The organism is Micromonospora sp. BQ32 (assembly GCF_059358895.1).
The window spans coordinates 112589-168653 of sequence record NZ_JCADBI010000013.1 but is presented as its reverse complement, the minus strand read 5'-3'; the positions used below and the strand labels follow the sequence as shown (position 1 = coordinate 168653).

The 56065-nt window shown below is 69.7% G+C and carries 61 protein-coding genes and 1 riboswitch (2 of these 62 cut by a window edge); of the genes, 8 read left to right on the top strand and 53 right to left on the bottom strand.

From position 1 onward, the window contains the following. Positions 1–209, top strand: the final stretch of a protein-coding gene (locus tag AC5L30_RS23600; protein WP_494869832.1) for an ABC transporter substrate-binding protein. It extends 970 nt beyond the left edge of the window; the window shows 209 of its 1179 coding nt (coding positions 971–1179); the start codon falls outside the window, past its left edge; its stop codon occupies positions 207–209. A 250-nt stretch (positions 210–459) separates the two neighbouring features. On the opposite strand, the gene AC5L30_RS23595 is transcribed toward AC5L30_RS23600, so the two are convergent. Both AC5L30_RS23595 and AC5L30_RS23590 read right to left on the bottom strand, forming a co-directional pair. Then, positions 460–1317, bottom strand: coding sequence for an ABC transporter permease (locus AC5L30_RS23595; protein ID WP_494869831.1), 858 nt, complete (start codon positions 1315–1317; stop codon positions 460–462). A gap of 103 nt (positions 1318–1420) precedes the next feature. After that, positions 1421–2452: an ABC transporter substrate-binding protein gene (locus AC5L30_RS23590; protein WP_494869830.1), complete on the bottom strand. Its 1032-nt coding sequence runs from the start codon at positions 2450–2452 to the stop codon at positions 1421–1423. Positions 2453–2721: 269 nt separating this feature from the next. On the opposite strand from AC5L30_RS23590, the gene AC5L30_RS23585 reads away from it, so the two are divergent. From AC5L30_RS23585 to AC5L30_RS23570, 4 genes are all read left to right on the top strand, one after another. Beyond that, positions 2722–3507, top strand: coding sequence for an ABC transporter ATP-binding protein (locus AC5L30_RS23585; protein WP_494869829.1), 786 nt, complete (start codon positions 2722–2724; stop codon positions 3505–3507). 2 nt (positions 3508–3509) lie between these two features. Continuing rightward, on the top strand, positions 3510–4460 hold the full coding sequence (locus AC5L30_RS23580) for an LLM class F420-dependent oxidoreductase (RefSeq protein WP_494869828.1): 951 nt from the start codon (positions 3510–3512) through the stop codon (positions 4458–4460). Beyond that, on the top strand, positions 4457–4765 hold the full coding sequence (locus AC5L30_RS23575) for a cupin domain-containing protein (protein ID WP_494869827.1): 309 nt from the start codon (positions 4457–4459) through the stop codon (positions 4763–4765). The genes AC5L30_RS23580 and AC5L30_RS23575 overlap by 4 nt, the downstream gene beginning before the upstream one ends. 76 nt (positions 4766–4841) lie before the next feature. Further along, the gene (locus AC5L30_RS23570; protein ID WP_494869826.1) at positions 4842–8003 is read left to right on the top strand and encodes a hypothetical protein; all 3162 of its coding nucleotides are present in this window, start codon (positions 4842–4844) and stop codon (positions 8001–8003) included. Between the two features lie 167 nt (positions 8004–8170). On the opposite strand, the gene thiC is transcribed toward AC5L30_RS23570, so the two are convergent. The 7 genes from thiC to thiE form a co-directional block, all read right to left on the bottom strand. Next, positions 8171–9763 (bottom strand): phosphomethylpyrimidine synthase ThiC, encoded by a 1593-nt coding sequence (thiC, locus tag AC5L30_RS23565; RefSeq protein ID WP_494869825.1) that lies wholly within the window; start codon positions 9761–9763, stop codon positions 8171–8173. Between the two features lie 17 nt (positions 9764–9780). Next, a complete protein-coding gene (gene thiD / locus AC5L30_RS23560) occupies positions 9781–10566 on the bottom strand; it encodes a bifunctional hydroxymethylpyrimidine kinase/phosphomethylpyrimidine kinase (RefSeq protein ID WP_494869824.1) in 786 nt (261 codons plus the stop codon). Then, a complete protein-coding gene (locus tag AC5L30_RS23555) occupies positions 10563–11198 on the bottom strand; it encodes a thiamine phosphate synthase (RefSeq protein WP_494869823.1) in 636 nt (211 codons plus the stop codon). The genes thiD and AC5L30_RS23555 overlap by 4 nt, the downstream gene beginning before the upstream one ends. After that, positions 11195–11974 (bottom strand): thiazole synthase, encoded by a 780-nt coding sequence (locus tag AC5L30_RS23550; RefSeq protein ID WP_494869822.1) that lies wholly within the window; start codon positions 11972–11974, stop codon positions 11195–11197. Before AC5L30_RS23550 ends, AC5L30_RS23555 begins: the two co-directional genes overlap by 4 nt. Further along, complete coding sequence (gene thiS / locus AC5L30_RS23545) at positions 11971–12171, bottom strand: sulfur carrier protein ThiS (protein WP_494869821.1); 201 nt, start codon at positions 12169–12171, stop codon at positions 11971–11973. The genes AC5L30_RS23550 and thiS overlap by 4 nt, the downstream gene beginning before the upstream one ends. Then, positions 12162–13319, bottom strand: coding sequence for a glycine oxidase ThiO (thiO, locus tag AC5L30_RS23540; RefSeq protein ID WP_494869820.1), 1158 nt, complete (start codon positions 13317–13319; stop codon positions 12162–12164). The genes thiS and thiO overlap by 10 nt, the downstream gene beginning before the upstream one ends. Further along, positions 13313–13939 carry a thiamine phosphate synthase gene (gene thiE, locus AC5L30_RS23535; RefSeq protein ID WP_494869819.1) on the bottom strand — a complete coding sequence of 209 codons (627 nt, stop codon included), beginning with the start codon at positions 13937–13939 and terminating at the stop codon, positions 13313–13315. The genes thiO and thiE overlap by 7 nt, the downstream gene beginning before the upstream one ends. Further along, positions 13934–14043: riboswitch (TPP riboswitch) on the bottom strand. Its footprint overlaps the gene before it by 6 nt. Positions 14044–14356: 313 nt before the next feature. Between thiE and AC5L30_RS23530 the strand changes: the two genes are divergently transcribed. Then, positions 14357–20188 carry a ThuA domain-containing protein gene (locus AC5L30_RS23530; protein WP_494869818.1) on the top strand — a complete coding sequence of 1944 codons (5832 nt, stop codon included), beginning with the start codon at positions 14357–14359 and terminating at the stop codon, positions 20186–20188. A gap of 71 nt (positions 20189–20259) precedes the next feature. Then, positions 20260–20805 carry a hypothetical protein gene (locus AC5L30_RS23525; protein ID WP_494869817.1) on the top strand — a complete coding sequence of 182 codons (546 nt, stop codon included), beginning with the start codon at positions 20260–20262 and terminating at the stop codon, positions 20803–20805. Positions 20806–20984: 179 nt separating this feature from the next. On the opposite strand, the gene AC5L30_RS23520 is transcribed toward AC5L30_RS23525, so the two are convergent. Genes AC5L30_RS23520 through AC5L30_RS23510 form a run of 3 tightly spaced genes read right to left on the bottom strand, consistent with a single transcriptional unit; the run spans position 20985 to position 24309 of the window. Continuing rightward, positions 20985–21947, bottom strand: a complete 963-nt coding sequence (locus AC5L30_RS23520) for an aldo/keto reductase (protein WP_181548755.1) — start codon at positions 21945–21947, stop codon at positions 20985–20987. A 36-nt stretch (positions 21948–21983) separates the two neighbouring features. Then, positions 21984–23663 (bottom strand): ABC-F family ATP-binding cassette domain-containing protein, encoded by a 1680-nt coding sequence (locus AC5L30_RS23515; RefSeq protein ID WP_494869816.1) that lies wholly within the window; start codon positions 23661–23663, stop codon positions 21984–21986. A 40-nt stretch (positions 23664–23703) separates the two neighbouring features. After that, positions 23704–24309, bottom strand: coding sequence for a class I SAM-dependent methyltransferase (locus AC5L30_RS23510; RefSeq protein ID WP_494869815.1), 606 nt, complete (start codon positions 24307–24309; stop codon positions 23704–23706). Between the two features lie 102 nt (positions 24310–24411). Between AC5L30_RS23510 and AC5L30_RS23505 the strand changes: the two genes are divergently transcribed. After that, positions 24412–25548 (top strand): hypothetical protein, encoded by a 1137-nt coding sequence (locus AC5L30_RS23505; RefSeq protein ID WP_494869814.1) that lies wholly within the window; start codon positions 24412–24414, stop codon positions 25546–25548. 12 nt (positions 25549–25560) lie between these two features. Here the strand turns inward: AC5L30_RS23505 and truA are convergent, their stop codons facing one another. The 41 genes from truA to rpoB all read right to left on the bottom strand — a co-directional run. Beyond that, positions 25561–26391: a tRNA pseudouridine(38-40) synthase TruA gene (gene truA / locus AC5L30_RS23500; protein ID WP_494869813.1), complete on the bottom strand. Its 831-nt coding sequence runs from the start codon at positions 26389–26391 to the stop codon at positions 25561–25563. Positions 26392–26459: 68 nt separating this feature from the next. Beyond that, positions 26460–27017 carry a 50S ribosomal protein L17 gene (gene rplQ / locus AC5L30_RS23495; RefSeq protein ID WP_494869812.1) on the bottom strand — a complete coding sequence of 186 codons (558 nt, stop codon included), beginning with the start codon at positions 27015–27017 and terminating at the stop codon, positions 26460–26462. 34 nt (positions 27018–27051) lie between these two features. Continuing rightward, positions 27052–28074, bottom strand: a complete 1023-nt coding sequence (locus AC5L30_RS23490; protein ID WP_007465227.1) for a DNA-directed RNA polymerase subunit alpha — start codon at positions 28072–28074, stop codon at positions 27052–27054. 98 nt (positions 28075–28172) lie between these two features. Continuing rightward, positions 28173–28799: a 30S ribosomal protein S4 gene (gene rpsD / locus AC5L30_RS23485; RefSeq protein WP_030489600.1), complete on the bottom strand. Its 627-nt coding sequence runs from the start codon at positions 28797–28799 to the stop codon at positions 28173–28175. Between the two features lie 13 nt (positions 28800–28812). Then, positions 28813–29220 (bottom strand): 30S ribosomal protein S11, encoded by a 408-nt coding sequence (gene rpsK, locus AC5L30_RS23480; protein ID WP_030329919.1) that lies wholly within the window; start codon positions 29218–29220, stop codon positions 28813–28815. A gap of 87 nt (positions 29221–29307) precedes the next feature. Then, positions 29308–29688, bottom strand: a complete 381-nt coding sequence (gene rpsM / locus AC5L30_RS23475; protein WP_030329917.1) for a 30S ribosomal protein S13 — start codon at positions 29686–29688, stop codon at positions 29308–29310. Between the two features lie 266 nt (positions 29689–29954). Further along, positions 29955–30068: a 50S ribosomal protein L36 gene (gene rpmJ / locus AC5L30_RS23470; RefSeq protein ID WP_043965539.1), complete on the bottom strand. Its 114-nt coding sequence runs from the start codon at positions 30066–30068 to the stop codon at positions 29955–29957. 91 nt (positions 30069–30159) lie between these two features. Continuing rightward, positions 30160–30381 carry a translation initiation factor IF-1 gene (gene infA / locus AC5L30_RS23465; RefSeq protein WP_007073013.1) on the bottom strand — a complete coding sequence of 74 codons (222 nt, stop codon included), beginning with the start codon at positions 30379–30381 and terminating at the stop codon, positions 30160–30162. A 356-nt stretch (positions 30382–30737) separates the two neighbouring features. Further along, positions 30738–31277, bottom strand: coding sequence for a DUF1707 SHOCT-like domain-containing protein (locus AC5L30_RS23460; protein WP_494869811.1), 540 nt, complete (start codon positions 31275–31277; stop codon positions 30738–30740). A 143-nt stretch (positions 31278–31420) separates the two neighbouring features. Further along, positions 31421–32272 carry a type I methionyl aminopeptidase gene (gene map, locus AC5L30_RS23455; RefSeq protein WP_091402377.1) on the bottom strand — a complete coding sequence of 284 codons (852 nt, stop codon included), beginning with the start codon at positions 32270–32272 and terminating at the stop codon, positions 31421–31423. Between the two features lie 87 nt (positions 32273–32359). Next, positions 32360–33013 (bottom strand): adenylate kinase, encoded by a 654-nt coding sequence (locus tag AC5L30_RS23450; protein ID WP_088950228.1) that lies wholly within the window; start codon positions 33011–33013, stop codon positions 32360–32362. Further along, positions 33014–34342, bottom strand: coding sequence for a preprotein translocase subunit SecY (gene secY, locus AC5L30_RS23445; protein ID WP_112676865.1), 1329 nt, complete (start codon positions 34340–34342; stop codon positions 33014–33016). Positions 34343–34574: 232 nt separating this feature from the next. Then, the gene (rplO, locus tag AC5L30_RS23440) at positions 34575–35018 is read right to left on the bottom strand and encodes a 50S ribosomal protein L15 (RefSeq protein ID WP_030329906.1); all 444 of its coding nucleotides are present in this window, start codon (positions 35016–35018) and stop codon (positions 34575–34577) included. Then, positions 35018–35200, bottom strand: a complete 183-nt coding sequence (gene rpmD, locus AC5L30_RS23435; protein WP_007465262.1) for a 50S ribosomal protein L30 — start codon at positions 35198–35200, stop codon at positions 35018–35020. Before rpmD ends, rplO begins: the two co-directional genes overlap by 1 nt. Next, positions 35200–35814 (bottom strand): 30S ribosomal protein S5, encoded by a 615-nt coding sequence (gene rpsE, locus AC5L30_RS23430; protein WP_074314587.1) that lies wholly within the window; start codon positions 35812–35814, stop codon positions 35200–35202. Before rpsE ends, rpmD begins: the two co-directional genes overlap by 1 nt. A 33-nt stretch (positions 35815–35847) precedes the next feature. Then, complete coding sequence (gene rplR / locus AC5L30_RS23425; RefSeq protein WP_091402381.1) at positions 35848–36237, bottom strand: 50S ribosomal protein L18; 390 nt, start codon at positions 36235–36237, stop codon at positions 35848–35850. Next, positions 36234–36776 carry a 50S ribosomal protein L6 gene (rplF, locus tag AC5L30_RS23420; protein WP_124860508.1) on the bottom strand — a complete coding sequence of 181 codons (543 nt, stop codon included), beginning with the start codon at positions 36774–36776 and terminating at the stop codon, positions 36234–36236. Before rplF ends, rplR begins: the two co-directional genes overlap by 4 nt. A 16-nt stretch (positions 36777–36792) precedes the next feature. Next, positions 36793–37200 (bottom strand): 30S ribosomal protein S8, encoded by a 408-nt coding sequence (gene rpsH / locus AC5L30_RS23415; RefSeq protein ID WP_007465270.1) that lies wholly within the window; start codon positions 37198–37200, stop codon positions 36793–36795. A 116-nt stretch (positions 37201–37316) separates the two neighbouring features. After that, positions 37317–37502, bottom strand: coding sequence for a type Z 30S ribosomal protein S14 (locus AC5L30_RS23410; RefSeq protein WP_007465272.1), 186 nt, complete (start codon positions 37500–37502; stop codon positions 37317–37319). 1 nt (position 37503) lies between these two features. Then, positions 37504–38070 carry a 50S ribosomal protein L5 gene (gene rplE / locus AC5L30_RS23405; RefSeq protein WP_354944330.1) on the bottom strand — a complete coding sequence of 189 codons (567 nt, stop codon included), beginning with the start codon at positions 38068–38070 and terminating at the stop codon, positions 37504–37506. Then, entirely contained in the window at positions 38070–38390 is a 321-nt protein-coding gene (gene rplX, locus AC5L30_RS23400) for a 50S ribosomal protein L24 (protein WP_179781030.1), read from the bottom strand. The genes rplE and rplX overlap by 1 nt, the downstream gene beginning before the upstream one ends. Next, positions 38387–38755 (bottom strand): 50S ribosomal protein L14, encoded by a 369-nt coding sequence (gene rplN, locus AC5L30_RS23395; RefSeq protein WP_015619002.1) that lies wholly within the window; start codon positions 38753–38755, stop codon positions 38387–38389. The genes rplX and rplN overlap by 4 nt, the downstream gene beginning before the upstream one ends. A 93-nt stretch (positions 38756–38848) precedes the next feature. Continuing rightward, positions 38849–39127, bottom strand: coding sequence for a 30S ribosomal protein S17 (rpsQ, locus tag AC5L30_RS23390; protein ID WP_494869810.1), 279 nt, complete (start codon positions 39125–39127; stop codon positions 38849–38851). Further along, a complete protein-coding gene (gene rpmC, locus AC5L30_RS23385; RefSeq protein ID WP_007465283.1) occupies positions 39124–39360 on the bottom strand; it encodes a 50S ribosomal protein L29 in 237 nt (78 codons plus the stop codon). Before rpmC ends, rpsQ begins: the two co-directional genes overlap by 4 nt. Continuing rightward, positions 39360–39785, bottom strand: a complete 426-nt coding sequence (gene rplP, locus AC5L30_RS23380; protein ID WP_053653940.1) for a 50S ribosomal protein L16 — start codon at positions 39783–39785, stop codon at positions 39360–39362. Before rplP ends, rpmC begins: the two co-directional genes overlap by 1 nt. A 3-nt stretch (positions 39786–39788) precedes the next feature. Further along, entirely contained in the window at positions 39789–40658 is an 870-nt protein-coding gene (rpsC, locus tag AC5L30_RS23375; protein WP_091402401.1) for a 30S ribosomal protein S3, read from the bottom strand. Then, entirely contained in the window at positions 40658–41116 is a 459-nt protein-coding gene (rplV, locus tag AC5L30_RS23370) for a 50S ribosomal protein L22 (RefSeq protein WP_007465297.1), read from the bottom strand. Before rplV ends, rpsC begins: the two co-directional genes overlap by 1 nt. 41 nt (positions 41117–41157) lie before the next feature. Next, positions 41158–41439 carry a 30S ribosomal protein S19 gene (rpsS, locus tag AC5L30_RS23365; protein WP_007465299.1) on the bottom strand — a complete coding sequence of 94 codons (282 nt, stop codon included), beginning with the start codon at positions 41437–41439 and terminating at the stop codon, positions 41158–41160. A 12-nt stretch (positions 41440–41451) separates the two neighbouring features. Further along, the gene (rplB, locus tag AC5L30_RS23360; protein WP_053653944.1) at positions 41452–42291 is read right to left on the bottom strand and encodes a 50S ribosomal protein L2; all 840 of its coding nucleotides are present in this window, start codon (positions 42289–42291) and stop codon (positions 41452–41454) included. Between the two features lie 12 nt (positions 42292–42303). Further along, positions 42304–42606: a 50S ribosomal protein L23 gene (gene rplW / locus AC5L30_RS23355; RefSeq protein ID WP_007465304.1), complete on the bottom strand. Its 303-nt coding sequence runs from the start codon at positions 42604–42606 to the stop codon at positions 42304–42306. Continuing rightward, complete coding sequence (rplD, locus tag AC5L30_RS23350; protein WP_030489587.1) at positions 42603–43253, bottom strand: 50S ribosomal protein L4; 651 nt, start codon at positions 43251–43253, stop codon at positions 42603–42605. Before rplD ends, rplW begins: the two co-directional genes overlap by 4 nt. Further along, the gene (gene rplC, locus AC5L30_RS23345) at positions 43250–43915 is read right to left on the bottom strand and encodes a 50S ribosomal protein L3 (protein WP_203148339.1); all 666 of its coding nucleotides are present in this window, start codon (positions 43913–43915) and stop codon (positions 43250–43252) included. The genes rplD and rplC overlap by 4 nt, the downstream gene beginning before the upstream one ends. A gap of 11 nt (positions 43916–43926) precedes the next feature. Further along, positions 43927–44235 (bottom strand): 30S ribosomal protein S10, encoded by a 309-nt coding sequence (gene rpsJ / locus AC5L30_RS23340; RefSeq protein ID WP_007073037.1) that lies wholly within the window; start codon positions 44233–44235, stop codon positions 43927–43929. A gap of 350 nt (positions 44236–44585) precedes the next feature. Continuing rightward, entirely contained in the window at positions 44586–45779 is a 1194-nt protein-coding gene (gene tuf, locus AC5L30_RS23335) for an elongation factor Tu (RefSeq protein WP_030489585.1), read from the bottom strand. Positions 45780–45990: 211 nt separating this feature from the next. Continuing rightward, positions 45991–48087 (bottom strand): elongation factor G, encoded by a 2097-nt coding sequence (gene fusA, locus AC5L30_RS23330; RefSeq protein ID WP_494869809.1) that lies wholly within the window; start codon positions 48085–48087, stop codon positions 45991–45993. Positions 48088–48161: 74 nt separating this feature from the next. After that, complete coding sequence (gene rpsG / locus AC5L30_RS23325) at positions 48162–48632, bottom strand: 30S ribosomal protein S7 (RefSeq protein ID WP_007465317.1); 471 nt, start codon at positions 48630–48632, stop codon at positions 48162–48164. A 1-nt stretch (position 48633) separates the two neighbouring features. After that, the gene (gene rpsL, locus AC5L30_RS23320) at positions 48634–49008 is read right to left on the bottom strand and encodes a 30S ribosomal protein S12 (protein ID WP_007465318.1); all 375 of its coding nucleotides are present in this window, start codon (positions 49006–49008) and stop codon (positions 48634–48636) included. 508 nt (positions 49009–49516) lie between these two features. Then, positions 49517–49897, bottom strand: a complete 381-nt coding sequence (locus AC5L30_RS23315; RefSeq protein ID WP_494869869.1) for a hypothetical protein — start codon at positions 49895–49897, stop codon at positions 49517–49519. A gap of 619 nt (positions 49898–50516) precedes the next feature. Then, entirely contained in the window at positions 50517–50885 is a 369-nt protein-coding gene (locus AC5L30_RS23310; protein ID WP_363611583.1) for a hypothetical protein, read from the bottom strand. 94 nt (positions 50886–50979) lie between these two features. Then, positions 50980–54867, bottom strand: a complete 3888-nt coding sequence (locus tag AC5L30_RS23305) for a DNA-directed RNA polymerase subunit beta' (protein WP_494869808.1) — start codon at positions 54865–54867, stop codon at positions 50980–50982. Between the two features lie 80 nt (positions 54868–54947). Continuing rightward, a protein-coding gene (gene rpoB / locus AC5L30_RS23300) for a DNA-directed RNA polymerase subunit beta (RefSeq protein ID WP_091402413.1) crosses the window boundary here: on the bottom strand, positions 54948–56065 show its end. It continues 2314 nt past the right edge of the window; 1118 of the gene's 3432 nt are visible here — the last part of the coding sequence; its start codon lies off the right edge, out of view; the stop codon is at positions 54948–54950.

Below are 56065 nucleotides of genomic sequence, written 5' to 3'. Positions count from 1 at the left end.
CCGTCCAGCTGATCGCCGACGCCGAACTGCGCGCCGGTGGCGAGATCGGGAAGGTGGACCGCAACGGCATCCGGGACGTGCTGGAGACGTCCCAGATGGACGGCCTGTCCGGCCCGATCCGCATGACACCGGACAACCACAGCGGCCTGATGCCGCAGGCGCTCACCACGCTGGTCGCCCGCAATGGCCGCTGGCGGTTGGCGGGGTAAACGCTCGGGCCTGCTGTGTTCTTTCGTCCGGCGCTCTTCGTCGTGTGCCGGGTGGGGGGGTGTGGCCTACCGTGCCCGGCTCCGGGCGGTCAGGCTTGATCCCTGCGCCGGGCACGGTAGGCCACACCCTTTGCGCCAGCAGCGCCGATGGAAAGGGCCGGCCTCCTGAGAGGGAGGCCGGCCCTGCGCGTTTCTTGGTGTTGATCTTTATCTGTGTCTTCGGTGCTGCTCTGTGATCTCTTCTGTTGGGTTAGCGGCTGCTGGTGGTTTCTCGCACCCAGGGCAGGGCGAACCGCTCGATCAGCAGCAGCGCCGAGTAGAGCAGGATGCTCACCAGCGCCACCAGCATGATCGCCGCCCAGGCGGTGGCGGTGTCGCCGATCCCGGCGTACTGCGTGATGACGTAGCCGAGGCCGCTCTCGCCGGCCTGGAACTCACCGATCACCGCGCCGATGGCGGCCAGTGGCATGGCCACCTTGAGCCCGACGAAGATCTGCGGCAGCGCGGCCGGGAAGCGCACCTTGCGGAACGCCTGCCAACGGGAGGCGTTCCAGGAACGCACCAGTTCGGCCAGGTCGGCCGGCGTGGTGGTCAGCCCGGTCGCGGTGGAGAGCACGATCGGGAAGAAGCAGAGCAGAAACACCATGGTCAGGATCGGCTTCTGGCCCCAGCCGAGCGCCACCACCAGCAGCGGTCCCAGCGTGATCTTCGGCACCGCGTTCACCGCGACCAGCAGCGGCGTGAACATCCGCTCCACCGTGCGGGAGCTGGCCAGGGAGAGTCCGATCAGGACGCCGGCGACCACCGAGAGGGCGAACCCGGTCAGGATCTCCAGCATGGTGTCCCAGGTGTGCTCCAGCAGCTGGGCCGGCTTGTCGACGAACGCGGTGAGCACGTCACCGGGTGGGGGCAGGGCTGCGGGGTGGACCAGCTCCAGCCGGGCGGTCAGCCACCACGCCGCCAGCGCGACCACGAGGCCGACTGCGGGCAGCACCGCCTCGGCCCCGGCCCGAAGACCGGCACCTCGACCCGTGCGCCCCGGCTCGGGGCCCGCGCTCGGGGGCGGGGGCTCCGCCACCGCCGGGTCCGCTGACCGGACGTCGGTCATCTCTGTCCTCCTCGAAATCCCACGGCCCGCCGGGGGCCGACGAGCGACGGGGGTACGCCCCACCGGGATCGGCGGGACGTACCCCCTGATGACGACCGGACGATCAGGCCTTCGGCGCGAGGCTGAAGTCGATGATCTGCTCGGGGGTGATGTTCTGCTTCAGCGCGCCGGCGCCCTGCAGGATGGCGATGCTCTTGGCGACCCGACCGCTGTCCAGGGTGCCGATCGCGGTGCCGGTGTTGCCGGAGCGGACGTACGCGGCCATCAGCTCCAGCTCGGCGGCGGCGGAGACCGGGTTGGTGGCGTCGACGTTCTTCTTCAGGATGTCGGCGGCCTCCTTGGAGTTCGCCAGGCTGTACTCGAGGCCCTTGAGCAGCGCCGCGGTGAACTTCTTCACCATCTCGGGCTTCTCCTTGGCGATCTTCGAGGAGGTGATCAGCACGTTGCCGTAGAGGTCCTGCATCACGTTGCTGTACGGCAGCATGACGGCCTTCTTCTTGGCCACCGCCTCGATGGTCGGCTGACCGACGACGAACTGACCGATGCCGTCCACCGTGCCCGCGGCCAGCGTGCCGATCAGGTTCTGCGCCTCACCGTTGACCCAGGTCACCTTGCTCGCGTCCACCCCGGCGAGCCGGGCGTACGTCGGGAAGAGGTTGCGGACCACGGAGCCGGGGGTGTCGGCGAGCTTCTTGCCCTCCAGGTCCTTCGGCGAGCTGATGTTCTTGCCCTCGACGGTGGCGATGCCCGCCATGGTGCGCTGCTGGATCGCGGCCACCGCGGTGAAGTCCTTCGCCTGGCCGTTGCCGAGCTGGAGCAGACCGCCGGTGAGGTCGATCGGGCCGAAGTCGGCCTGGCCACCGACGACGGTCTGGATCACGCCACCGGTGCCCTGACCGGCCTTGATCTCGACGTCGAAGCCGGCTTCCTTGAAGAAGCCCTTGTCCTTGGCCACCCAGGCGTAGGAGTCACGGCCGAAGTTGCCGAACGAGGTCAGGTAGGTCACCTTCTCCAGCTTCGCGCTGCCGCCGCCCTTGGCGTCGTCGGCCGAATCCGACCCGCTGCTGCAGGCGGAGACAAGGGCGAGGGCGGTGGCCAGCGCGGCCGTAGCGACCGTACGGGTCAGCCTTCTCATCGATGCACCATGTCCTTTCCGACCGGGGCCGGCAGGCCACCGGAGGGGGTTGTTATGACGGGCCGGCGGGAGGGGTCGAAGCCGGGCGTCGTCGTCGTGGGGGACTCTTCGCGGGCACAGCGTACGAGAAACCCACAGTTGCGACGCCAGGCGTATCGGGTTGCGGAACGGAGACAACCTGACGACCACCCCAGCCGGTGTCATACCTCGACAGAGCAGTTAGCCTTTGTCGGATTCCTGATCGTCCACTCAGCGGAGGTACGCCGGAGATGATCCGACTGTCCGGGGTGTCCCGCACCTTCGAGGGCCGATCCGGCCGGGTGGAAGCGCTGCGCGGCATCAACCTCGACGTCGCCGAGGGTGAGTTCGTCGCCGTGCTCGGCCGCTCGGGTTGCGGCAAGTCCACCCTGCTGCGGCTGATCGCCGGGCTGCTCCCGCTGAGCGCCGGTGAGATCACCGTCGCCGGTACGCCGATCACCCGCCCCCGCCAGGACATCGCCATGCTGTTCCAGAAGCCGGCGCTGCTGCCCTGGCGCACCGTGCTGGACAACGTCCTGCTGCCGGTGGAGATCTTCGGCTGGAGCCGCGCCAAGCACCGGGAGCGGGCCCGGCAACTGCTCGACGTGGCCGGGCTGGCCGGCTTCGAGAAGCGGCTGCCGCACGAACTCTCCGGCGGCATGCAGCAGCGGGTGTCGCTGTGCCGGTCGTTGATCGGTGAGCCCCGGGTGATGCTGATGGACGAGCCGTTCTCCGCGCTGGACGCGCTCACCCGCGAGGAACTCTCCGGCGAACTCCAGCGGGTGCACATGGAGAACAAGCCGACCATCGTCTTCGTCACCCACTCGATCGACGAGGCGGTGCTGCTCGCCGACCGGGTGGTCGTGCTGAGCCCACGCCCCGGCCGGATCCGCAAGGTCGTCGACGTGACCATCCCCCGGCCCCGCACCCTGGGCCGCAACGCCCACCTGGCCGACGTCGCCCAGGTCAGTGCCGACCTGCACGAACTGCTGATGGAACGCGAGCAGCCGGCCACCGCCGGCGCGGAAGGACACTGACCATGCGGGTGTCGGTCTTCACCGAGCCGAACCGTGGCGCCAGCTACGACACCCAGCTCCGGTTCGCCCGCCTGGTCGAGGCCTGCGGCTACGAGGGCTTCCTCCGCGCTGACCACTACCAGTCGATGGGGGCCGACCCGGGCCTGCCCGGCCCGACGGACGCCTGGCTGACCCTCGCCGCGCTGGCCCGGGAAACCGAGCGGATCCGGCTCGGCACCCTGGTGACGTCGGCCACGTTCCGGCTGCCCGGTCCCCTCGCGGTGATGGTCGCGCAGGTCGACCAGATGAGCGGCGGCCGGGTCGACCTGGGCATCGGCGCCGGCTGGTACGAGCGCGAGCACACCTCGTACGGCATCCCGTTCCCGGCGGTCGGCGAGCGCTTCGACCGGCTGGCCGAGCAGCTTGAGGTGATCACCGGGTTGTGGGGAACCCCGGCCGGCCAAACCTACAGCTTCACCGGCGACCACTACCGGCTGGTGGACGCTCCCGCCCTGCCCAAGCCGGTGCAGATGCCCGGGCCGCCGATCATCGTGGGCGGGCGCGGCCCGAAGCGCACACCCGAGCTGGCCGCCCGGTACGCCGACGAGTTCAACATGCCGTTCAAGTCCGTGGCGGCCACCGCCGAGGCGTACGACCGGGTGCGCGAGACGTGTGAGCGCACCGGACGGACGGAGTCCGGACGCGACCCGTTGGTGCTCTCCGCCGGGATCGTGGTGGCCATCGGCCGGACCGACGCGGAGGCGCAGCGTCGGGCCGCACCCCTGCACGAGAAGAGCGCGCTGCCCCCGGAGGACCCGGTGGTCGGCTCCCCCGCGCAGCTCGCGCAGCGGATCGGCGAGTTCGCCGCGATCGGCACCACGCGGGTCCACCTGCGCCTGATCGACTTCGATGATCTCGACCACCTTGAGCTGATCGCCGCCGAGGTGCTGCCCCAACTGGACGGAGCACGATGACCGACGTGATCGACGGAGCCGAACTCGGACCGGTGGGTCAGGAGATCGTGTACGAGAACGACCGGGTCCGGGTCTGGCACATCCGCCTCGAACCGGGCGAGCGGCAGCCGCTGCACCGGCACGACCACGCCTACCTGGTGGTGGCGATCGAGGGCGCCAAGAACGTCGTACAGACCGTCGACGGCACCCGGATCGACGCCGACGAGCCCACCGGCGGGGTGGTCTACCGGGACCCGGGCGCGGTGCACATGCTCACCAATGTCGGGGACACGACTTACCTGGCCCGGCTGGTCGAACTCAAGTAGACCCGCCGGTGGCCACCGGCGTGCCGCGCGGCGCGCCGTTGGCGATCGGGTGTACCAGGTGCGTAACGTGCCGGACATGGCCTTTCGGACCTGGGGCAGACTGCTGCTCACGGCGCTCGGGGTGAGCGTGCTGGCCGGAGCCGGCCAGCTCGGCGTCGCGTACGGTTTCGGCATCGTCCGCCTGACCGGCGCATTCACCGGTACGACCGTCAACCAGTGGCCGGCCCAGCTCGTCTGGGTGGGCTGGTTCGCCGCGAACGCCGCCGTCGCCGGCGCCGTGCTGACCGGACGCCTCGCTCGCCGGGACGCCCCGACGGCCAGCACCGGCCGGCAGTTGGCGGTCGGTGCCGCGGCAGCGCTCGGTGCCACCGTCATCGCCCCGCTCTGCATGCAGCCCGCCCGCGCCGCGGAGCTGATCTCCGTCGACCCGGTCTGGGCGGTGGCCATCTGCGCCGTGGTTGGTGCGCTGATCGGAGCGGGCGCGGCGATCGCCGTCCTGTTCCGGCCCGAGCTCGGCTGGAACGTGGCGGCGGTGGCCGGCGCGGTCTGGCTGCTGGCGCTGATCTCCGTCCTGCCGTCGCTCGGTACGACCGGCCCGCTGCCGACCGTCCGGCTCGGCGTACTGGAGCCGAGCTGGCTCGACGACGCCGCCGCCCAGCGACTGGCGCTGCTCCTGCTGCCCACCGTGGCGCTGCTGGCCGGCGCGGCGACCGCCGGGCTGGCGCGCTGGCGGGGCCAGGCCCCATTGGTCAGCGGGGCCACCGGGGTGGCCGGTCCGGTGCTGGTGGCGTTCGCCTACCTGACCGCCGGTCCGGGCGACGCGGTGGACCGCTACCAGGCCGCCCCCTACTACGGCTCGTTGATCGCGATCCTCGCCGGCGCACTCGGCGCGGCCGCCGCCGCACTGCTGCGCTGGCCGACGGGCACCCGTACCACCGATGACCCGCAGGCGATCGAACCCACCTCCATCCTGCGCCCGCTGCCCGCCGGCCCGGCACTGCCCGGCGCCGCGCCGGCGAACGACCGGGACACCGCCGAACGCAGCGGCACCGAGTCGGCCAACGCCGAGCTGGCCACCACGCAGCCTCGCGGGGTCGTCCCCGGTCCGTGGGCAGCGGGCGACCCCGATGCGGTACGCACCGTCCCGGCCCACTGGGACTGGCCGGAGACCACCGCGAGCGGCCAGCATGGTCCGAGTCCCGCCACTGCGGCTCCCGCTGCTCCGACTCCGCCCGCATCCTGGCTGACCGCGCCGACCGGTGAGTTCAATGCCGCAGGGCCGACGTCCCCGACCCGCGGGGATGATGTTCCCGCCACGACCGAGCCCTCGGCCAGCACCGACACCAGCAAGGTCACCGACACCTCCCCGGCCAGCAGCACGGCCGGCCGCGCCGACGCCGCGACCCCGACGGGTGGCCAAGCGGTGGACGAGCCGACCGGCGGCGCGGTGACGGGCACCAGCGGCCGTCCGACCGGTGGGCGCACCACCCGCAAGGCCGCCGCCGTCCCGAGCAACACGGGCGCATCCGGCGTAGGCACTACCGGCTCGGCCGGGCCCAGCGCGCCGACCAGCTCAGCCGCGCCCAGCGCCCCGACCAGCTCAGCCGCGCCCAGCGCCCCGACCAGCTCGGACACGCCCATTCCCGCCAGCGGCAGTGCGGCCCGGACCAGCGCGGCGGCGACCGGCACGGGCAGCGGCACGGAGGCGACCAGCTCAGCCCCGGCTGGCACGGACGCTCCCAGTTCCGTCACCGCCGCCACGGGCACGGCAGGCACGGACACAGCAGGCACGGACACAGCAGGCACGGGCACGCCCGAGGCGCCGCTGACGATCAAGCCGCGACGGGCCCGCAAGTCGAAGGCCAACCCGGACGCCACCGCCTCCGACGCGGCTGACGGCACTTCCCCTGTCGGCCCGGCAACCACCGACGCGACGACCACCGACGAGACGGTCACCGGCGAGACGACCACCGGCCGCGCCCCGAAGGGCACCCGGCCGGGCAGGTTCGCCGACAGCGCCGGGTCCGACGCGGGCACCGACACTCCGGTGCCCGGCCAGGGGAGCTCGGGCGGGCGGGCCAGCTCGACCTCCGAGGCCGCCTCGGCTGGTGCCTCCGGCACGGCAGCGGCCCGCACCACCGCTACCGGCGCGAAGCGAGCACCGGCCACCCCTGCCACCGGTTCGAAGCGAGCGTCGGCCACCTCGGCGACCGCCGGGACCGGCGCGACGCAAACACCGGCCACCTCGGCAGCCGGCGCGACGCAGGCGCCGGCCGACCCGGAGCCCTCGACCACGACAACCGACGCCGCGCAGACACCGAGCACCACAACGGGCGCGACGCCAGCACCGGCCACCGCGACCGACCACGCTGGTACGGAGGCCACCGCACCGCCGCGCGTCCGGAAGGCCGGCACGGGCAGCAAGGCAGCACCGACCGACCCGGCCTTCCCGACCAGCGATTCCGCCAGCGCCGGGGCTCGTGGCACCGACAGCGCACGGCCCGCCGCCGAGGACGTTCCCATCGCCGGTTTGTTCGGAACCACCGCCGCCAGTGACGCGGACGCGGACCGGTGGACGCCCGCGCCGACAGCCTGGCCGGTCACCTCGACGTGGACGGTGCCACCGCAGGGCTCCGAGCCGAGGGCCACGGGGGCAACGGGAGCGGATGGGTCGAGCGGGCCGGACGAGCCGACCGGGCCGACGCCCAAGCCCCGGCATCGGGCACCGTTGCCGGACCTCAGCCGGGCCGGCACCTGGAACGCGTTCGACACCTCTCGGCGCGCCCGGTCGGCGGAATCGCCGGACAGCTCGACGGCGCGGACAGCGCCGACCGAAGCCAGCGAGCAGACCGCTCGGGCCGAACAGTCAGGGCCGGCGGAGTCTCCGGGCACGGTGGCCGCCCCCTCCGGCACCGCCACCAGCGCAACGACCGACAGCGCCACCGCCACCGGCACCGGCGATTTGGCGCCTGCCGATGCGTCGGCAGCGCCGACGCCGCCGAAGGTGGCAGAGCAGCCCTCCCGGCGAGGGCGGCTCGGTGGGCTGTTCCGCCGCAACCGGTCCCGCGCCGACGAGGAGAGCCCGAAGTCGTCGGACGAGGCGGAGCCGCTGCCGACCCAGGACGAGGAATTCGTCGACTGGGTCGCCGGTCTGAGCAAGCCAGTATCGGACAACGAGCCCGAGCAGGAGAACGGCCGCCGGTCGTTGCGCTCCACCGGTCGGCACCACCGCGAATGACCCACCGCGACTGACTCCACCACGAAGCGCACAGTCACACCGACCGGTCGCCGCTGATCGACTCGGGTTCCCTGATACCGGGCTATCCCACTCACCCGGACACCCCGACATCAAGGAACCCGAGTCGATCACCACGCGACACCCGCGCAGCCGGCCCTGCCGGCAGGTCAGGCGAGCGGTAGGTAGACCCGGCCGCCGCCGGAGACGAACTCCTCCGACTTGTCCTTCATGCCGCGCGCCGCGTACTCCTTGAGCTCCTGGGTGATCTTCATGGAGCAGAACTTCGGGCCGCACATCGAGCAGAAGTGCGCCGTCTTCGCCGGCTCCGCGGGCAGGGTCGCGTCGTGGTACGAGCGCGCCGTCTCCGGGTCCAGCGAGAGGTTGAACTGATCCTCCCAGCGGAACTCGAACCGCGCCTTCGACAGCGCGTCGTCCCATGCCTGCGCGCCGGGGTGCCCCTTGGCCAGGTCCGCCGCGTGAGCCGCGATCTTGTACGCGATCACGCCCGCCTTCACGTCGTCCCGGTCCGGCAGGCCAAGGTGCTCCTTCGGCGTGACGTAGCAGAGCATCGCGGTGCCGAACATGCCGATCATCGCGGCACCGATCGCCGAGGTGATGTGGTCGTACGCGGGCGCGATGTCGGTGGTCAGCGGACCGAGAGTGTAGAAGGGCGCCTCGTGGCACCACTCCTGCTGAAGGTCCACGTTCTCCTTGATCTTGTGCATCGGCACGTGACCGGGGCCCTCGATCATCACCTGGACGTCGTACGCCCAGGCGACTTTCGTCAGCTCGCCGAGGGTGCGCAGCTCGGCGAACTGCGCCTCGTCGTTGGCGTCGGCGATCGAGCCGGGGCGCAGCCCGTCACCGAGGGAGAACGTCACGTCGTAGCGCGCGAGCAGCGCGCACAGCTCCTCGAAGTTGGTATAGAGGAAGTTCTCCTCGTGATGCGCCAGGCACCACGCCGCCATGATCGAACCGCCCCGGGACACGATCCCGGTCACCCGGTCCACGGCCAGCGGCACGTACGGCAGCAGCACCCCGGCGTGCACCGTCATGTAGTCCACACCCTGCTCGGCCTGCTCGATCACGGTCTCCCGGAACACCTCCCAGCTCAACTTCACCGGGTCACCGCCGACCTTCTCCAGTGCCTGGTAGATCGGCACCGTCCCGATCGGCACCGGCGAGTTCCGCACGATCGCCTCCCGGGTCTCGTGGATCCGCTTGCCGGTGGACAGGTCCATCACGGTGTCCGCGCCCCAGCGGGTGGCCCAGGTCAGCTTCTCCACCTCCTCGGCGACCGACGAGCTGACCGCCGAGGTGCCGATGTTGGCGTTGACCTTGACCAGGAACGCCTTACCGATGATCGCCGGCTCGCACTCCGGGTGGTTGACGTTGAGCGGGAGCACCGCCCGACCGGCGGCGATCTCGGCCCGCACAAGTTCCGGATCGACGTTCTCCCGGATCGCCACGAACTCCATCTCCGGCGTCACCACACCGGCCCGCGCGTACGCGAGCTGGGTGGGCCGGCGACCGTCCACCCCGGCCAGCGGCGTGCCCGCACCCCGCACCGGCGCCACGTCACCCCGCTCGGCGATCCACGGCCCGCGCAGCGGCGGCAACCCCACCTCCGGGTCCGAACCGGGACCGGACGTGTCGTAGAGCCGCACCGGGGGCAGGTCCCCGGTCAGTCCCACCTCCGCGAACGGCACCCGGACGTCCGGCCGCGAACCCTCGACGTACACCTTGCCTCGTGCGTGCATGACAGCCTCCCTGGTGATCAAGCGGACCAGCCGAAGTGGTTCAGCGGCCCGCGCCCCGCGCCCAGCTCCCAGCCCCGCGCGCCGGTCAGCGCACGGAGCACGTACTCCTTGGCGGCCCCCACGGCGGCCGGCACCGGATCGCCCAGACCGAGCCGCACCGCGATCGCCGCCGAGAACGAGCACCCGGTGCCGTGGGTGTGCCGGGTGCTCACCCGAGGTGCGCGCAACAGGGTGGTGACGCCGCCGCCGTGCAGCACGTCGACCGCCTCGCCCCCGTCGAGGTCACCGCCGGTGACCACCACGTACTCCGGGCCGCCGGCCACCAGGGCCTCGGCGGCCACGACCATCGCGGCCACGTCGTCCACCGGGCGTCCGGTGATCGCCGCGGCCTCCGCGCAGTTCGGGGTCGCCACCCTGGCGTACGGCAGTAGCCGCTCCACCGCGCCCACCACGCCGAGCCGGTGACCGCTCGTGGCGACCAGCACCGGGTCGACGACGAGCTGAGGCAGCCGGCCGTCCCGGGCCGCCTCGGCCACCACGTCCGCGATCGCCGGAGTGCCGAGCATTCCCGTCTTCACCGCGCAGACGGTGAAATCGGTGAGCACGCTGTCCAACTGCTCGGTGACCGTGCGCGGGGGCAGCGGCAGCACCGCGTCGACGCCCCGGGTGTTCTGCGCGGTGACCGCCGTGAGGACGCTGGTGCCGTACGCGCCCAGCGCGGCGAAGACCTTGAGGTCGGCCTGGATGCCGGCACCGCCGCCGGAGTCCGAGCCGGCGATGGTCAGCAGTGTGCGCGGGGTCATTTTCCCTCGCTTTTGGTTGCGGTTTGGGTCAGCGCAGGGGTGACTGCCTCGACGTAGGCGCTGGTCAGAATCGCGGCTGTCTCGGTCGGGTCTTTCGCTCGCATGATTGCGCCCAGCACCGCTACTCCGGTGGCTCCTGCTGCGACGCAGGCGGTTACCTGTTCTGGTGTCTCGACTCCGCCCAGCGCCAGCAGCGGTACAGGGGTGGAGTCGACCAGCTTTCGCAGGCCGTCCGGTCCCAGGGGCGGGCCGTAACCCGGCTTTGTTCTTGTGGGCCAGACCGGGGAGATGGTGGCGTAGTGCTCGGCGGTCAGGCGGTTCAGCTCCGGTTGGTGGTGGCAGGAGCGGCCGACCAGGCCGTGGGTTGGCGGCGGGTACGGGCCGGCGGCGGGCAGGTGCACGGCGTCGCCGCCGAGCGGGTCGGGGCCGGCCACGATGAGAGTCCCGCCGGCCTCGGCGAGGATCGCGCGCAGGTCGGCGGCGAGGGCGGCGCGTTCGGCGCGGGGCAGGTCCTTCTCCCGCAGCACCGCCCAGCGCACTCCCCCGGCCACGGCTCCGGCCACGACCCGGTCGAGCCCGGCCCGCGCGACCAGCCGGTCGGTCAACAGGACAACCCCGGACGGCGGGGTCACAGCTCGGGCCTTCCCTCGTCGGGGGTGGAGGCGAGCGCGTGGAAGCGACGCTCGATCCGGCCGGCCCCGGCCGCCAGACGACCGGCCTCGACCGCGTACCGCATCGCGGTGGCCATCGCCACCGGGTCGGCCGCCCGGGTGACCGCGCTCGCCAGCAGCACCCCGTCACAACCCAGCTCCATGGCCAGCGCCGCGTCGGACGCGGTGCCGATGCCGGCGTCGAGGATCACCGGCACGTCCACACCCTGCCGGATGAGTCGAATGTGGTGCGGGTTGCCGATGCCGAGCCCCGAACCGATGGGCGAGCCGGCCGGCATCACCGCGGCACAGCCCACATCGGCGAGGCGGCGGGCGAGCACCGGGTCGTCGCTGGTGTACGGCAGCACGGTGAAGCCGTCGGAGACCAACTCCTCGGCGGCGCGGAGCAGCTCCACCCCGTCGGGCAGGAGTGTCCGCTCGTCGCCGATCACCTCCAGCTTGACCCAGTCGGTGTCGAACGCGTCCCGGGCCAGCCGGGCCACCTTCACCGCCTCGATCGCGGTGTGGCAGCCGGCGGTGTTCGGCAGCAGGCGTACGCCGCACCGGTCGAGCAGCTCCAGTAACCCGCCGGTGGAGCCCGGCGCCGTGCCCACCCGGCGCAGCGCCAGGGTGACCAGCTCGGTGCCGGACGCCCGGATCGCCTGTTCCAACATGTGCAGGTTCGCGGCACCGCCGGTGCCGAGGATCAGCCGTGAGGTGAAGGTCTGCCCACCCAGCTCGAACGGCACGCCGCTCACCCGCCCTGCGCCGCGGTGAGCACCTCGACCCGGTCACCGTCGCGCAGCGCCCGGGCCGGCCAGCCGGTCCGGGGCACCACCTCGCCGTTGACCGCGACCGCCACCCCACGCGGCTGCGCCACGAGGTCGCGGACCAGGTCCGCCACGGACGCGCCAGCGGGGACGCTGCGCCCGGCCCCGTTCACCGTCAAGTCCACGGGTCCCCCTCCATCGTCGGTTCAGGTCCGCCCAACGCGGCAGCGCCGAAACGGTCGGCCCGGAAGGGCGCGAGCAGCGGGTCGGGTACGCCGCCGAACACCAGATCGGCGATCAGGTCGGCGGTGATCGGGGTGAGCACGATGCCGTGCCGGTGATGCCCGGTGGCGGCCAGGACATCCGGCCGGTCGGGCAGCGGCCCGAGGATCGGCGCGTTGTCCGGGGTGCCCGGGCGGAGCCCGGCGACCGCCTCGACCAGGTCGTACTCGGCCAGTTCGGGCAGCAGGTCGACCCCGGCGCGCAGCAGCCGCTGCACGGCGCCGGCGGTGACCGTCGTGTCGGCGCGCTCCTCGACCGTCGCGCCGAGCACGACCTCACCGTCGGCGCGGGGCACCAGGTAGACGTGCTCGCCGTCGGCGTACCCCCGGATCACGTGCCGGAAGCCCGGCGCGACGCCGTCGGGCGCGCGGAGCCGGAGGATCTGGCCCTTCACCGGCCGCACGGGCAGGCCGGTGAGCGCGGCGGCCCCGCAGCCGGCGGCGACCACGGTGACCGCGGCGTCCACATCGGACAACTGACGGACCGGCTGCGACACGAGCACCGCGCCGGCCCGCTGCACGGCCGTGCGCAGCGCCGGCACCAGCAGCCGGGGGTCGACCTGGTGGTCGGTGGGCGCGAGCGCGCCGCCGCGCACCCGTGGGGCCAGCGCCGGTTCGCGGTCGCGCAGCTCGCTGGGGCGCAGCGGCGTCACGGGCAAACCCAACCCCTGCTGGTACGCCCAGAGCCGGCGCGCCTCGGCCAGGTCGTCGCCGGTGAGCCCGACCATCAGCGTGCCCTCGGTCCGGTACCCGATCTCGACCCCGGTCGTCTCGGTCAGCTCGGCGGCGAACGCCGGCCAGCGCGCGGCGGACGCCAGCAGTAGCCCGGTCAGCTGCCGCTCACCGAAGTACGCCTCGGCCACCGGGGAGAGCATGCCGGCGGCCACCGCCGACGCCCCCGAACCGGGTGCCGGATCGTGCACCGCCACCCGCAGCCCTCGCGCGGTGCAGCGCCAGGCGATCGCCAGGCCGATCGGCCCCGCCCCCACCACTGCCACGTCCGGCCGGACCCGGTCGCTCGACGGCGCTGATGGGGACCGGCCGGTCAGCACGTCAGCGCCTCGATCAGCTCGGCGGTCGCCCGGGCCGGGTCGGCGGCGGCGGAGACGGCACCGACCACCGCCACCCCGTACGCCCCGGCGGCCCGCAGCGCCGGCACCCGGGCGGCGGTCACTCCGCCGATCGCGATGACCGGGACGTCGACGGCGTCGACGACGGCGCGTACCCCGGCGGGCCCGATGGGGTCGGGCAGGCCGGTCTTGGTGTTGGTGGTGTGGCACGGCCCGACGCCGAGGTAGCTGGCGCCCGCCGCGACGGCCTCGCGCGCCGGGCCCGGCGCGCGAGCGGTGGCGCCCAGTACGCCGGTGGGGCCGAGCACCCGGCGGGCGGCGGCGACCGGTAGGTCGTCGGCGCCGACGTGTCCACCGGCGGCGCCCACCGCGAGCGCCACGTGCAACCGGTCGTTGACCAGGCAGGTCGCCCGGTACGAGGCGCAGAGCGCCAGCACCCGCCGGGTCAGGTCGTACGCCTCGCGGTCGGTGGCGGAATCCTCGACCCGGACCTGCACCACCAGGTCGGCGTGGGCCACGGTGAGGGCGGCGCGGACCACGGCGAGTGGGTCGCGACCGGGTCGGGTGTCGGTGATGAGATGCAATCGCCCCAGGGACGGCACGGCAACGCTCCTCCCTGCGCCGGCATTACCCGGATCAGGTTCGACGGTCGGGGGCTGTCAGCCCCCCTCTCAGCCCGGTACACCGGGCTCCCGTGGGTTACTTGCGTGTCACGGTACGACAGATCCGCCGGCCTGCCAAGGCGCGGGGTCGGCGGTGGCCGGCGGGGCCGGGCCTCGCCAGAACGAGCGAGATCGGTGGGGCACTTCATACGGTCCTGTTCGGAATGTCGCCCCCCGTTGCAGAACCGTTACCCGTCCGCATCTTGCCCGACATCGAGCCAGCCGAATTAATTTGTTCAGCGATTCGACAAAATGTTCGGTGGGGACACCCTGGCAGGTGTGACCACCGGCTCCATCAGGGACGGCCTTCGGCGAGCCGACTCCCGCGAGCTCTGTCACTACGACACAGGAGGCGGCGTGTCCCGTTCTCGTCGTGCCCGCGTACCCATCACCGCAACCCTGATCTCCCTGGCCATGGCCTCGACCACCCTGTTCGGCGCGCCCGCCCAGGCGGCCGCCCAGGTTCCCCCACGGGATGCGAAAGCCGCAGCCCCGGTCAGCCAGGTGGCGCCGAAGGCGCCAAAGGCCGCGGCCGATCCCTTCTCCGTCCTCGTCTTCTCCAAGACCGCCGGCTTCCGGCACGACTCCATCCCCACCGGCATCGCCGCCATCCAACAACTCGGCGTCGACAACGGATTCACCGTGGACAACTCCGAGGACGGCGCCGCATTCAACGACGCCAACCTGGCGAAGTACAAGGCGGTGATCTGGCTCTCCACCACCGGCGACGTGCTCAACGCCGACCAGCAGGCGGCGTTCGAGCGCTACGTCAAGGCGGGCGGCGGTTACGTCGGCATCCACGCCGCGTCGGACACCGAGTACAGCTGGGCCTGGTACGGCGACCTGGTCGGCGCGTACTTCGCCAACCACCCGCAGAACCAGCAGGCCACGGTCAAGGTGGAGGACCACGCCCACCCGTCCACGGCCGGGTTGCCGGACCGTTGGTCCCGGTTCGACGAGTGGTACAACTACCAGACCAACCCCCGGCCGGACGTGCACGTGCTGGCCAGCCTGGACGAGAAGAGCTACACCGCCGGTGCCGGCGCGATGGGCGCGGACCACCCGATCGCCTGGTGCCAGGACTACGACGGTGGCCGCTCCTGGTACACCGGAGGCGGGCACACCCGGGAGTCGTACGCGGAGCCCGAGTTCCTCTCCCACCTGCTCGGCGGCATCCGCACCGCGGCCGGTGTCGAGAACGCCGACTGCGGCGCCTCGAAGACCTCGAACTTCGAGAAGGTCGCGCTGGACAGCAACACCAGCAACCCGATGGAGCTGGACATCGCCCCCGACGGGCGGGTCTTCTACATCGAGCGCGACGGTCGCGTGCAGATCGTGAAGCCGGACACCGGCAACACCGTCACCGCCGTCGACCTGGACGTCTTCACCGGTAACGAGGACGGTCTCATCGGCATCCGGCTCGACCCGGACTTCGCCACCAACAACTGGGTGTACCTGTACTACGCCCCGAACGACGGGGTCACCCGCAACCTGCTGTCCCGTTTCACCGTGACCGGCGACACCATCAACCCGGCCAGCGAGAAGCAGGTGCTGCGGGTCGACACCCAGCGCAACACCTGCTGCCACGCCGGCGGCAGCATGACCTTCGACGGCGACGGCAACCTCTACCTGGCCACCGGTGACAACACCAACCCGTTCGAGTCGAACTCGTACTCGCCGCTCGACGAGCGGCCGGGTCGCCAGGACTACGACGCGCAGCGCACCTCGGCCAACACGAACGACCTGCGCGGCAAGGTGATCCGGATCCACCCGGAGGACGACGGGACGTACACCGTTCCGGCCGGCAACCTCTTCGCGCCGGGCACGGAGAAGACCCGTCCCGAGATCTACGCGATGGGCTTCCGCAACCCGTTCCGGATCGGCACCGACCCGAAGACCAACACGCTGTACGTCGCGGACTACGGGCCGGACGCCAACGCGGACAACCCGAACCGGGGCCCCCGCGGTCTGGTCGAGTGGAACATCGTCACCCCGGGCAACTACGGCTGGCCGTACTGCACGGGCACGAACGAGGCGTACAACGACTACACGTTCCCGTCCGGCCCGAGCGGCGCGAAGTTCGACTGCGCCGCGCCGGTGAACAACTCGCCCAACAACACCGGCCTGACCAACCTCCCGCCGGTGGTCCCGGCGACCGTCGACTACGGGTACGCCGGTGACGCGCGTTACCCGGAGATCGGTGGCGGCGGCGCCCCGATGGGCGGCCCGGTCTACCGGTACGACGCCGACCTCAACTCCAACCGCAAGTGGCCGGCGTACTACGACGGCAAGGCTCTGCTCGGCGAGTGGAACCAGAACAAGATGTACACCATGCAGGTGACCCCCGACGGCAAGTCGTTGGTGGACATCAACCAGCTGCTCACCGGCATGAGCATGGTCCGGCCGATGGACTTCGAGTTCGGCCCGGACGGCGCGCTGTACCTGATCGAGTGGGGCAGCGGATTCGGCGGCAACAACGACAACTCCGGCGTCTACCGGATCGACTACACCGCCGGTGACCGCGCACCGATCGCGGCCGCGTCCGCGACCCCGACGTCGGGCGCCGCGCCGTTGACTGTCGAGTTCTCCAGCGCCGGCTCCCGGGACCCGGACGGTGGCACGCTCACCTACGCCTGGGCCTTCGGCGACGGGCAGACCTCCACCGAGGCGAACCCGACCCACACGTACGCCACGGCGGGCAACTACACCGCCCAGCTGACCGTCACCAACCCCAAGGGTCGTACCGCGGTGGCCAACGTGCCGGTCACGGTGGGCAACACGTCCCCGACGGTGACCATCGAGTTCCCACCGGACGGTGGGTTCTTCGAGTGGGGCGACCAGGTCCGCTACTCGATCAAGGTGACCGACCCGGAGGACGGGCAGATCGACTGTGCCAAGGTGAACCTCCAGGTGCTGCTCGGCCACGACGAGCACGCCCACCCGCTGGAGCAGCACACCGGCTGCACCGGCACCGTGCAGACGTCGCTCGCCTCCGGGCACGGCGCCGAGGCGAACGTCTTCGCGGTCTTCGAGGCCACCTACACCGACGGTGGCGGGACCGGCGGGGCCAGCCCGCTCACCGGCCGCGCGATCGAGGTGCTCCAGCCCAAGCGCAAGCAGGCCGAGTTCTTCACCGCCACCGGGCGCGCACCGGTGAGCACCGGCGGCGGAGACGCCGGCGTGCAGCGGGAGACCGCCGCCGACACCGCCGGCGGCGGCCAGAGCGTCGCGTTCATCGAGGACGGCGACTGGTGGTCGCTCGCCCCGGCGAACCTGACCAACATCACCGAGATCCGGTTCCGGGCCGCCTCCGCCGCCGCCGGCGGTCGGATCGAGGTCCGCGCGGGTGCGGTGGACGGACCGGTGGTCGCCACGGCCGTCGTACCGTCGACCGGCGCGTGGCAGACGTACACGGACGTGAGCGCACCGGTCACCGGCGCCGCGAGCGGCTCGCTGTACTTCCTGGCCCGCGACCCGAACGGCGGAACGGGTTCGCTGTTCAACGTCAACTGGATGGACTTCGTCGGCCGCGGTGTCACCGAGAACGGGCCGCCGACGGTCAGCGCCACGGCCACCCCGGCCACCGGCACCGCACCGGTCACCGTCGCCTTCGACGGCACGGCCACCGACGCCGAGGGCGACACCCCGCTGACGTACGCCTGGGACTTTGGTGACGGAGGCACGGCAGCCACCCTGGACGCCAGCCACACCTACACCAGCCCGGGCACCTTCACGGCCACCCTCACGGTGACCGACAGCAAGGGCGCCAAGTCGTACGCCACCGTGCCGGTGCGGGTCGACGCGCCGGACACGTCCTGCTTCGGGGCGCGTTCGGACGACTTCAACGGCAACAGCCTCGACAAGGAGCGCTGGACCAGCGTCGTCCGGGAGAACCAGCTCTACTCGCTCAGTGGCGGCGCGCTGCGGCTGCCCACCGGCGTGGGTGACCTCTACGGCGCTCGCAACGACGCCACCAACCTGGTGCTCCAGGCGGCCCCGACCGGCGCGTGGGAGATGACCACCAAGGTCACCCTGCCGGTGACTGCCAACTACCAGCAGGCCGGCCTGCTGGTGTACGGCGACGACGACAACTACGCCAAGGTGGACCTGCTGTACAACGGCAGCCGGCGGGTGGAGTTCATCCGGGAGACGGCGGCCACGCCTCGCAACGAGGCCGCCGACGCCACCAACGCACCTGCGGGTGACACCGTGTACCTGCGGATCACCAGCGACGGGACGAACCTGACGGCGTCCGCCTCGGGCGACGGCCAGACCTTCACCCCGGTCGGCCGTTCGGCCGCGCTCGCCGGCATCACCAACCCGCGGATCGGGGTCTTCGCACTCAACGGAGGCACCGAGGCGCCGGTCGTCGACGCCGCGTTCGACTCGTTCCAGGTCACGCCGGACGCTCCGGCCGGCCCGGTCGACCCGTCGGACGAGTTCACCGGCAGCACGTTGGACAAGTGCCGGTGGGACGCCGTGACGCGAGAGGACCCGAGCGGTTACCGGGTCACCGGTGGCGCGCTGCGGATCGACGTGCCCAACGGTGACATCTACGGCACCGACAACACCGGGCCGAAGAACTTCATCCTCCAGACCGCGCCGTCGGGCGACTGGACCCTGGAGACGAAGGTCGACGGCAGCCTGCTGAACGAGCAGTACCAGCAGGCCGGTCTGCTCGTGCAGGCCGACGACGACAACTACCTGAAGTTCGACTTCATCGCGGACAACCAGGCCGGCCAGGCGGTGACGCGGCGGATCGAGTTCCGCAGCGAGATCGCCGGGGCGGTCCAGAACCCGCAGCCGGAGGTGACCAACCTGACCGATGCGGTCTGGCACCTGCGACTGGCTCGCACCGGCGACACGTTCACCGCGTCGTACTCGGCCGACGGGACGACCTGGACCGCGTTGACGGCGCTGACCAACAGCGCGGTCGGGGCCACCCCGAAGGTCGGGCTGTTCACCCTCGGCGCCAACCAGACGGCGTCGAAGACCGCCTCGTTCGACTACTTCCGGCTCAGCACGGAGGTGGCCGACGAGACCGCGCCGGTGACCACGGCGGCGGTTTCCGGCACCCCGACCGAGGGGTGGCACACCGGGCCGGCGACGATCACGCTCACCGGCGCCGACGAGGCCGGCGGTAGCGGGCTCGCCGGTACGGAGTACCAGCTGGACGGGGCCACCACCTGGACGGCGTACACCGCTCCGGTGGCGGTCAGCGGGGACGGCGAGCACGAGCTCCGGTTCCGCTCGACGGACAAGGCCGGCAACGTGGAGGCGACCAAGACCGTCTCGGTCAAGATCGACGCCACCGCGCCGGTGACCTCGGCGACGTTCGCTCCGGCGAACGACGCCGGTTGGCACAACGGGACCATCCCGGTCGTGCTGGCCGCTACCGACGCCGGTTCCGGCGTCAAGACGGTGGAGTGGTCGCTGGACGGTGGTGCCTGGGCGCCGTACTCGACGCCGATCGAGGTGACCGGGGACGGGCAGCACGAGCTGCTGTTCCGCTCGGCGGACAAGGCGGGCAACGTCGAGACGCTGAAGTCGGCGGTGCTGCGCATCGACGGCGCCAAGCCGACGCTGCTGGTGTCCGGGCTGGCCGACGGCCAGCTCTACGGCGACAGCCAGGACGTTCGGGTGTCCTGGCAGGCCGTCGACCCGACCTCGGGCATCGCGAGCGTGGTCGGTCAGCTCGACGGCCAGGCGTACACCAGCGGCACGTTGCAGGCCATGTACGACCTGTCGCTCGGCCTGCACGAGCTGACCGTGACCGCGACCGACAAGGCGGGCAACAAGACCACCTCGACGGTCCGGTTCTTCGTCACCACCTCGTTCCGGGACATGCAGAGTCTGCTGGACCGGTTCAAGGCGACGGGGCGGCTCTCGGCCAAGGCGCACAAGCAGCTGTCGAACAAGCTCGACGCTGTTCGCGCGTCCGAGGCGGCCGGCGACGACAAGGCGGCCGTCCGGCAGCTGACCGCGTTCCGGACGCTCGCCTCCGACGCCACGTTGGTGCCCGAGGCGGAGGTCCGGGACGTCCTGATCCGGGACGCCGACGCCATGATCGTTCGACTCGGCGGCGCGGCCAGCAAGGCCGGGGTCAAGGCGAACGACGGTGACCCGGTCAAGGGCACCGGCCGGCTCGGTGGCGATGCCACCCGGTTGGCACCCGGTCGCCAGCTCTGATCCGACGAGGCCCCTCCCCGACGCTGCGGCGTCGGGGAGGGGCCTCCCTCATCGGTAGGGAGGAGATGTCCGTGACGGGTATCCGCAAGGTGTTGGCCGCCGTGTTCGTCGGACTGGCCCTGACCCTGTCCGCCGCCGCCCCGGCGGCGGCTCAGGCCACCCAGGCCGCCCAGGCCGACAAGCTCACACTCACGGTGGCCGGCGACGGGGCCGAGGGCGTCACCATCCAGGCCACCCACACCGACGGCCGCCGGCTGGAGCAGGTGGTGCGGCTGGTCCTCACCGCCACCGGCCCGGACGGCCAGCGGATCGGACCGGTGCAGCTGGAGCCGCAGCCTGAGGGGCACGGCTTCTACAGCAGCGGCCCGGTGCTCTCTGCCGGCACGTGGAAGGTGACCGTGAAGTCCCCCGCTCCGCTGCAGAGCGAGGCCACCGCCACGGTGCAGGCCAAGCCCCAGGCGCAGGCACCGAGGCAATCGTCCTCGACCTCACCGACGGCCAACCGTGCCAGTGGGGAGGGGCTCACCTGGTGGTGGCCGGTCGGGGCGGCCGGTCTCGTGCTCGTCGCGGCGGCGATGGGGGTGGCCATGCTGTTCGGCCGCCGCCGCACCACCTGATTGACCGGCGCTTCCGCACAGTGACAACGACCGGGCCGGGCCGCGACGAGCGGCCCGGCCCGGTGTCGTTCAGCTGGTGATCGACTCGGCATCCTTGAAGTCGGGGCTTCCCGGACCGCAGGTCACCGCGACTTCAAGGAACGCGAGTGGATCACGGCGCGGCGGGGCGCCCGCCGCCCTCAGAGGACGGCGCGCAACGCCGCCAGATCCTCGTCGCTGGGCTCCCAGGTGCCGGCGGCGGCGTTGGCACGCACCTGCTCGGGTGTGGTGGCACCGGCGATCACCGAGGTCACCGCCGGCTGGGCGGCCAGCCCGCCGATCGCCACCTGGAGCATCGTCAGACCCCGCTCGGCCGCGTACGCCTCGATCGCCTCGATGGTGTCCCAGTCGGCCGCGGCGAGCCGCTCCGCGTACCGGCCGCCACCGGAGAGCCGGCTGCCGGCCGGCGGCTGAGCCTCGCGCTTGTACTTGCCGGTGAGCAGACCGTTGGCGAGTGGGAAGAACGGCAGCATGCCAAGGCCGAACCGCTCACACGCCGGGATCACCTCGGCCTCCACCGAGCGCTCCACCAGGCTGTAGTGGTTCTGCGCGCTGATGAAGCGGGACCGGCCGTTGGACGAGGCGACCCAGTCCGCGTCGGCGATCTGCCAGCCGGCGAAGTTGGAGTTACCCAGGTAGCGCACCTTCCCGTCGCGGACCAGGTCGTCCAGGGCGGCGAGGGTCTCGTCGATCGGGGTGCCCGGGTCGGGCTCGTGCATCTGGTACAGGTCGATGTGGTCGGTGCCGAGCCGGCGCAGCGACGCCTCCACCGCCCGGGCGATGTAGCGCCGCGCACCCCGCGCGCCGTAGTCCGGCCCGTTGAGGCCATTCATGTCCATCCCGAACTTGGTGGCCACCACCACGTCGTCCCGGCGACCCTTGAGCGCCTGCCCCAGCAGCTCCTCGGAGCTGCCCTGCGGCTCGCCGTAGATGTCGGCGGTGTCGAAGAGGGTGATCCCGGCGTCCAGGGCGGCATCCACCACCGCTCGGGTGCCGTCGAGGTCGAGCTTGCGGCCGAAGTTGTTGCAGCCGATGCCGACCACGGACACCACGAGCCCGGAGTCGCCCAGCCGGCGATAGGTCATCTCTGTCACGAGATCCACCCTATGCCGGCCGGACGCACCGTCGCCGGGGACCGCTCACCCGACGTCCCAGATCGGTTCCGGGGTCTCCACCACCTCGCTGTCGCCTCGGAACAGCACGAACCGGTCGAAGGAGCGGGTGAACCAACGGTCGTGGGTGACCGCGATCACCGTCCCCTCGAAGGCGTTCAGGCCCGCTTCGAGGGCTTCCGCGCTGGCCAGGTCGAGGTTGTCGGTCGGCTCGTCGAGCAGCAGCAGGGTCGCTCCGGACAGCTCCAGCAACAGCACCAGGAACCGGGCCTGCTGCCCGCCGGAGAGCGTGCCGAAGCGCTGGTCACCCTGCGCGGCCAGCTCGTAGCGACTGAGCACCCCCATCGCCGCGTGTCGGTCCATCCCGGTGCGGTGCTCGTCACCCCGCCAGAGGATCTCGACGAGCGTCTTCGACATCAGCTCCGGCCGGTCGTGGGTCTGGGAGAAGTGCCCGGGTCGGACCCGGGCACCGAGGCGGGCCGTGCCGTCGTGCGCCACCGGGGCGAGCGCGCCCGCGCCGTCGACCGGCCCGTTCGCCGGGTCCGGGTCGGTGCCGCCACGGGCCAGCAGCCGCAGGAAGTGCGACTTGCCGGTGCCGTTGGCACCGAGCACCGCCACCCGGTCGCCGTACCAGATCTCCAGGTCGAAGGGGAAGGTCAGGCCGTCGAGCTCCAGCTGCTCGCAGACGACCGCGCGCTTGCCGGTCCGCCCGCCGCTGAGCCGCATCCGGATGTCCTGGTCCTTCGGGGGTACGGGCGGCGGCCCGGCCTCCTCGAACTTGCGCAACCGGGTCTGCGCGGCCTGGTAGCGCGAGGCCAACCCGTCGTTGTACGCGGCCTTCTGCTTGTACATCAGCATCAGCTCGCGCAGCTTCTGGTGCTCCTCGTCCCAGCGCCGGCGCAGCTCGTCGAGGCGGGCGTGCCGAGCCACCCGAGCCTCGTGCCAACTGGCGAAGCCGCCCGGGTGCACCCAGGCGCTACCGCCCTCGACGGCGACCACCCGGTCGGCGCTCTGGGCCAGCAGCTCACGGTCGTGCGAGACGTAGAGCACCGACTTCGTCGACTCGGCCAGTCGCGCCTCCAGCCAGCGTTTGCCGGGCACGTCGAGGAAGTTGTCCGGCTCGTCGAGCAGCAGCACCTCGTCCGGGCCGCGCAGCAGCAACTCCAGGGCGAAGCGCTTCTGCTGGCCGCCGGAGAGGGTACGCACCGGCCGGTCCCGTACGGCGTCCCAGGGCTGGCCGAGCACGATGGTCGCGACGGTGTCGAAGAGCACCTCGGCGTCGTACCCGCCGGCCTCGCCCCAGGCGCCGAGCGCATCGGCGTACGCCAGCTGGGCCTTGCCCGCGGCGTTGCTGAACTTGCCGTGGGCCTCGGCCGCCCGCATGGCCGCCTCGGTCTCGCCGAGCCGCCGACCGGCGTCGCGCAGCGTCGGCGGGGCCAGTGACAACGCCAGGTCGGCGAGGGTCGACTCGTCGCCGATCATGCCGATGAACTGGCGCATCACGCCCAGCCCGCCGGCCCGTGCGACGACGCCGCTGCGCACCGGCAGGTCGCCGGCGACCATCCTCAGCAGCGTCGTCTTTCCCGCGCCGTTCGGCCCGACCAGGGCGACCTTACTGCCCTCACCGACCCGGAACGACACGTCGGCGAAGAGTTCCCGACCGTCGGGCAGGATGTGCCCGACCGCTGCCACGTCCACGTATCCCACGCCGGGATCCTGCCCCAGTGAGGGTCGGGGGTACATCCAATTACCGGGTGACGCGCAGCACCCGGAAGCCCTTTTGACTGGCGTGCCGCTCGACCTGCCAGCTCTGCTCGGTGAGCCAGTGTTGCAGCGAGTCGCCGCCGAGGTGCCGGGCGACGACCAACCAGCCGACGCCGTCCGGGGCGAGTCGGGGCAGCCAGCGCAGCAGCAGGTCGTGCAGCCCTTCCTTGCCGATCCGGATGGGTGGGTTCGACCAGAGCTGGGCGAAGCGGACGTCATCCGGGACGTCGTCCGGCGCGCTGACGCGGACCCGGTCGGCGGCACCGATCCGGGCCGCGTTGGCGGCGGTCAACTCGCGGGCCCGCGCGTTGACGTCGACGGCCCAGATGGTGCTCGTGGGCGCGAGGTCGGCCAGTACGCAGCTGATCGGCCCGAAACCGCAGCCGAGGTCGAGCAGATCGCCGGTGGTGTCGGTGGCGGGCAGCTCGGCCTTGCGCAGGAGCACCGCGGTGCCCGGGTCGAGCCGACTGGCGGAGAAGACTCCGCCGGCCGAGGCGAGCCGGTAGTCGCGGTCGGCGACGGAGAACTCGACCTCGCGCGCCGGAGCGTCGCTGGTGGGCTGAGCGGTGAAGTAGTGGTCGCCGGTCACTCGGCAATTCTCGCACCGGTCCGGGGCGGACCTGACACGACCCACATGCACATTTCCTCGAAATTACCCCCTAAAGGGACAATGACTCCTACTCTGGGCGACATGGTGTATCGGTACCAGTCCGATGAGGACGCTTTCGAGGAGTACCCGGAGCCCGGGTCCGATCTGTCGGTGCTCGGCGCCGGTCCGCCCCCGCCGGCCGGGCCCTCTCCGTCGCGCTTCCCCACGCCGTCGCTGCCCCGGCCGAACCAGCTCTCGCTGCCCTCGTCGCAGCCCGTGCCGACCCGTGGCGATGTGCCGCAGCACGTGCCGACCCGTGGCGATGTGCCGCAGCACGTGCCGACCCGTGGCGATGTGCCGCAGTCACTGCCGACTCGTGCCGACATCCCGCCCGCCCCGCCTCGCAGCCAGATCTACACCTCGGCGACGCCGGTGGAGCCGCCCGCCCGGCGCGGCGGCGGTCGACTGTGGCAGGTACTGATCGGCGGCGCGGCCGTTCTGGTGCTGCTCGCCCTCTGCGGTCTCGGTGCCGCCGCGCTGCTCATGGACCGCAACGAGCAGCCGCAGAGCAATCCGACGTACCAGCCGAACGCCGCCCCGACGTCCGCCGCGGCGGAACGGCTGACCCTCGACTCCCGGGACACCGACCAGGCCCCGCTCACCGCCAAGGAGCTCTTCCCCGGCAAGGAACTGAAGCTCACCGACGGCCAGCCGAGCTACCAGGTGCTCAAGACGCAGTCCAGCGGCAGTTGCGCCGTCGCCGCCACCGACGAGGTCGCCGACCTGCTGGTCCGGCTCGGTTGCAACCAGATCGTCCGGGCCACGCTGGGTACGCCCGACGGCGACCACCTGGTCACCGCCGGCCTGTTCAACCTCACCGACAAGGTCAGCGCGGAACGAGCCCGAGACCGGCTCCGGCAACTTCTCGACGAGCGGCAGGGCCGTTTCCGGGGCCTCACCGCCGACGACGGCGACGGCACCGATGTCCTGGCCAGCGCTCCGGCACGGGTCGGCTGGCAGGTCCGTGGTCACTACCTGGCGTACGCCCTGGTGGTCCGCAAGGACGGAGCGGCGATCAAGGCGGGTGATGCCAAGGTCCGCGAGATCCTCTTCGACATGATCGAGCTGCACCTCAGCCGGGGCGTGCTGCAGAGCCGGGCGGACGGTGGCACCGCCGCACAGCCGACAGCGGGCCCGACCGGTAGCAACGCGAACCAGGACGGCCTGCCGGGCGACTGACCCTGCGGGCGGTCAACCCTCGATCGGGACCCGCAACCGGCGGGTGAGAGTGGCGCGCTGGGCGTACTCGGCCGGATCGGCCGGGTAACCGACGGCGACCAGGGTCAGCCCGCGCGCCGGGGCCACGGTCACCTCGCTGGACCGCTCCCGCTGAGTGAGCAGAGTGCCCGGCCACTCGACCGGGCGGCGGCCGTCCCCGGCCACCAGCATGGCCCCCACCAGGCTGCGCACCATGGCCTGGCAGAACGCGTCCGCCTGCACGGTGGCGACCAGGATGCCGTCCGGGTCGCGACGCCAGTCCAGCCGGGTCACCTCGCGCAGCGTGGTCGCGTGCTCCTTGCGCCGGCAGTACGCGGCGAAGTCGTGCTCCCCCACCAGCCCGGTCGCGGCGGCGTTCAGCGCGGCCAGGTCCAACGGCTTCGGCCAGGCCAGCACCTCGTGCCGGCGCAGCGGCTCCGCACCGAACGGCGCATCGGTGACCCGGTACTCGTAGCGTCGGAAGGTGGCCGAGAACCGGGCGTCGAAATCGGCCGGCACCTCGGTCATCGCCCGTACCCGCACGTCGGTGGGGAGCAGCCGGGCCAGCCGACGCAGCAGCCGTCCCTCGTGCTGTCGCCACACCTCCACCGGCAGGTCCAGGTGGCACACCTGCCCCGTGGCGTGCACCCCCGCGTCGGTCCGTCCGGCCACCGTCAGTCCGGTGGCCGTACCGACGCCGAGGACCAGGTCGAGGGTCTCGACGAGCACCCCCGCGACGGTGCGCCGGGTCGGCTGGGCTGCCCAGCCGGAAAAGTCGGTGCCGTCGTACGAGACGTCCAGCCGCAGCCGGATCCGCTCGTCCACCTCGTACCTCCTGTTACGGGTCGGGCCCGACACCCCGATGGGGTGCCGGGCCCGACAATGCCCTTTGATCAGGCCTTGTTCTCGGTGGCCTCGTCGCTGTCCTCGCGGGCGGCGTCGGTGTCACCGGACGCCGACACCGGCGCCTCGGAGTCCTGGTCGGCCGGAGCCGACTGCGGGGCATCCTCGGCCGGGGCGAGCGCCTCGACCTTGTCCTGCTGCGCGGCCTTGCGGGCGGCGGTCTTCTTGTTCGCCTTCGGCTCGGCGACCTGAAGCTCTTCCACCAGCTCGATGATCGCCATCGGCGCGTTGTCACCCTTGCGCGGACCGGTCTTCACGATCCGGGTGTAACCGCCGGGGCGGTTGGAGTACCGGGGCGCGATCTGGTCGAACAGGGCGTAGACGACGTCCTTGTCCTTGACGACACCCAGCACCCGCCGCCGCGAGGCGAGGTCACCGCGCTTGGCCTTGGTGATGAGCTGCTCGGCCAGCGGGCGCAGCCGCCGGGCCTTCGTCTCGGTGGTCTGGATCTTGCCGTGCTGGAACAGCGCGGTCGCCAGGTTGGCGAGCATCAGCCGCTCGTGCGAGGGGCTGCCGCCGAGGCGGGGGCCCTTGGTGGGCGTGGGCATTTTTGGTGCTCCTCAGTTGTGGCGGCAGCGCGGACTAGAGCTGCTCGGTCTCGCGGTAGTCGTCGGTGTCGTAGTCGGCCTCGCCGAAGGTGTCCACGACGTGCGCCGGGTCGAAGTTCGGAGCCGAGTCCTTCAGCCCGAGACCCATCCCGGCGAGCTTCATCTTGACCTCGTCGATCGACTTCTGACCGAAGTTGCGAATGTCGAGGAGGTCGGCCTCGGTACGCCCGATGAGCTCACCAACGGAGTTGATGCCCTCGCGCTTGAGGCAGTTGTAGGAGCGGACGGTGAGGTCCAGCTCCTCGATCGGCAGAGCGAGGTCCGCCGCCAGCTGGGCGTCCTGCGGGGACGGCCCGATGTCGATGCCCTCGGCGGTCTCGTCCAGCTCCCGGGCGAGCCCGAACAGCTCCACCAGCGTCGAACCGGCGGAGGCCAGCGCGGTACGCGGACCCATCGACGGCTTGGTCTCGACGTCGATGATCAGCCGGTCGAAGTCGGTGCGCTGCTCGACACGGGTCGCCTCGACGCGGTAGGTCACCTTCAGCACCGGCGAGTAGATCGAGTCGACCGGGATCCGGCCGATCTCCGCGCCGGACTGCTTGTTCTGCGCCGCCGTCACGTAGCCCCGGCCCCGCTCGACGGTCAGCTCCATGTCGAGCCGGCCCTTGCCGTTCAGGGTGGCGAGCTTGAGATCCGGGTTGTGCACCGAGACGCCGGCCGGCGGCTGGATGTCGCCCGCGGTCACGTCGCCCGGGCCCTGCTTACGCAGGTACATGCTGACCGGCTCGTCGTGCTCGGAGCTGACGCACAGCTCCTTGATGTTCATGACGAGCTCGACCACGTCCTCCTTGACACCGGGGATCGTGGTGAACTCGTGCAGCACACCGTCGATCTTGATCGAGGTGACGGCCGCGCCCGGGATCGACGACAGCAGCGTGCGCCGCAGCGAGTTACCCAGGGTGTAGCCGAAGCCCGGCTCCAGCGGCTCGATGGCGAACCGCGACCGGGTCTCGTTGATCGACTCCTCGGAGAGGGAGGGTCGCTGGCTGATGAGCATCTTTTCTCTTCTCTTCCGGGGCGCCCGCTATTTGACGCCCACGACACAAACCGTTCCGGTGGCCCGCCCCGAAGGGCGGACCACCGAACGAGCTCGGACTACTTGGAGTAGAGCTCGACGATCAACTGCTCCTGGACCTGCGTGTCGATGACCTGCCGGGCCGGGAGGGAGTGCACGAGCACCTTCATCTGGCTCGGGATGGCCTCAAGCCACGCCGGAACCGTCTTCGAGCCGGCCTGAGCCTGCGCGACGATGAACGGGGTGAGCTCCTTGCTCTTGCCCCGAACCTCGATGATGTCGTGCTCCTTGACGCGGTACGACGGGATGTCGACCTTCTTGCCGTTCACCGTGAAGTGACCGTGCTTGACCAGCTGGCGGGCCATGTCCCGCGAGTGGGCGTAGCCGGCCCGGTAAACGACGTTGTCCAGCCGCGACTCGAGGATCTGCAGGAGGACCTCACCGGTCTTGGCCTGCTTGCCAACGGCTTCCTCGTAGTAACCGCGGAACTGCTTCTCCAGCACGCCGTAAACCCGGCGGGCCTTCTGCTTCTCACGGAGCTGGAGCAGGTACTCCGTCTCCTTGGTGCGGCCGCGGCCGTGCTGCCCGGGCGGGAACGGCCGGGACTCGAACGGGCACTTCGGACCATCGCACTTGCTGCCCTTGAGGAACAGCTTCATCTTCTCCCGCCGGCAACGGCGGCAGTCTGCACCGGTGTAACGAGCCATCTCTCTCTACCTCTCAGACCCGGCGACGCTTCGGCGGACGGCATCCGTTGTGCGGCTGCGGGGTGACGTCGGCGATCTGCCCGACCTCGAGGCCCACGGCCTGCAGCGAACGGATGGCGGTTTCCCGGCCGGAGCCGGGGCCCTTGACGAACACGTCGACCTTGCGCATGCCGTGCTCCATGGCGCGACGCGCGGCAGCCTCGGCGGCCAGCTGCGCGGCGAACGGAGTCGACTTGCGGGAGCCCTTGAAGCCGACCTGGCCGGCGGAGGCCCAGGAGATGACCGCACCGGTCGGGTCCGTGATGGACACGATGGTGTTGTTGAACGTGCTCTTGATGTGCGCCTGCCCGTGGGCGACGTTCTTGCGTTCCTTGCGCCGGACCTTCTTTACAGCGGCTCCGGCACGAGCCTTCGGTGGCATAAGTCTGTGCGCTCCTAGTTGACTTTCCGGATTGGGTTGCGGCCTGACCCACCTCAGCGGCGGCCGACCCCGTCATCCGGTTAAGAACTACTTCTTGCCGGGCTTCTTCTTGCCGGCGACGGTCCGCTTCGGGCCCTTGCGGGTCCGGGCGTTGGTCTTGGTCCGCTGGCCACGCACGGGCAGGCCCCGGCGGTGCCGGATGCCGGCGTAGCAGCCGATCTCGACCTTGCGGCGGATGTCAGCGGCGACCTCGCGGCGCAGGTCGCCTTCAACCTTGTAGTTGCCCTCGATGTGGTCGCGGAGCTGCACGAGCTCCTCGTCCGTGAGGTCCCGAGCGCGCTTGTCCGGCGAGATGCCGGTGGCGGCGAGTGTCTCCAGGGCGCGGGTGCGACCGACCCCGAAGATGTAGGTGAGCGCGATCTCCAACCGCTTTTCGCGGGGGAGATCCACGCCGACTAGACGTGCCATGTGCGGGCGTACTCCTCGTGATGTGTGGCGGAGGTGTGGACCCGTCCCACCCCGCTACCGGCCGTCCCGTCTTTCCGACGCGGTGAGCGCCGGCGACCGGGATCGGTCGCTGCCCGAGCGGGCCCCGGCCTCCGACCGGGGGTCAGCCACGCAGAGGTACGTCTGGCGTACCGCTCGCGGCTGGGACGAGCATGTGTGATGTGTGTGTCGCTGGGGATCTGCCTGGACCAACGCCACCCGGCCGTGCTCCGGCCGGACGGGCTGAGTCAGCCCTGGCGCTGCTTGTGGCGCGGGTCGCTGCAGATGACCATGACCCGGCCGTGCCGGCGGATAACCCGGCACTTGTTGCAGATCCTCTTGACGCTCGGCTTGACCTTCACGGTTGCCTTACTTCCCATCTGGCCCGGGGACGCGCTCTGCGCGACACCGGACGTCGAAGACGGACACGGGACTTCCCGGCCGTCGTCAGGACTACTTGTAGCGGTAGACGATGCGCCCGCGGGTCAGGTCGTACGGCGAAAGTTCGACGACGACCCGGTCCTCCGGAAGGATGCGGATGTAGTGCTGCCGCATCTTGCCGCTGATGTGAGCCAACACCTTGTGGCCGTTCGCGAGCTCCACCCGGAACATGGCGTTCGGCAGGGGCTCGATGACCCGACCCTCGATCTCAATGGCTCCGTCTTTTTTCGGCATGTCCTCCGCTGTCCTGACGTCGATTGCTCCGGGCGGCCCACAACGTCTTACACGGAAATCTGATCAAAATCAGAAGACCGCGCCAGCCGCGGCTCCAGCTCCCACCGAAGCGCAGGGTGGGCATGCCGGAGTGGACGCTGTGCGCCGATCTGAAAGTGTACGCCCGCCCGCGGCCCGCCGCCAAACCGACCACCCCCACCCCCTCCAGCGCCTCCATTCCACCCCGCCGCAGCACCGTTGATCATGAAGTTATTGTCACGACACGCCGAGGGCGGCGGCAATAACTTCATGATCGACTGCGGGGTGGGCCGGGGGGTGGGGCCGGGTGTGGGGCCGGGCGGGTGGGTGGGGTGGGGTTAGGGGGTTGGTGGGGGGTTGCCTGATTCGGCAGCGCGCTTGGCCTGCTTGCGCTCTCGGCGGCGTTGGCGCTTGACGGCCTGACGCTGGGGCTCTCCCCCGGCCAGCCCGGTGACCGTGCGGACCATCAACACCGCGCCCCACGGCCCCGCCACCCAGGCCGGCCAGAAGTAGAGCAGATCCTGGCTGAGCAGCGACGTCACCGCCCAGATGGTCACCACGATGGCGATCACCCACAGGTACGGGAACCACACCTCGGCCAACCAGCGGGCCGTGACGCCCCTGGTAGGGGCCTTACCGAGCAGGCTCACCGTCGGCCCGGCGGCCGGCGCCAGGCCCGACCGCTGCGCCGGCGTCACCGGCGGCAGGTCGGTGAGCAGGGCCTCAAGGTCGGCGTACGTGCGTGCCGCGTAGGCCCGCTGCAACCGCTCGTCGTACTCGTGCAGATCGAGTCGGCCCTCGTCGAGGGCGACCCGCAACCGGTCGGCCACCGCCGCACGGTCCGAGTCCGCGGCTCGCATCCCGTCGCGCCCGTCCATGCCGGCAAGCATGCCACCGTCGCGCCAGTCCGACCGACCCCCGACCTCGGTCGATCATGAAGTTATCGTCGGCCGCACCGGCGTGTCAGGGCAATAACTTCATGATCAACCGGTGGGGTGCGGGCCGGGGGTGGGGGTGGGGGTCAGGGGGTTTTGGTGGCTGCGGGTTGGCGGGCGGTCACCAGGTCGCCCAGGCGGGCCCGGCCTCCGTCGAACGCGGTGAGCACCCAGACGCCGTCCGGCAACAGCGCCATCGAGTGCTCGACGTGCGCGGCCACCGAGCCGTCCCGGGTGACGACCGTCCACCCGTCGGCCAACTCCGCCGTACGCGGGGACGCCATGGTGATCATCGGTTCGATGGCCAGCGCCATTCCGGGGACCAGCCGCGGGCCCTTGCCCGGCCGACCGTGGTTGAGCACGTGCGGGTCCTGGTGCATCTCGGTGCCGATGCCGTGCCCGCCGTAGCCGTCGACGATGCCGTACCGGCCGCCCTTGCGGACAGCGGTCTCCACCGCGTGCGAGATGTCGGTGAGGCGGCCCTTGCCGCTGGCCGCGCCACGGGCGGCGGCGGCGATGCCGGCCCACATCGCGTCCTCGGCGACCTCGGCCATCTTCAGCAGCGCCGGGTCGACGTCGCCGACCCCGACCGTGATCGCGGAGTCGCCGTGCCAACCGTCCAGCACCGCCCCGCAGTCGATCGAGATCAGGTCACCCGCCTGGAGCACCTGCTTCGGCGACGGGATGGCGTGCACGATCTGCTCGTTGACCGAGGAGCAGATCGAGGCCGGAAAACCGTGGTAGCCCTTGAACGACGGAACGCCCCCCGCTTCGCGGATGGTCGCCTCCGCGATGGCGTCCAGATCGGCGGTGCTCACGCCGGGGGCAACAGCTTCCCGCATCCGGCGCAGCGCCTCGGCCACCACCAGCCCGGCGGCCCGCATCTTCTCGATCTGGTCAGGGGTCTTCAGCTGGATGTCCAGCTGGGGACGACGCATGGAGCGGTTACCTTTCGTTGCCGAACAGCGGGGCACATAACGCGTACCCCGCTGTTCGCACTCTATCCGCCGTGGCCCGGCCGGACCTCAGCCGCCGTACGACCGCAACGCGTCGATGGCCCGGGTGGTGACGTCCTCCACCGGGCCGGTGGCGTCGATCCCGACCAGCTTGCCCTGAGCGCCGTAGTAGTCGACCAGGGGTGCGGTCTTCTCGCTGTACTCACGAAGCCGGGTGGCGATCGTCTCCGGCTTGTCGTCGTCGCGCTGGAACAGCTCGGCGCCGCACCGGTCACAGATGCCGGGCCGGGTGGTGGCGTCGAACTCGACGTGCCAGATCTTGCCGCAGCCCCGGCAGGTACGCCGACCGGAGAGCCGCCGGATCACCTCGTCGTCGTCGACGACCAGCTCCAGGACCAGATCCAGGGCGGTACCCAGATCGGCGAGGAGCTTGTCCAGAGCGGCCGCCTGCGGAGTCGTCCGCGGGAAGCCGTCGAGCAGGAAACCCTCGCTGGCGTCGGGCTCGGCCAGCCGGTCCCGGACCATGTTGATGGTGACCTCGTCCGGGACCAGCTCGCCCGCGTCCATGTACCGCTTCGCCTCGACACCGAGCGGGGTGCCCTGGGTGACGTTCGACCGGAAGATGTCTCCGGTCGAAATCTTCGGCACCGAGAGGTGCGCGGCGATGAACTCGGCCTGTGTGCCCTTGCCCGCGCCCGGCGGGCCAACCAGAACGAGTCTCATCTACCGCAGGAACCCTTCGTAGTTCCGCTGCATGAGTTGGCTCTCGATCTGCTTCACGGTCTCCAGACCGACGCCGACCATGATGAGCACAGCGGTGCCGCCGAACGGGAAGTTCTGGTACTGCTGGTTGTCCAGCCAGATGAAGAAGAAGTTCGGCAGGATCGAGATGACGCCGAGGTAGAGCGCGCCCGGCAGGGTGATCCGGCTGAGGATGAAGTCGAGGTAGTCGGCGGTCGGCTTGCCCGGGCGGATACCCGGCACGAACCCGCCGTACTTCTTCATGTTGTCCGCGACCTCGGTCGGGTTGAACGTGATCGAGACGTAGAAGTACGTGAAGAAGATGATCAGCAGGAAGTAGACCGCGATGTAGATCGGGCTGCTCGGGTTGACCAGGTTGTTCTGGATCCACGACTGGGTCTTGCCCGGGTCGGTCTGGTCGAAGAACTGCAGCGCCAGCTGCGGCAGGTAGAGCAGCGACGAGCCGAAGATGACCGGGATCACACCCGCCTGGTTGACCTTGAGCGGGATGTAGGTCGAGGTGCCGCCGTACATCCGCCGGCCGATCATCCGCTTGGCGTACTGCACCGGGATCCGGCGCTGCGCCTGCTCGATGAAGGTGACCGCAGTGATGACCACCAGGACCAGCGCGATGACCAGGGCGAACATGTCCCAGCCCTTGCTGGTCTTGATCTGCCAGCCCTCGCTGGGCAGCCGCGCCGCGATCGAGGTGAAGATCAGGACGGACATGCCGTTGCCAACGCCGCGGTCGGTGATCAGCTCACCGAGCCACATGACCATGCCGGTGCCGGCGGTCATCGTCATCACCAGGATGGTCAGGGTCAACCAGTCCGGGATGCCGGTGCCGGTGGGGATGATCGGGAACTGGTCGCACTTGTTCTGGAACAGCTGGCCCGAGCGGGCCAGAGCCACGAACGCCGAGGCCTGCAGCACACCGAGACCGAGGGTCAGGTAGCGGGTGTACTGGGTGATCTTCGCCTGACCGGCCTGGCCCTCCTTGCGGAGCTGCTCCAGGCGGGGGATCACGACGGTCAGCAGCTGCAGGATGATCGACGCGGTGATGTAGGGCATGATGCCCAGCGCGAAGACCGAGAGCTGTAGCAGCGCTCCGCCGGAGAAGAGGTTGAGCAGGTTCACCACCCCGGTGGTGTCACCCTGGATGGTGTCGAGGCACTTCTGCACGTTGCCGTACGAGACGCCCGGGCTGGGGAGCGTTGCACCCAGCCGGTAGACCGCGATGATGCCTACTGTGAACAGCAGCTTCTTGCGCAGGTCAGGCGTACGGAACGCACTGAGAAAGGCGGACAGCAACTTCTTCCTCCTGCGCGAGGCGGGCCGCCGGTGATCCCTGGCGGGTCGGGGTGGATCACGGGCGAGTGCCCGCAATCCATGGCTGGGATGGGACTCTAACAGCCTCACCCCGGTCCGGGCAGATGCGCCCGACTACATAAATCGATTCCGATGTTACCGGGCGCTCAAGCCCCAGGCAGACCATGGCGCCCGCCAGTTGCTCTCAACTGGACGGGCGCCATGGTCGTACGCCTTACAGCTCGGTGACGGAGCCACCGGCGGCAGCGATCTTCTCCTTGGCCGACGCACTGAACGCGTGCGCAGACACCTGGAGCGCCACACCGCCGAGATCCCCGGTGCCGAGGACCTTGACCGGGTGACCCTTGCGGACCGCGCCGGACTCAACCAGCTCCAGCGGGCCGACCTGACCACCATTCGGGAACAGCTCAGCGAGTCGGTCCAGGTTGACCACCTGGAAGACCACCTTGAACTTGTTCTTGAAGCCCTTCATCTTCGGCAGGCGCATGTGGATGGGCATCTGCCCACCCTCGAACGCCGCCGAGATGTTCTTGCGGGCCTTGGAACCCTTGGTACCGCGACCAGCGGTCTTGCCCTTGGAACCCTCACCGCGACCCACACGGGTCTTCGCGGTCTTGGAACCGGGCGCCGGGCGCAGGTGATGCACCTTGATCGTCATTACTCGACCTCCTCGACCTTCACGAGGTGGCTCACAGTGAAGATCATGCCGCGGATCTCGGGCCGGTCCTCCTTGACCACCACGTCGTTGATCCGCTTGAGACCGAGCGAACGCAGCGACTCACGCTGGTTGTGCTTGGTCCCGATACCGGACCGGAGCTGGGTGACCTTCAGGCGTGCCATCAGTGCGCCACCCCCGCACGCGACGCCAGCATGGCGGCCGGCGCGACGTCCTCCACCGGCAGACCACGACGCGCCGCGACCTGCTCGGGGGACTCAAGCCCCTTCAGGGCCGCCACGGTGGCGTGCACGATGTTGATCGGGTTCGACGAACCGAGGCTCTTGGAGAGCACGTCGTGGATCCCAGCGCACTCCAGCACGGCACGCACCGGTCCACCGGCGATGACACCCGTACCGGCCGAGGCCGGCTTGAGCAGCACCACACCAGCGGCGTCCTCACCCGTCACCGGGTGCGGGATCGACTGACCGATCCGCGGGACCTTGAAGAAGTGCTTCTTGGCCTCCTCGACACCCTTGGCGATGGCCGCGGGCACCTCCTTGGCCTTTCCGTAGCCCACGCCGACCGTGCCGTCGCCGTCGCCCACGATCACCAGGGCGGTGAAGCTGAAGCGACGACCACCCTTCACGACCTTGGCGACGCGGTTGATCGCGACGACCCGCTCAAGGTGCGGGGTCTTCTCGACGGGCGCGTTTCCGCGGCCGCCCTCACGGCGGTTGTCGCGGCGACCACCCTCGTTGCCACCGGACCCGCCGCCACGGCGCTGTTGACCTGGCATCAGCAGCCTTCCTTCTCTCTCGTGACGGGGTTGTTAGAACTCGAGCCCGGCTTCGCGGGCGGCGTCGGCAAGCGCGGCGACTCGCCCCGCGTACCGGTTGCCGCCGCGGTCGAAGACGACCTTGGAGACGCCGGCGGCCTTGGCCCGCTCGGCGAGCAGCGCGCCCACCTTGCCGGCCAGGGCGCTCTTGTCGCCCTCCGCACCGCGCAGCGAGGCGTCCAGGGTCGACGCCGACGCCAGGGTGTGACCCTTGGTGTCGTCGACGACCTGGGCGACCATGTGCCGCAGCGAGCGGGTGACGACCAGGCGCGGACGCTCGGCCGTACCGCTGACGTTCTTGCGGACGCGGAAGTGTCGACGCGCACGCCCAACGGCGCGCTTGGCGGCGACACCGCGGCGGCGCTTGAGCAGCGTGGCGCTCACTTCTTACCTGCCTTTCCAGCCTTGCGGCGGATGACCTCGCCCTGGTACTTGACGCCCTTGCCCTTGTAGGGCTCCGGCGGGCGGATCTTCCGGATGTTGGCGGCGACCTCACCGACCTGCTGCTTGTCGATGCCAGCCACGTGGAACAGAGTCGGCCGCTCCACCGTGAAGGTGATGCCCGCCGGGGCGGGGACGACCACCGGGTGCGAGAACCCGAGCGCGAACTCGAGGTCCGAACCCTTGGCGGTGACCCGGTAACCGGTGCCGGCGATCTCCAGGCTCTTGCGGTAGCCCTCGGTGACCCCGACGATCATGTTGGCAACCAGCGTACGGCTCAGGCCGTGGAGTTCCTTGGCCTTGCGCTCGTCGTTCGGCCGGTTGACGCTCAGCTGCCCATCCTCGGCCCGCTCGATCGTGATCGGCTCGGCGAGGGTGTGCTGGAGCTGGCCCTTGGGGCCTTTGACCTTGACGGTCTGCCCGTCGATCGTGATGTCGACGCCGGCTGGTACCGGGATCGACTTACGTCCAATTCGCGACATTTCTACCTGTCTCCCGTTACCAGACGAAGGCGAGGACTTCCCCGCCAACACTCCGCTTGCGGGCCTGCCGGTCGGTCAGCAGCCCCTGGGACGTCGAAATGATCGCCACGCCCAGCCCACCGAGCACCCGTGGGAGCCCGTCCGACTTGGCGTACACCCGGAGACCGGGCTTGGACACGCGCTTGATGCCGGCCAGGCTCCGCTCGCGGTTCTGGCCGTACTTCAGCTCGACGACCAGTCGCTTGCCGACGGCGCCCTCCTCGGGCTCCTCGACCGACCAGGTGGCGATGTAACCCTCGGCCTTCAGGACCTCGGCGATGTTCGCCTTGATCTTGGAGTAGGGCATCTTCACCTGATCGTGGTACGCCTGGTTGGCGTTACGCAGACGCGTGAGCATGTCTGCGATCGGGTCGGTCATCGTCATGGATTTCGTCAGCCTTTCTCGCCGGGGTTCCCGGGGCATCAGCCCCGGGCCTACGGCGAAGAGCAATACCTAATCGGTGCAGGAGTTCCCGGCCGACGGCCGGGACGCGGTCGCCCTTACCAGGAAGCCTTGGACACGCCCGGCAGCTCACCGCGGTGAGCCATCTCCCGGATGCAGACCCGGCAGAGCCCGAACTTGCGGTAGACCGCCTTCGGACGCCCGCACCGCTGGCAGCGGGTGTACGCGCGAACCGAGAACTTCGGCTTCGCGGCCGCCTTGATGATCAGCGCCTTCTTGGCCATCTCAGTTCTCCTTGAACGGGAAGCCCAGGAGCTTGAGCAGCGCCCGGCCCTCGTCGTCGGTCGTGGCGGTCGTGACCACCGTGATGTCCATGCCCCGCTGGCGATCGATCCGGTCCTGGTCGATCTCGTGGAACACCGACTGCTCGGTCAGACCGAACGTGTAGTTGCCGTGCCCGTCCAGCTTGCGCCCGTCCAGGCCGCGGAAGTCGCGGATACGCGGCAGCGAGATGGAGAGCAGCCGGTCCAGGAACTCCCACATCCGGTCGCCGCGAAGGGTGACCTTCGCGCCGATCGGCATGCCCTCGCGGAGCTTGAACTGCGCGATGGACTTGGTCGCCCGCCGCACCTGCGGCTTCTGGCCGGTGATCGTGGCGAGGTCGCGGACCGCACCGTCGATCAGCTTGGCGTCGCGAGCAGCCTCGCCGACACCCATGTTGACGACGATCTTGACCAGCCGCGGCACCTGCATGGGGTTGCCGTAGCTGTGCTGCTCACGCAGCTGGGCCACGATCTCGTTGCGGTACCGCTCCTTGAGTCGCGGCAGGGTCTTTTCGGTAGCCGTGGTCATCACAGGTCCTTACCGGTGCTACGCGCGATGCGGACCTTCTGGCCGTTGTCGTCGATCCGGTAACCGACGCGGGTCGGCTTGCCGTCGGAGTCCAGGACCTGCACGTTCGAGACGTGGATCGGGGCCTCCTGAGTGACGATGCCGCCGGTCTTGGCGCCACGCTGGGTGGTGCTGATGCGGGTGTGCTTCTTGACCCGGTTCACGCCCTCGACCAGGACCTTGTCCTGCCGCGGGTAGGCCGCAATGACCTTGCCCTTGGCACCCTTGTCCTTGCCGGCGATGATGACGACCGTGTCGCCCTTCTTGACCTTCACGGTCACAACACCTCCGGCGCGAGGGAAATAATCTTCATGAACCGCTTGTCCCGCAGCTCCCGGCCCACCGGGCCGAAGATGCGAGTTCCACGCGGATCCCCGCCGTCCTTGATGATGACGGCGGCGTTCTCGTCGAAGCGGATGTACGAGCCGTCCGGCCGACGCTTCTCCTTGGCGGTGCGAACGATGACCGCCTTGACGACATCGCCCTTCTTCACACCGGCACCCGGGATCGCGTCCTTGACCGTGGCCACGATGACGTCGCCGATGCTCGCGTAGCGCCGACCCGAGCCACCGAGAACCCGGATGCACAGGATCTCCCGAGCACCCGTGTTGTCGGCGACACGCAGTCGCGACTCCTGCTGAATCACGTCTATCTCCTATGTCTGCCGGTTCTCCGGCCGCCGTAGCGGCCGGAGCCTGGCGGAACCTACGCCCGACGCAACGCCGGGCTCGAGCCTTCGCTACTTGGCCTTTTCCAGGATCTCCACGATCCGCCAACGCTTGGTGGCGCTCAGCGGCCGGGTCTCCATGATGAGAACCCGGTCACCGGTGCCAGCGGCGTTCTGCTCGTCGTGCACCTTCAGCTTGCTCGTACGGCGCATGATCTTGCCGTACAGCGCGTGCCGAACCCGGTCCTCGACCTCGACCACGACGGTCTTGTCCATCTTGTCGCTGATCACCAGGCCCTCGCGGACCTTGCGGCGCGACCGCGCGGCGGCGGTGGCGGTCTCTTCGGTCATGATGCAGTCACCTCAGTCGGCGCGGCCGAGAGCCCCAGCTCGCGCTCACGCATGATCGTGTAGATCCGGGCGATCTCCCGACGGATGACCTGCAACCGCCGGTTGTTGTCCAGCTGCCCGGTTGCGGCCTGCACGCGGAGGTTGAACAGCTCCGCCTTGGCCTCCCGCAGCTTCGTGACCAGCTCCTCTTCGGAGAGCTCACGCAGCTCGGTCGCCTTAACGCCCGCTGCCATCAGGATTCACCCACTTCGCGCGTAACAATGCGGCACTTCATCGGGAGCTTGTGGATCGCGCGACGCATGGCCTCTCGCGCGGTCTGCTCGTTGGGGAAGGACATCTCGAAGAGAACCCGCCCCGGCTTGACGTTGGCGACCCACCACTCGGGCGAACCCTTACCGGAACCCATCCGGGTCTCGGCAGGCTTCTTGGTGAGGGCCTGGTCCGGGAAGATCGTGATCCAGACCTTGCCACCACGCTTGATGTGGCGAGTCATCGCGATACGTGCCGACTCGATCTGTCGGTTCGTCACGTACGCCGGCTCGAGAGCCTGGATCCCGAACTCGCCGAACACCACCCGGTTACCACCCTTGGACGCGCCACTGCGGTCCGGGTGGTGCGGCTTGCGGAAGCCCTTCGGGGGCTTGCGCGGCATCAGCATCTGTCAGCCCTCCTGCTGCGTTTCTGCCGGAGCAGCAGTGGCGGCGACAGCTGCGCTGTCCACCGGCTCGCCGCTCGGCGTCTCGGCCTGCTGCGCGATGGTGGTCGCAGCAGCCCGACCGGCCTCGGTGCCACCAGCCGTGGTGCCGGACGAACCCGACCGGCCACGGCGCGGACGCTCGGGACGGTCGCCGCGCTCACCACGACGCGGGCGGGACGGACCGGCCTCGGCCGGAGCCTCCCGGCCCGGGACGGCGTCGCCCTTGTAGATCCAGACCTTCACACCGATCCGACCGAACGTGGTACGGGCCTCAAAGAAGCCGTACTCGATGTTGGCCCGCAGCGTGTGCAGCGGAACCCGGCCCTCACGGTAGAACTCGGTCCGGCTCATCTCGGCGCCGCCGAGGCGACCCGAAACCTGAACCCGGATGCCCTTGCAGACCGGGTTCTTCATCGCCGACTGCATGGCCTTGCGCATCGCCCGACGGAAGCTGACCCGGCTGGACAGCTGCTCGGCCACGCCCTGCGCGACCAGCTGAGCGTCCGACTCGGGGTTCTTCACCTCGATGATGTTCAGCTGAACCTGCTTGCCGGTGAGCTTCTCAAGCTCGCCGCGGATCCGGTCGGCCTCCGCACCCTTACGGCCGATGACAATGCCCGGCCGGGCGGTGTGGATGTCGACCCGGACCCGGTCGCGGGTGCGCTCGATGTCGACCTTGGAAATCCCGGCACGCTCGAGGCCCTTGGACATCATGCGGCGGATCTTGACATCCTCGCCGATGTAGTCCTTGTAGAGCTTGTCCGCGAACCAGCGGGACTTCCAGTCGGTCGAGATGCCGAGCCGGAACCCAGTGGGGTGAACCTTCTGACCCATTACTCGGCGTCCTCCGTCTTGCTCTGCGCTTCGGCCGGTGCGGCCTCCGTGGCCGGGGCGGCCTTCTTCGCCGCGGCCTTCCTCGGCGCTGCCGGCGCGACCGCTTCGACCGCCACGGTGATGTGGCAGGTGCGCTTGCGGATTCGGTACGCCCGACCCTGCGCCCGCGGCTGGAACCGCTTCATCGTCGGGCCCTCGTCCACGAAGGCCTCGCTGACGAGCAGCGCGTCGGGGTCCAGCCGCTCGTTGTTCTCCGCGTTGGCGATCGCGCTAGCGAGCACCTTGTACACCTGCTCGCTCGCAGCCTGCGGCGCGAACTGCAGCACCGTGAGCGCCTCCTTCGCGGGCAGGCCGCGGACGAGGTTGACCACCCGGCGCGCCTTCATCGGCGAGATGCGCACGTGCCGCGCAACCGCCCGCGCGCCCGGAAGCACCGGAGCGTCGCCCTTTCCTGGCATCGCTGTAACCCCTTGTTCCCTCTATCCGTATGCCCGCGGCGTCAGCGCCGACGGCTCTTCCGGTCGTCCTTCTCGTGACCCTTGAACGTGCGGGTCAGCGCGAACTCGCCGAGCTTGTGCCCGACCATCGCCTCGGTCACGAACACCGGGACGTGCTTGCGTCCGTCATGCACGGCGATCGTGTGCCCCAGCATCTCGGGGATGATCGTCGAGCGCCGCGACCAGGTCTTGATCACGTTCTTGGAGCCCTTGTCGTTCTGAACTTCCACCTTCTTGAGCAGGTGGTCGTCTACGAACGGGCCCTTCTTCAGGCTGCGAGGCATGTCTTATCTCCCTCAGCCGCGCTTACGCGTGGCGTAGCGGCGGCGGACGATCAGCCGGTCACTCGGCTGGCCCTTACGGCGGGTGCGGCCCTCGGGCTTACCCTGCGGGTTGACCGGGTGGCGACCACCGGAGGTCTTACCCTCACCACCACCGTGCGGGTGGTCGACCGGGTTCATGGCGACACCACGGACGGTCGGGCGCTTGCCCTTCCATCGCATCCGGCCGGCCTTACCCCAGTTGATGTTCGACTGGTCGGCGTTGCCGATCTCGCCGACGCTGGCGCGGCAGCGCACGTCCACCCGCCGGATCTCACCGGACGGCATACGAAGGGTCGCGTACGCGCCCTCGCGGCCGAGCAGCTGGATGCCGACGCCGGCGGAACGGGCCAGCTTGGCCCCGCCACCCGGACGCAGCTCCACGTTGTGGATCGTCGTACCGACCGGGATGTTGCGCAGCGGCAGGTTGTTACCCGGCTTGATGTCGGCGCCCGGGCCGGACTCGACGCGGTCGCCCTGCTTCATGTCCTTCGGCGCGAGGATGTACCGCTTCTCGCCGTCGGCGTAGTGCAGCAGCGCGATACGCGCCGTGCGGTTCGGGTCGTACTCGATGTGAGCGACCTTCGCCGGCACGCCGTCCTTGTCGACCCGCTTGAAGTCGATCAGACGGTACTGGCGCTTGTGACCGCCACCGTGGTGCCGCGTGGTGATCCGGCCGTGGGCGTTACGCCCGCCCTTCTTCGGCAACGGAGCCAGCAGCGACTTTTCCGGCGTGGACCGGGTGATCTCGGCGAAGTCAGCGACACTCGAGCCACGTCGGCCCGGCGTCGTCGGCTTGTACTTACGGATAGCCATTGTCTACACCCCTCAGCTGACCGGGCCGCCGAAGGCCTCGATGCGGTCACCGTCAGCCAGCTTCACGATCGCCCGCTTGGTCGCCTTGCGCTGACCGAAGCCGGTCTTGGTGCGCTTGCGCTTACCCTGGCGGTTGAGCGTGTTGACCGTCAGGACGCGGACGTTGAAGATCTGCTGGATAGCGATCTTGATCTCGGTCTTGTTCGCGTCCGGGTGCACCAGGAAGGTGTACCAGTTCCGGTTCAGCTCGCTGTAGCTCTTCTCCGAGACGACCGGCGCCACGATGATGTCGCGCGGGTCGGCGATCGTGCTCACTTGCCACCCTCCTCGGTGGTCTCGGCGGGCACGCCCAGGAACTCGTCCAGGGCGTCCTTGGTGAAGACCACGTCGTCGGCCACGAGCACGTCGTACGTGTTCAGCTGGCCGGACTCGATCAGGTGCACCCGCGGCTCGTTGCGCAGCGACACCCAGTTCAGTTCGTCGGTGCTGCTCAGCACGACCAGGACCCGACGGGCCTCGGTGAGCTTGGTCAGCGTGGCCAGGGCCGCCTTGGTGGACGGCTTCTCGCCCGAGACGAACGCCTCGACGACGTGCACCTGCCCGGCGCGGGCCCGGTCCGAGAGGGCACCGCGCAGAGCGGCGGCCTTCATCTTCTTCGGGGTCCGCTGGCTGTAGTCGCGCGGCACGGGACCGTGCACGACGCCACCGCCGGCGAACTGCGGCGCGCGGATCGAGCCCTGCCGGGCGCGACCGGTGCCCTTCTGCTTGTACGGCTTCTTGCCGCCACCGGCGACCTCGCCGCGGGTCTTGGCCTTGTGCGTGCCCTGTCGGGCCGCCGCGAGCTGGGCCACCACGACCTGGTGCATCAGCGCGACGTTGGCCTGCACGTCGAAGATGTCCTCCGGCAGCTCTACCGAGCCGCTGGTGGTGCCTTCGACGGTGCGCACGTCAACGGTGGTCACTTGGCCGCACCGCCCTTCTTCACCTTGCTCTTGGCCGCGGTCCGGACCAGAACCAGCGCGCCCTTGGGGCCAGGAATGGCACCCCGGACGAGCAGCAGGTTGTTCTCGGTGTCGACCGCCTGGACGGTGAGGTTCTGCACGGTATACCGCACGCCACCCATGCGGCCGGCCATCCGGGTGCCCTTGAAGACACGACCCGGAGTGGCGCAGGCGCCGATGGAACCGGGCGAGCGGTGCTTGCGCTCGACACCGTGGCCGGCGCCCAGGCCGTGGAAGCCGTGCCGCTTCATCGGGCCGGCGTAGCCCTTGCCCTTGGTCTTGCCGGTGACGTCGATGGTGACGCCGACCGGGAACTCCTCGACAGTGACTTCCTGGCCGAGCGAGTACTCCCCAGCGTCAGTGGTGCGCAGCTCGACGATGTGCCGGCGCGGCGCCACGTCCGCCTTGGCGTAGTGCCCGCTGATCGGCTTCTTGACCTTGCGCGGGTCGATGGTGCCGTACGCCAGCTGGACCGCTGAGTAACCGTCCTTCTCGGCGCTACGAACCTGGCTGATGACGCACGGGCCGGCCTCGACCACGGTCACGGGAACAACACGGTTGTTGTCCCAGACCTGGGTCATGCCGAGCTTGGCGCCCAGGATCCCCTTGACTTGCCTGTCCATTTGTCCGGTCCCTACAGCTTGATCTCGATGTCGACGCCAGCCGGCAGGTCGAGGCGCATGAGCGAGTCGACCGTCTTCGGGGTCGGGTCGATGATGTCGATCAGCCGCTTGTGCGTGCGCATCTCGAAGTGCTCGCGCGAGTCCTTGTACTTGTGCGGCGAGCGGATAACGCAGAAACGGTTGATCTCCGTGGGCAGCGGCACCGGGCCCGCGACCTGCGCCCCGGTGCGCGTCACCGTCTCGACGATCTTCCGAGCCGAGGAGTCGACGACCTCGTGGTCATAGGCCTTGAGCCGGATGCGGATCTTCTGTCCCGCCATGGTGGCTTCTGTTCCTTCTCTCGATGCCGCTGTGTTGCGGGCGCCTGTACCGGCTGGCACAGGCCCACTTCGCCGACCCCCGCGGTCGGGCGTGTCGCGCCCTCGGGCCGGGCTCCGCCCCGTGGTTCCGGAGTGGTGCTGACCGCGCGGTGGGTCAAGGCGCCGATCGCATTACCGCGACCTGAACGCCGTGCGAGGGTGGTTGGCGACTGGGCCGCCAACCACCCTACGCTCGACTGCCTCGCCACCCGGAGGTTCAGCGAAAGCCGAACACAGGCGACGAACTGTCGTTACGCAACCTGACTAGTATGCCGCACGACCGGCGGCGGGTCTAATCGGGGTTACCTAGCTCACTTGTTGATCTTGGTGACGAACCCGGCGCCGACGGTGCGGCCACCCTCGCGGATCGCGAACTTGAGGTTCTCCTCCATGGCGATGGGCTGGATCAGCTTCACCGACATGGACGTGTTGTCACCCGGCATGACCATCTCGGTGCCCTCGGGGAGGGTGACGACACCGGTGACGTCCGTGGTCCGGAAGTAGAACTGCGGACGGTAGTTCTGGAAGAACGGGGTGTGCCGGCCGCCCTCCTCCTTGGAGAGGATGTAGACCGTCGCCTCGAACTCCGTGTGCGGGGTGTTCGAGCCCGGCTTCACGACGACCATGCCGCGCTCGACCTCGTCGCGCTTGGTACCACGCAGCAGCAGGCCGACGTTCTCGCCTGCGCGGGCGTCGTCCAGGGTCTTCCGGAACATCTCGATCGCGGTGACCTTGGTCTTGAAGCTCTTCTCCTTGATACCGACGAGCTCAACATCCTCGTTCGGCAGGAGAACGCCGCGCTCCACGCGACCGGTGACGACGGTGCCACGACCGGTGATCGTGAAGACGTCCTCAACCGGCATCAGGAACGGCTTGTCAACCTCGCGCTCCGGCTGCGGGATCGAGGTGTCGACCGCGGTCATCAGGTCCAGCAGCTTGCCGGTCCACTCGGGGTCACCCTCGAGGGCCTTCAGCGCCGAAACCCGAACGACCGGCAGGTCGTCACCCGGGTACTCCTGCGAGGAGAGCAGCTCACGGACCTCGAGCTCGACGAGCTCCAGGAGCTCCTCGTCATCGACCATGTCGCTCTTGTTGAGCGCCACGACGATGTACGGCACACCGACCTGACGGGCCAGCAGCACGTGCTCGCGGGTCTGCGGCATCGGGCCGTCGGTCGCCGCGACCACCAGGATCGCGCCGTCCATCTGCGCGGCACCGGTGATCATGTTCTTGATGTAGTCGGCGTGCCCAGGGCAGTCGACGTGCGCGTAGTGCCGCGACTCGGTCTGGTACTCGACGTGCGCGATCGAGATCGTGATGCCGCGGGCCTTCTCCTCCGGCGCCTTGTCGATCTCGTCGAACGGCGTGTAAGGGTTCAGGTCCGGGTACTGGTCGTGCAGGACCTTGGTGATGGCCGCCGTCAGCGTCGTCTTACCGTGGTCGATGTGACCAATGGTGCCGATGTTGACGTGCGGCTTAGTCCGCTCGAACTTAGCCTTCGCCACTGGTGTCCTCCTGTGGACTTCTTGGTTCGTACGCCCGGCGCGCCGGTCGGCGCTTAGGACTCTGTCGACAGCCTTTCCGGCCTGACGGCCGGAGAGCCTTTGTGGGTTCTGCGGCGATGAAGCCTACAGGCCCGGTCTCACGCGATCCGATCGTGGTGGCCGCGGGCGGGTGAACCTCCCGCGACCAACCACGAATCACCAGCTCAGGGCTTTACTCGCCCGTTGCCTTGGCGATGATCTCCTTCGCGACGCTCTGCGGAACCTCGGCGTAGGAGTCGAACTGCATGCTGTAGCTAGCCCGGCCCTGGGTCTTCGACCGCAGGTCGCCGACGTAGCCGAACATCTCCGACAACGGCACCAGGGCCCGGACGATGCGGGCGCCGCTGCGCTCCTCCATCGCCTGGATGATGCCGCGGCGGGAGTTGAGGTCACCGATGACGTCACCCATGTTCTCCTCAGGAGTGGTGACTTCAACGGCCATCATCGGCTCGAGCAACGCCGGGTCGGCCTTGCGGGCCGCGTCCTTCATCACCATCGAGCCGGCGATCTTGAATGCCATTTCCGACGAGTCGACCTCGTGGTACTGGCCGTCCAGCAGGGTCAGCTTCACGCCGACCAGCGGGAAGCCCGCCAGGATGCCGTACTGCAGCGCGTCCTGCGCACCGGCGTCCACCGAGGGGATGAACTCCCGGGGGATGCGGCCGCCGCTGACGGCGTTGGCGAACTCGTAGGTCGGCGAGTCGTTGTCCAGCGGAAGCGGCTCGACGCTCACGATCACGCGGGCGTACTGGCCGGAACCACCGGTCTGCTTCTTGTGGGTGTACTCGACCTTGTCCACCTTGCGGCGGATGGTCTCGCGGTACGCCACCTGCGGCTTGCCGACGTTCGCCTCGACGTTGAACTCGCGGCGCATCCGGTCCACCAGGATGTCCAGGTGCAGCTCGCCCATGCCGGAGATGACCGTCTGACCGGTCTCCTCGTCCAACTGGACGCGGAAGGTCGGGTCCTCCTCGGCCAGGCGCTGGATGGCCGTGCCCAGCTTCTCCTGGTCGGACTTGGTCTTCGGCTCGATAGCCACCGAGATGACCGGCTCCGGGAAGGTCATCGACTCCAGGATCACCGGGTTCGCCGGGTCGGAGAGAGTGTCGCCGGTGGTGGTCTGCTTGAGACCCTGCACGGCGATGATGTCGCCGGCCTGCGCCGACGGACGCTCTTCCCGCTTGTTGGCGTGCATCTGGTAGATCTTGCCGATCCGCTCCTTGCGGTCCTTGGTGGAGTTGACCACCTGAGAACCGGAATCGAGCGTGCCGGAGTAGACCCGCACGTAGGTGAGCTTGCCCAGGTGCTTGTCCGTCTGGATCTTGAAGGCCAGGCCGGAGAAGGGCTCCGAGTTGGACGGCTTACGCAGCAGCGGGGTCTCGCCGTCGGTCGCCGTACCCTCGATCGCCGGAACGTCCAGCGGCGACGGCAGGAAGTCGACCACGGCGTCGAGCATGGGCTGGACGCCCTTGTTCTTGAACGCCGAGCCGCAGAGCACCGGGTTGGCCTTGCCGGCGATGGTGGCACGCCGGATGGCGGCCTTGATCTCCTCGACGGAGACCTCTTCGCCCTCCAGGTACTTCTCCATCACCGAGTCGTCGACGTCGGCGAGGGTCTCCATCAGCTTCTCGCGCCACTCGGCAGCGGAGTCGGCCAGCTCGGCCGGGATCTCCTCAACCGCGTAGTCCTCACCCTTCTGGGTCTCCCCGCGCCAGGTGAGGGCGCGCATGCCGATCAGGTCGACGACACCGATGTGGTCACCCTCGAGCCCGATCGGGATCTGGAGCACCAGCGGGGTGGCGTTCAGCCGGTCGATCATCATCTGCACGCAGCGGAAGAAGTCGGCACCGGTCCGGTCGAGCTTGTTGACGAAGCACATACGCGGGACGTTGTACTTGTCGGCCTGCCGCCAGACGTTCTCCGTCTGCGGTTCCACGCCGGCGACACCGTCGTAAACCGCGACCGCACCATCCAGGACCCGCAACGACCGCTCGACCTCGACCGTGAAGTCGACGTGACCAGGCGTGTCGATGATCTGGATCGTGTGGTCTTTCCACTCACACTTGGTAGCAGCGGAGGTGATGGTGATACCACGCTCCTGCTCCTGCTCCATCCAGTCCATGACGGCAGCGCCCTCGTGGACCTCACCGATCTTGTACGTGATGCCGGTGTAGAACAGGATTCGCTCGGTGGTCGTGGTCTTACCGGCATCGATGTGCGCCATGATGCCGATGTTGCGTACCTTGGCGAGCGCGTCTGCGGCGGCCACTTCAATCCCTACTTATCGTCGTCTCGACTCAACTGGTGGCGGTTCCGGCGCCCGGAGGCGCCGGAACCAGGGTGTTACCAGCGGTAGTGCGCGAAGGCCTTGTTCGACTCGGCCATCTTGTGCGTGTCCTCGCGCCGCTTGACGGCGGCACCGAGGCCGTTGCTCGCGTCCAGCAGCTCGTTCATCAGCCGCTCGACCATGGTCTTCTCGCGCCGGGCGCGGGAGTACGTGACCAGCCAGCGCAGGCCCAGGGTGGTCGCCCGGGTCGGGCGGACCTCGACCGGAACCTGGTAGGTGGCGCCACCGACACGACGGCTACGCACCTCGAGGGTCGGCTTGACGTTGTCCATCGCCCGCTTGAGGGTGACGACCGGGTCGGTGCCGGACTTCTCGCGGCAGCCCTCGAGGGCCGCGTACACGATGGATTCGGCGAGCTGACGCTTGCCGCGCAGCAGGATCTTGTTCACCAGCTGGGTGACCAGCGGCGAGTTGTACACCGGGTCAGCGACCAGTGGCCGCCGCGGAGCGGGTCCCTTACGCGGCATGTCAGCTCTTCTCCTTCTTCGCGCCGTAACGGCTGCGCGCCTGCTTGCGGTTGCGGACACCCTGGGTGTCCAGCGAGCCGCGAACGATCTTGTAACGCACGCCGGGGAGGTCCTTCACCCGGCCACCGCGGACGAGCACGATCGAGTGCTCCTGCAGGTTGTGACCGACGCCGGGGATGTAGGCGGTCACCTCGATCTGGCTGCTGAGCTTCACGCGAGCGACCTTGCGCAGCGCCGAGTTCGGCTTCTTCGGGGTGGTGGTGTACACGCGGGTGCACACGCCGCGCCGCTGAGGGGAACCCTTCAGCGCCGGGGTCTTGGTCTTGGTCGTCTTCGCCTGGCGGCCCTTTCGGACCAGCTGCTGGATCGTGGGCACCGGGTTTCTCCGCTCCCTTCGGCCGCGTTCGCGGCCGCGCCGTCTGCTCGTTAGCCGGCCTGATGACCGGCTCTCCTACATTCCGACCAGGGTCACCTCGCGGAGACCCCGGCACCCGCGGTCGGGCGTGTCGCCCTCGTCACGGCCCCGTTGCGACGCTCTCGCGTGCGTACCGGGTTTGTTCACCGGCGCGCGGGTCGCCCCGCCCCGGATCTTTGGCTTGTCGTGCCGCCGCCCGTAGGCCGGAAACAGCGCACGCACGAGTTGCCCGGGCATGCCCGGGCACAAGGGGAAAGAGTACCTACCACAACCGCCCAGGTCAAAACGGAATGGCCCGGCGACCGTCTCACACCCGCCGACCGGATCTCGTCCTGCCCCGTCGCCCGCGATGGGCACCTACGAATACAAGTGTACCGGCTTCCCCGCAGCAGCACCCATCGCCCCCGGGGGACCGGAAGCCTTCCGCGGCTAACCCCCCTTCGGGCGCCGGAGCTGTCGGTGATCACCCTCACGTCAGGGCGAGCAGCAGGGCCAGACCCAGGCCCAGGAGGCTGAGCAGTGCCCCCACCGCGCCGCAGCTGATCCCGGCCATCGCCAGCCCGCGGCCGGTGAACTGGACCGCGGAGGGCGCCGCCGGCCGGCGGATCTGCCGCTGGCCGAGCAGCCCGATGACCACCGCCGCGCCACCGGCCAGCACACCCAGCGCGGCGAACGCCCCGGAGGCCCAGGCCCCGCCGTCGTTCATGAAGGCCACCCCGAAGCAGATCACCAACAGCGAGACCAGGACCGACGCGATGCCCGCCACCAGCGCCCCGATGGCCAGCCCGGAGGTGACCGGTGCCACGTCCAGGTGCACGACGCCGAATGGCGTACCCGAGACCGTCTCCACCCGCTTCGGCGGCCGGCGCTGGTCGTCGGTGGGCGGCGGCACCGAACGCCCCAGCGTGCCACCTGACCCGGGGCCGTGCACCGGCGACGGCGGACCCCACCCGGGCGGCACCCCGGGCCCGGACGAGGGCGGACCCCACCCGGGCGGCGCTCCCGGCCCAGACGAGGGCGGACCCCAGCCGTAGGGCACACCCGGTCCAGCTGCCGGCGGACCCCAGCCGGGCGGCGTTCCGGGCCCGGACGAGGGCGGACCCCAGCCCTGCGGCGTCGAGGTCGGTGCGCTGGAGACCGGGTACGGCTGCGCGGAGCCGGGCGGCGACGTCGTTCCCCAGCTGGCCGGGCCCCAGCCGGGGTGCGGCCCCGGAGGCGGCGGAGGCGGCGGCGCGGCCGGGGTGGACACCGGTGGGTGTGGCTCGCCGCTCGGGCCGGGTCGGGCCCAGTCACTCGACTCGGACGAAGGAGCCGGCGGGTCCGGAGGGCCGGCCGGTTCGTCCGCAGGGGGCCGCGCCGGATCCGTCACGAGGTCCTCCTGTCGAAAGGCCGCCACCGCCAGACGGCGGACACCGGCCAGGCTACCGCCGCGAGCGCCGTCGCCCGCGCCGGGCGCGGCCACCGTCGGCTCAGTCCATGTTCGCCGGGTAGTCGTGGCCGAACGGGGCGCCGGCCAACCGGACCACCCCGATGACCACCGCGGCCACCACACTGACCGCGACCAGCACCAGGCCGGTCCAGGCCATCCGCTCCCCCCGTCGCAGCCAGACGCTGCCGGTGAGGAAACCCCCCGAGGCGTACGCCTCGCGGCGCGCCTGCCGGGCCAGTTGCAGGGCCACCGTGGCCGGCACCACGCCACCGATGAACAGCCCGGTCAGCATGCCGAGCAGGCCCAGCGCGAAGACCGCCCGTGCCTTCGTGGCGCGGGCCGGGTCCGGGTCCAGCGGGTGGCGCAGGCCCTGCTGGGCGACGGACACCTGCCCGGGTGCGGTCGTCATCCCCCCATCATGCCGAACCCGGCCCGGGGGTGGGTGGGCACGGACACGACGAGGCCCCCGGCTTTCACCGGGGGCCTCGTCGTGTGACTGGTGCTTAGCGGTACGACCCGAAGTCGAAGTCGTCCAGCGGCACGGCCTGCCCGCTGGCCGGCCCGAACCCGTAGTCGGTCTCCGGGTAACCGGTCATCGAGTAGACCTTGGCCTTGGCCTCCTCGGTCGGCTCCACCCGGACGTTGCGGTACTTGCTGATGCCGGTACCGGCCGGGATGAGCTTTCCGATGATCACGTTCTCCTTGAGGCCGACCAGCGAGTCGCTGCGCGAGTTGATCGCAGCGTCGGTCAGCACCCGGGTGGTCTCCTGGAAGGAGGCCGCCGAGAGCCAGGAGTCCGTGGCCAGCGAGGCCTTGGTGATACCCATCAGCACCGGACGACCGGCGGCGGGCTCGCCGCCCTCCGAGACGAGCCGGCGGTTCTCCGACTCGAACAGCGCCCGGTCGACGAGCACGCCCGGCAGGAACTCGGTCGAGCCGGAGTCGATGACCGTCACCCGCTTGAGCATCTGGCGGATGATGATCTCGATGTGCTTGTCGTGGATGAGCACACCCTGCGAGCGGTAGACCTCCTGGACCTCACTGGTCAGGTGGACCTGGACCGCCCGCGGACCCATGATCCGCAGCAGCTCGTGCGGGTCGATGGTGCCCTCGGTCAGCTTCTCGCCGACCGCGACGTGACCGCCGTCGTGGGTACGGAGCTTGACCCGCTTCGAGATCTTGTCGTAGACGATCTCTTCGCTGCCGTCGTCCGGCACCACGATGATCTTGCGCGAGCGCTCGCCGTCCTCGATCCGGATCCGACCGGGGGTGTCGGCGATGGGCGCCTTACCCTTCGGGACCCGGGCCTCGAAGATTTCCTGAACACGCGGCAGACCCTGGGTGATGTCCTCACCCGCGACACCACCGGTGTGGAAGGTACGCATCGTCAGCTGCGTACCGGGCTCACCGATGGACTGGGCGGCGATGATGCCGACCGCCTCGCCGATGTCGACCGACTTACCGGTCGGCAGCGACCGGCCGTAGCAGGCCGCGCAGACGCCCAGCTTCGACTCGCAGGTGAGCACGCTGCGCACGCGGACCGTCTCCACACCAGCGGCGACGATCTTGTCGACCCCGATGGAGTTGATGTCCTGACCGCGCTCGGCCACCACGGTGCCGTCCGGCCCCTTGATGTCGTCGGCGAGGGTCCGGGCGTGCACGCTGGTCTCGGCGTGGGTGTGGACGACGAGTTTGCCGTCCAGCTTCTCGCCGATCTGCATCGGGATCGCCCGGTCGGTGCCGCAGTCCTCTTCGCGGATGATGACGTCCTGCGAGACGTCCACCAGACGACGGGTCAGGTAACCCGAGTCGGCGGTCCGCAGCGCGGTGTCGGCGAGACCCTTACGGGCACCGTGCGTGGAGATGAAGTACTCCAGCACGGACAGACCCTCCCGGTAGCTGGCCTTGATCGGCCGCGGGATGATCTCGCCCTTGGGGTTGGCCACCAGACCACGGATCGCCGCGATCTGCCGGAGCTGGAGCAGGTTACCGCGAGCACCCGAGTTGATCATCTTCCACAGTGGGTTCTCCTGCGGCAGCGCGGTGTCCATCTCCTTGGCGACCTCGTTGGTCGCCTTGGTCCAGATCTCGATGAGCTCGCCGCGACGCTCCTCGGCGGTCATCAGACCACGCTGGTACTGCTTGTCGATCTGGTCGGCGTCCTTCTCGTACCGCGCCAGGATCTCCGCCTTGCGCGGCGGAGCGATGACGTCCTCCATGCCGATCGTCACGCCGGACCAGGTGGCCCAGTGGAAGCCGGCCTCCTTGAGCCCGTCCAGGGTGGCGGCAAGCGCCACCTTGGGGAAGCGCTCGGCGAGGTCGTTGACGATCGCGGAGAGCTGACCCTTGCGGATCTCGTAGTTCACGAAGCGGTAGCCCTGCGGCAGCGTCTCGTTGAACAGCACCCGGCCCAGGGTGGTCTCCACGGTCAGCGGGTCACCCTCGACCCAGCCCTCCGGGGCGGTCCACGTCTCGGAGCCGTTGCCGTTGTCGACACCGACCACGCCACGCAGACGGATCTTCACCGGCGCCTGCAGGTGCAGCTCACCGTTGTCGAAGGCCATCCGCGCCTCGGCGTCCGAGCTGAACGCCCGGCCCTCGCCCTTCTCACCGGCGGTGAGGTGGGTGAGGTGGTACAGACCGATGACCATGTCCTGGGTGGGCATGGTGACCGGCTTGCCGTCGGCCGGCTTGAGGATGTTGTTCGACGACAGCATCAGGATCCGCGCCTCGGCCTGAGCCTCGGCGGACAGCGGCACGTGCACCGCCATCTGGTCACCGTCGAAGTCGGCGTTGAACGCGGTGCAGACCAACGGGTGGATCTGGATGGCCTTGCCCTCGACCAGCTGCGGCTCGAAGGCCTGGATGCCCAGGCGGTGCAGGGTCGGTGCCCGGTTGAGCAGCACCGGGTGCTCGCCGATGACCTCTTCCAGCACGTCCCACACGACCGGGCGCTGACGCTCGACCATCCGCTTGGCGGACTTGATGTTCTGGGCGTGGTTGAGGTCGACCAGCCGCTTCATCACGAACGGCTTGAACAGCTCCAGCGCCATCTGCTTGGGCAGACCGCACTGGTGCAGCTTGAGCTTCGGGCCGACCACGATGACCGAACGGCCGGAGTAGTCGACGCGCTTGCCCAGCAGGTTCTGGCGGAAGCGGCCCTGCTTGCCCTTGAGCATGTCGGACAGCGACTTGAGCGGGCGGTTACCCGGGCCGGTGACCGGCCGGCCGCGACGGCCGTTGTCGAACAGCGCGTCGACGGCCTCCTGGAGCATCCGCTTCTCGTTGTTGACGATGATCTCGGGCGCGCCGAGGTCGATCAGCCGCTTGAGGCGGTTGTTCCGGTTGATCACGCGGCGGTACAGGTCGTTCAGGTCCGAGGTCGCGAAGCGGCCACCGTCGAGCTGCACCATCGGGCGCAGGTCCGGCGGGATGACCGGGACGCAGTCCAGCACCATGCCGAGCGGCGAGTTGCGGGTGTTCAGGAACGCCGCGACGACCTTGAGTCGCTTGAGCGCCCGGATCTTCCGCTGGCCCTTGCCGGACCGGATGGTCTCCCGCAGGCTCTCGGCCTCGGCGTCGAGGTCCATGTTCTGGACCAGCGCCTTGATCGCCTCGGCGCCCATGGAACCGGTGAAGTACTCACCGAACCGGTCGCGCAGCTCGCGGTAGAGCAGCTCGTCGGTGACCAGCTGCTTCGGCTCCAGCTTGCGGAAGGTGTCCAGCACCTCGTCCAGGCGGTCGATCTCGCGCTGGGCCCGGTCGCGGATCTGGCGCATCTCGCGCTCTCCGCCCTCCTTGACCTTGCGCCGGACGTCCGCCTTGGCACCCTCGGCCTCCAGCTCGGCCAGGTCGGCCTCGAGCTTGGCGGCCCGCTTCTCGATCTCCGAGTCGCGGCTGTTCTCGGACTGCCGCTTCTCGGCCAGGATCTCGTTCTCGATCGTCGAGAGGTCACGGTGACGCGACTCCGCGTCCACGCTCGTCACGACGTACGAGGCGAAGTAAATGATCTTCTCGAGGTCCTTGGGGGCGAGGTCCAGCAGGTAGCCCAGCCGGCTCGGAACGCCCTTGAAGTACCAGATGTGGGTCACCGGAGCGGCGAGCTCGATGTGCCCCATCCGCTCACGACGGACCTTGGAGCGGGTCACCTCGACGCCGCAGCGCTCACAGATGATGCCCTTGAACCGGACGCGCTTGTACTTACCGCAGTAGCACTCCCAGTCCCGCTGCGGACCAAAGATCTTCTCGCAGAAGAGCCCGTCCTTTTCCGGCTTCAGGGTGCGGTAGTTGATCGTCTCAGGCTTCTTGACCTCGCCGTGCGACCACTGACGGATGTCGTCGGCGGTGGCGAGACCAATGCGCAGCTCGTCGAAGAAGTTGACGTCGAGCACTATGTCCCCTATGTCGTCGTCTGTACTGCTAATTCTCGGGTGGGGTCGGGGGCCGGCGAGCCGGCCCCCGACCGCTCACCTCAGACCTCTTCGACCGAGCTCGGCTCGCGCCGGGACAGGTCGATGCCCAGCTCCTCAGCGGCCCGGAACACCTCGTCGTCGGTCTCGCGCATTTCCAGGGCCACACCGTCGCTGGAGAGCACCTCAACGTTGAGGCACAGCGACTGCAGCTCCTTGAGCAGCACCTTGAACGACTCCGGGATGCCCGGCTCCGGGATGTTCTCGCCCTTGACGATGGCCTCGTAGACCTTCACCCGGCCGAGCACGTCGTCGGACTTGATCGTGAGCAGCTCCTGCAGGGCGTAGGCAGCGCCGTACGCCTGCATCGCCCAGCACTCCATCTCACCGAAACGCTGACCACCGAACTGCGCCTTACCACCCAGCGGCTGCTGCGTGATCATCGAGTACGGGCCGGTCGAACGAGCGTGGATCTTGTCGTCGACCAGGTGGTTGAGCTTCAGGATGTAGACGTAGCCGACCGCGATCGGGTCCGGCAGCGGCTCGCCGGAACGACCGTCGAACAGCTGCGCCTTGCCGGTACGACCGATCAGCTGCTTGCCGTCCCGGTTGGGCAGGGTCGACTCGAGCAGACCGGAGATCTCCTCCTCGCGAGCACCGTCGAAGACCGGGGTGGCCACGTTGGTGTCGCCCTCGGACTCGTGCGCGTCGATCGAGCGCAGCTGACGCTTCCAGTCGGCGTCGTCACCCTCGACCTTCCAACCGGTCTTGGCGACCCAACCGAGGTGGGTCTCCAGCACCTGGCCGATGTTCATCCGGCTCGGCACACCGAGCGGGTTGAGCACGATGTCGACCGGGGTGCCGTCCTCAAGGAACGGCATGTCCTCGATCGGCAGGATCTTCGAGATGACGCCCTTGTTGCCGTGCCGGCCGGCGAGCTTGTCGCCATCCTGGATCTTGCGCTTCTGGGCGACGTAGACCCGGACCAGCTCGTTGACACCCGGCGGCAACTCGTCGCCGTCCTCGCGGGAGAACGTGCGCACACCGATGACCGTGCCGGTCTCGCCGTGCGGCACCTTCAGCGAGGTGTCCCGAACCTCACGCGCCTTCTCACCGAAGATCGCGCGGAGCAGCCGCTCCTCCGGGGTCAGCTCGGTCTCACCCTTGGGCGTGACCTTGC

Excerpts from the sequence above, each read along its gene's own strand:
- rpsJ (WP_007073037.1), bottom strand. The coding sequence starts at position 44,235 with ATGGCGGGACAGAAGATCCGCATCCGGCTCAAGGCCTATGACCACGAG.
- rpsE (WP_074314587.1), bottom strand. The coding sequence starts at position 35,814 with ATGCCAGGTCAACAGCGCCGTGGCGGCGGGTCCGGTGGCAACGAGGGT.
- AC5L30_RS23585 (WP_494869829.1), top strand. The coding sequence starts at position 2,722 with ATGATCCGACTGTCCGGGGTGTCCCGCACCTTCGAGGGCCGATCCGGC.
- AC5L30_RS23460 (WP_494869811.1), bottom strand. The coding sequence starts at position 31,277 with ATGGACGGGCGCGACGGGATGCGAGCCGCGGACTCGGACCGTGCGGCG.
- rpsD (WP_030489600.1), bottom strand. The coding sequence starts at position 28,799 with ATGGCTCGTTACACCGGTGCAGACTGCCGCCGTTGCCGGCGGGAGAAG.
- infA (WP_007073013.1), bottom strand. The coding sequence starts at position 30,381 with ATGCCGAAAAAAGACGGAGCCATTGAGATCGAGGGTCGGGTCATCGAG.
- thiD (WP_494869824.1), bottom strand. The coding sequence starts at position 10,566 with ATGACCCCGCGCACACTGCTGACCATCGCCGGCTCGGACTCCGGCGGC.
- AC5L30_RS23450 (WP_088950228.1), bottom strand. The coding sequence starts at position 33,013 with ATGAGACTCGTTCTGGTTGGCCCGCCGGGCGCGGGCAAGGGCACACAG.
- rpmD (WP_007465262.1), bottom strand. The coding sequence starts at position 35,200 with ATGGCACGCCTGAAGGTCACCCAGCTCCGGTCCGGTATCGGGACCAAG.
- rplC (WP_203148339.1), bottom strand. The coding sequence starts at position 43,915 with ATGGACAGGCAAGTCAAGGGGATCCTGGGCGCCAAGCTCGGCATGACC.
- AC5L30_RS23410 (WP_007465272.1), bottom strand. The coding sequence starts at position 37,502 with ATGGCCAAGAAGGCGCTGATCATCAAGGCGGCCGCGAAGCCGAAGTTC.
- AC5L30_RS23490 (WP_007465227.1), bottom strand. The coding sequence starts at position 28,074 with ATGCTCATCAGCCAGCGACCCTCCCTCTCCGAGGAGTCGATCAACGAG.
- rplE (WP_354944330.1), bottom strand. The coding sequence starts at position 38,070 with ATGACCACGGCTACCGAAAAGACCCTGCCGCGACTCAAGGAGCGGTAC.
- rplF (WP_124860508.1), bottom strand. The coding sequence starts at position 36,776 with ATGTCGCGAATTGGACGTAAGTCGATCCCGGTACCAGCCGGCGTCGAC.
- rpsC (WP_091402401.1), bottom strand. The coding sequence starts at position 40,658 with ATGGGTCAGAAGGTTCACCCCACTGGGTTCCGGCTCGGCATCTCGACC.
- AC5L30_RS23575 (WP_494869827.1), top strand. The coding sequence starts at position 4,457 with ATGACCGACGTGATCGACGGAGCCGAACTCGGACCGGTGGGTCAGGAG.
- rplB (WP_053653944.1), bottom strand. The coding sequence starts at position 42,291 with ATGGCTATCCGTAAGTACAAGCCGACGACGCCGGGCCGACGTGGCTCG.
- rpsK (WP_030329919.1), bottom strand. The coding sequence starts at position 29,220 with ATGCCACCGAAGGCTCGTGCCGGAGCCGCTGTAAAGAAGGTCCGGCGC.
- rplO (WP_030329906.1), bottom strand. The coding sequence starts at position 35,018 with ATGACGATCAAGGTGCATCACCTGCGCCCGGCGCCCGGTTCCAAGACC.
- rplQ (WP_494869812.1), bottom strand. The coding sequence starts at position 27,017 with ATGCCCACGCCCACCAAGGGCCCCCGCCTCGGCGGCAGCCCCTCGCAC.
- rpsM (WP_030329917.1), bottom strand. The coding sequence starts at position 29,688 with ATGGCACGTCTAGTCGGCGTGGATCTCCCCCGCGAAAAGCGGTTGGAG.
- rplP (WP_053653940.1), bottom strand. The coding sequence starts at position 39,785 with ATGCTGATGCCGCGCAAGCCCCCGAAGGGCTTCCGCAAGCCGCACCAC.
- rpsS (WP_007465299.1), bottom strand. The coding sequence starts at position 41,439 with ATGCCTCGCAGCCTGAAGAAGGGCCCGTTCGTAGACGACCACCTGCTC.
- rpmC (WP_007465283.1), bottom strand. The coding sequence starts at position 39,360 with ATGGCAGCGGGCGTTAAGGCGACCGAGCTGCGTGAGCTCTCCGAAGAG.
- thiC (WP_494869825.1), bottom strand. The coding sequence starts at position 9,763 with ATGCACGCACGAGGCAAGGTGTACGTCGAGGGTTCGCGGCCGGACGTC.
- map (WP_091402377.1), bottom strand. The coding sequence starts at position 32,272 with ATGCGTCGTCCCCAGCTGGACATCCAGCTGAAGACCCCTGACCAGATC.
- AC5L30_RS23570 (WP_494869826.1), top strand. The coding sequence starts at position 4,842 with ATGGCCTTTCGGACCTGGGGCAGACTGCTGCTCACGGCGCTCGGGGTG.
- rpsH (WP_007465270.1), bottom strand. The coding sequence starts at position 37,200 with ATGACGATGACCGACCCGATCGCAGACATGCTCACGCGTCTGCGTAAC.
- rplV (WP_007465297.1), bottom strand. The coding sequence starts at position 41,116 with ATGCCAGGAAAGGGCGACGCTCCGGTGCTTCCGGGCGCGCGGGCGGTT.
- AC5L30_RS23580 (WP_494869828.1), top strand. The coding sequence starts at position 3,510 with ATGCGGGTGTCGGTCTTCACCGAGCCGAACCGTGGCGCCAGCTACGAC.
- AC5L30_RS23590 (WP_494869830.1), bottom strand. The coding sequence starts at position 2,452 with ATGAGAAGGCTGACCCGTACGGTCGCTACGGCCGCGCTGGCCACCGCC.
- AC5L30_RS23505 (WP_494869814.1), top strand. The coding sequence starts at position 24,412 with ATGGTGTATCGGTACCAGTCCGATGAGGACGCTTTCGAGGAGTACCCG.
- AC5L30_RS23310 (WP_363611583.1), bottom strand. The coding sequence starts at position 50,885 with ATGACGACCGCACCCGGGCAGGTGTCCGTCGCCCAGCAGGGCCTGCGC.
- rpsQ (WP_494869810.1), bottom strand. The coding sequence starts at position 39,127 with ATGACCGAAGAGACCGCCACCGCCGCCGCGCGGTCGCGCCGCAAGGTC.
- rpsG (WP_007465317.1), bottom strand. The coding sequence starts at position 48,632 with ATGCCGCGTAAGGGACCCGCTCCGCGGCGGCCACTGGTCGCTGACCCG.
- AC5L30_RS23595 (WP_494869831.1), bottom strand. The coding sequence starts at position 1,317 with ATGACCGACGTCCGGTCAGCGGACCCGGCGGTGGCGGAGCCCCCGCCC.